52 protein-coding genes (1 of these 52 only partly in view) are annotated in these 57671 nt (G+C 39.1%); 21 read left to right on the plus strand and 31 right to left on the minus strand.

Translation table 11 applies throughout. The features are described 5' to 3' along the window. The 16 genes from H5159_RS04190 to H5159_RS04265 all read right to left on the minus strand — a co-directional run. Window positions 1–227, minus strand: the start of a protein-coding gene (locus H5159_RS04190) for a TonB-dependent receptor domain-containing protein (protein ID WP_182692812.1). The gene continues 2470 nt to the left of window position 1, outside the view; the window shows 227 of its 2697 coding nt (coding positions 1–227); it begins with the start codon at window positions 225–227; its stop codon lies off the left edge, out of view. Window positions 228–290: 63 nt separating this feature from the next. Next, window positions 291–4379: a hypothetical protein gene (locus H5159_RS04195; RefSeq protein ID WP_182779779.1), complete on the minus strand. Its 4089-nt coding sequence runs from the start codon at window positions 4377–4379 to the stop codon at window positions 291–293. A gap of 296 nt (window positions 4380–4675) precedes the next feature. Further along, a complete protein-coding gene (locus H5159_RS04200; protein WP_182720330.1) occupies window positions 4676–6004 on the minus strand; it encodes a lipopolysaccharide assembly protein LapB in 1329 nt (442 codons plus the stop codon). 44 nt (window positions 6005–6048) lie between these two features. Next, a complete protein-coding gene (locus H5159_RS04205; RefSeq protein ID WP_024597386.1) occupies window positions 6049–6654 on the minus strand; it encodes an energy transducer TonB in 606 nt (201 codons plus the stop codon). Window positions 6655–6666: 12 nt separating this feature from the next. Then, window positions 6667–7080 (minus strand): biopolymer transporter ExbD, encoded by a 414-nt coding sequence (locus H5159_RS04210; protein ID WP_004334764.1) that lies wholly within the window; start codon window positions 7078–7080, stop codon window positions 6667–6669. Window positions 7081–7133: 53 nt separating this feature from the next. Next, window positions 7134–7661 (minus strand): MotA/TolQ/ExbB proton channel family protein, encoded by a 528-nt coding sequence (locus H5159_RS04215; RefSeq protein WP_010552929.1) that lies wholly within the window; start codon window positions 7659–7661, stop codon window positions 7134–7136. 3 nt (window positions 7662–7664) lie between these two features. After that, entirely contained in the window at window positions 7665–9032 is a 1368-nt protein-coding gene (locus tag H5159_RS04220; protein WP_165723865.1) for a MotA/TolQ/ExbB proton channel family protein, read from the minus strand. 10 nt (window positions 9033–9042) lie between these two features. Further along, window positions 9043–9795: a DUF3450 domain-containing protein gene (locus tag H5159_RS04225; RefSeq protein WP_182779780.1), complete on the minus strand. Its 753-nt coding sequence runs from the start codon at window positions 9793–9795 to the stop codon at window positions 9043–9045. Window positions 9796–10046: 251 nt separating this feature from the next. Then, complete coding sequence (locus H5159_RS04230; protein ID WP_024594646.1) at window positions 10047–10661, minus strand: DsbA family protein; 615 nt, start codon at window positions 10659–10661, stop codon at window positions 10047–10049. A gap of 13 nt (window positions 10662–10674) precedes the next feature. Continuing rightward, window positions 10675–11757, minus strand: coding sequence for a GGDEF domain-containing protein (locus H5159_RS04235; protein ID WP_182779781.1), 1083 nt, complete (start codon window positions 11755–11757; stop codon window positions 10675–10677). A 12-nt stretch (window positions 11758–11769) separates the two neighbouring features. Continuing rightward, on the minus strand, window positions 11770–13659 hold the full coding sequence (locus H5159_RS04240) for a methyl-accepting chemotaxis protein (protein WP_182779782.1): 1890 nt from the start codon (window positions 13657–13659) through the stop codon (window positions 11770–11772). A gap of 258 nt (window positions 13660–13917) precedes the next feature. Next, complete coding sequence (locus tag H5159_RS04245; RefSeq protein WP_182779783.1) at window positions 13918–15171, minus strand: sugar MFS transporter; 1254 nt, start codon at window positions 15169–15171, stop codon at window positions 13918–13920. Window positions 15172–15259: 88 nt separating this feature from the next. Then, on the minus strand, window positions 15260–16150 hold the full coding sequence (locus H5159_RS04250; RefSeq protein WP_182779784.1) for an ABC transporter substrate-binding protein: 891 nt from the start codon (window positions 16148–16150) through the stop codon (window positions 15260–15262). Window positions 16151–16228: 78 nt separating this feature from the next. Beyond that, on the minus strand, window positions 16229–16741 hold the full coding sequence (locus H5159_RS04255) for an RNA methyltransferase (RefSeq protein WP_182733030.1): 513 nt from the start codon (window positions 16739–16741) through the stop codon (window positions 16229–16231). Then, the gene (locus H5159_RS04260) at window positions 16741–17253 is read right to left on the minus strand and encodes a YcgN family cysteine cluster protein (RefSeq protein WP_004334734.1); all 513 of its coding nucleotides are present in this window, start codon (window positions 17251–17253) and stop codon (window positions 16741–16743) included. Before H5159_RS04260 ends, H5159_RS04255 begins: the two co-directional genes overlap by 1 nt. Before the next feature lie 97 nt (window positions 17254–17350). Continuing rightward, window positions 17351–19192 carry a DUF885 family protein gene (locus tag H5159_RS04265; RefSeq protein WP_182779785.1) on the minus strand — a complete coding sequence of 614 codons (1842 nt, stop codon included), beginning with the start codon at window positions 19190–19192 and terminating at the stop codon, window positions 17351–17353. A gap of 154 nt (window positions 19193–19346) precedes the next feature. On the opposite strand from H5159_RS04265, the gene H5159_RS04270 reads away from it, so the two are divergent. Further along, entirely contained in the window at window positions 19347–20624 is a 1278-nt protein-coding gene (locus H5159_RS04270; RefSeq protein ID WP_165723874.1) for an amidohydrolase family protein, read from the plus strand. A gap of 219 nt (window positions 20625–20843) precedes the next feature. After that, window positions 20844–23264 carry a TonB-dependent siderophore receptor gene (locus H5159_RS04275; RefSeq protein ID WP_182779786.1) on the plus strand — a complete coding sequence of 807 codons (2421 nt, stop codon included), beginning with the start codon at window positions 20844–20846 and terminating at the stop codon, window positions 23262–23264. Window positions 23265–23403: 139 nt separating this feature from the next. Here the strand turns inward: H5159_RS04275 and adhP are convergent, their stop codons facing one another. Next, window positions 23404–24414, minus strand: a complete 1011-nt coding sequence (gene adhP / locus H5159_RS04280) for an alcohol dehydrogenase AdhP (RefSeq protein WP_024596845.1) — start codon at window positions 24412–24414, stop codon at window positions 23404–23406. 205 nt (window positions 24415–24619) lie between these two features. Here adhP and H5159_RS04285 point away from each other — a divergent pair, with 205 nt between their 5' ends. Continuing rightward, complete coding sequence (locus H5159_RS04285; protein ID WP_024596846.1) at window positions 24620–25165, plus strand: GbsR/MarR family transcriptional regulator; 546 nt, start codon at window positions 24620–24622, stop codon at window positions 25163–25165. A 40-nt stretch (window positions 25166–25205) separates the two neighbouring features. On the opposite strand, the gene H5159_RS04290 is transcribed toward H5159_RS04285, so the two are convergent. Together H5159_RS04290 and H5159_RS04295 are read right to left on the minus strand one after the other, a co-directional pair. Then, on the minus strand, window positions 25206–26222 hold the full coding sequence (locus tag H5159_RS04290; protein ID WP_004334714.1) for a lytic transglycosylase domain-containing protein: 1017 nt from the start codon (window positions 26220–26222) through the stop codon (window positions 25206–25208). Then, the gene (locus H5159_RS04295) at window positions 26215–26502 is read right to left on the minus strand and encodes a YcgL domain-containing protein (RefSeq protein ID WP_182716651.1); all 288 of its coding nucleotides are present in this window, start codon (window positions 26500–26502) and stop codon (window positions 26215–26217) included. Before H5159_RS04295 ends, H5159_RS04290 begins: the two co-directional genes overlap by 8 nt. Before the next feature lie 155 nt (window positions 26503–26657). Here H5159_RS04295 and minC point away from each other — a divergent pair, with 155 nt between their 5' ends. Genes minC through minE form a run of 3 tightly spaced genes read left to right on the plus strand, consistent with a single transcriptional unit; the run spans window position 26658 to window position 28442 of the window. Beyond that, window positions 26658–27362 (plus strand): septum site-determining protein MinC, encoded by a 705-nt coding sequence (gene minC / locus H5159_RS04300; protein WP_024596847.1) that lies wholly within the window; start codon window positions 26658–26660, stop codon window positions 27360–27362. A gap of 5 nt (window positions 27363–27367) precedes the next feature. Beyond that, a complete protein-coding gene (gene minD / locus H5159_RS04305; protein WP_004334708.1) occupies window positions 27368–28177 on the plus strand; it encodes a septum site-determining protein MinD in 810 nt (269 codons plus the stop codon). A 1-nt stretch (window position 28178) separates the two neighbouring features. Beyond that, window positions 28179–28442 carry a cell division topological specificity factor MinE gene (gene minE / locus H5159_RS04310; RefSeq protein WP_004334706.1) on the plus strand — a complete coding sequence of 88 codons (264 nt, stop codon included), beginning with the start codon at window positions 28179–28181 and terminating at the stop codon, window positions 28440–28442. 324 nt (window positions 28443–28766) lie between these two features. Here the strand turns inward: minE and rnd are convergent, their stop codons facing one another. The 3 genes from rnd to H5159_RS04325 form a co-directional block, all read right to left on the minus strand. Then, the gene (gene rnd / locus H5159_RS04315) at window positions 28767–29897 is read right to left on the minus strand and encodes a ribonuclease D (protein WP_182716650.1); all 1131 of its coding nucleotides are present in this window, start codon (window positions 29895–29897) and stop codon (window positions 28767–28769) included. A gap of 51 nt (window positions 29898–29948) precedes the next feature. Beyond that, a complete protein-coding gene (gene fadD / locus H5159_RS04320) occupies window positions 29949–31601 on the minus strand; it encodes a long-chain-fatty-acid--CoA ligase FadD (protein ID WP_182716649.1) in 1653 nt (550 codons plus the stop codon). A gap of 115 nt (window positions 31602–31716) precedes the next feature. Further along, window positions 31717–32568 carry an alpha/beta hydrolase gene (locus H5159_RS04325; protein ID WP_182692914.1) on the minus strand — a complete coding sequence of 284 codons (852 nt, stop codon included), beginning with the start codon at window positions 32566–32568 and terminating at the stop codon, window positions 31717–31719. 414 nt (window positions 32569–32982) lie between these two features. Between H5159_RS04325 and H5159_RS04330 the strand changes: the two genes are divergently transcribed. Then, the gene (locus H5159_RS04330) at window positions 32983–34272 is read left to right on the plus strand and encodes an alkaline phosphatase (protein WP_182716647.1); all 1290 of its coding nucleotides are present in this window, start codon (window positions 32983–32985) and stop codon (window positions 34270–34272) included. A 95-nt stretch (window positions 34273–34367) separates the two neighbouring features. Here H5159_RS04330 and H5159_RS04335 read toward each other — a convergent pair whose 3' ends face one another. From H5159_RS04335 to H5159_RS04345, 3 genes are all read right to left on the minus strand, one after another. After that, window positions 34368–34697 (minus strand): hypothetical protein, encoded by a 330-nt coding sequence (locus tag H5159_RS04335; RefSeq protein ID WP_182716646.1) that lies wholly within the window; start codon window positions 34695–34697, stop codon window positions 34368–34370. Window positions 34698–34765: 68 nt separating this feature from the next. After that, window positions 34766–35467 (minus strand): tRNA (adenosine(37)-N6)-threonylcarbamoyltransferase complex dimerization subunit type 1 TsaB, encoded by a 702-nt coding sequence (tsaB, locus tag H5159_RS04340; RefSeq protein ID WP_182681955.1) that lies wholly within the window; start codon window positions 35465–35467, stop codon window positions 34766–34768. 9 nt (window positions 35468–35476) lie between these two features. Continuing rightward, window positions 35477–37393, minus strand: coding sequence for an ATP-dependent DNA helicase (locus tag H5159_RS04345; protein WP_002960248.1), 1917 nt, complete (start codon window positions 37391–37393; stop codon window positions 35477–35479). 331 nt (window positions 37394–37724) lie between these two features. Here H5159_RS04345 and H5159_RS04350 point away from each other — a divergent pair, with 331 nt between their 5' ends. Both H5159_RS04350 and H5159_RS04355 read left to right on the plus strand, forming a co-directional pair. Next, entirely contained in the window at window positions 37725–39008 is a 1284-nt protein-coding gene (locus H5159_RS04350) for a sodium:proton antiporter (protein WP_024597348.1), read from the plus strand. Window positions 39009–39291: 283 nt separating this feature from the next. Beyond that, window positions 39292–41145, plus strand: a complete 1854-nt coding sequence (locus H5159_RS04355; RefSeq protein WP_182716667.1) for a cytochrome c/FTR1 family iron permease — start codon at window positions 39292–39294, stop codon at window positions 41143–41145. Window positions 41146–41259: 114 nt separating this feature from the next. Here the strand turns inward: H5159_RS04355 and H5159_RS04360 are convergent, their stop codons facing one another. Beyond that, entirely contained in the window at window positions 41260–41496 is a 237-nt protein-coding gene (locus tag H5159_RS04360; RefSeq protein ID WP_002960256.1) for a hypothetical protein, read from the minus strand. A 419-nt stretch (window positions 41497–41915) separates the two neighbouring features. Between H5159_RS04360 and hisG the strand changes: the two genes are divergently transcribed. From hisG to H5159_RS04410, 10 genes are all read left to right on the plus strand, one after another. Then, window positions 41916–42815, plus strand: a complete 900-nt coding sequence (gene hisG / locus H5159_RS04365; protein ID WP_002960257.1) for an ATP phosphoribosyltransferase — start codon at window positions 41916–41918, stop codon at window positions 42813–42815. Window positions 42816–42820: 5 nt separating this feature from the next. Then, complete coding sequence (gene hisD / locus H5159_RS04370) at window positions 42821–44122, plus strand: histidinol dehydrogenase (protein WP_024597350.1); 1302 nt, start codon at window positions 42821–42823, stop codon at window positions 44120–44122. Then, the gene (gene hisC / locus H5159_RS04375; protein ID WP_182779787.1) at window positions 44112–45221 is read left to right on the plus strand and encodes a histidinol-phosphate transaminase; all 1110 of its coding nucleotides are present in this window, start codon (window positions 44112–44114) and stop codon (window positions 45219–45221) included. Before hisD ends, hisC begins: the two co-directional genes overlap by 11 nt. After that, entirely contained in the window at window positions 45218–46279 is a 1062-nt protein-coding gene (hisB, locus tag H5159_RS04380) for a bifunctional histidinol-phosphatase/imidazoleglycerol-phosphate dehydratase HisB (RefSeq protein ID WP_008138596.1), read from the plus strand. Before hisC ends, hisB begins: the two co-directional genes overlap by 4 nt. Further along, a complete protein-coding gene (gene hisH, locus H5159_RS04385) occupies window positions 46276–46866 on the plus strand; it encodes an imidazole glycerol phosphate synthase subunit HisH (RefSeq protein WP_002960265.1) in 591 nt (196 codons plus the stop codon). Before hisB ends, hisH begins: the two co-directional genes overlap by 4 nt. A gap of 33 nt (window positions 46867–46899) precedes the next feature. Next, on the plus strand, window positions 46900–47634 hold the full coding sequence (locus tag H5159_RS04390) for a 1-(5-phosphoribosyl)-5-[(5-phosphoribosylamino)methylideneamino] imidazole-4-carboxamide isomerase (RefSeq protein WP_182716643.1): 735 nt from the start codon (window positions 46900–46902) through the stop codon (window positions 47632–47634). After that, window positions 47616–48395 carry an imidazole glycerol phosphate synthase subunit HisF gene (gene hisF, locus H5159_RS04395; protein ID WP_182779788.1) on the plus strand — a complete coding sequence of 260 codons (780 nt, stop codon included), beginning with the start codon at window positions 47616–47618 and terminating at the stop codon, window positions 48393–48395. Before H5159_RS04390 ends, hisF begins: the two co-directional genes overlap by 19 nt. Continuing rightward, window positions 48386–49000: a bifunctional phosphoribosyl-AMP cyclohydrolase/phosphoribosyl-ATP diphosphatase HisIE gene (hisIE, locus tag H5159_RS04400; RefSeq protein WP_007376299.1), complete on the plus strand. Its 615-nt coding sequence runs from the start codon at window positions 48386–48388 to the stop codon at window positions 48998–49000. The genes hisF and hisIE overlap by 10 nt, the downstream gene beginning before the upstream one ends. Before the next feature lie 108 nt (window positions 49001–49108). Further along, on the plus strand, window positions 49109–49648 hold the full coding sequence (locus tag H5159_RS04405; protein ID WP_182736426.1) for a hypothetical protein: 540 nt from the start codon (window positions 49109–49111) through the stop codon (window positions 49646–49648). Window position 49649: 1 nt separating this feature from the next. Beyond that, window positions 49650–49838 (plus strand): DUF1289 domain-containing protein, encoded by a 189-nt coding sequence (locus H5159_RS04410; RefSeq protein ID WP_165723885.1) that lies wholly within the window; start codon window positions 49650–49652, stop codon window positions 49836–49838. A 40-nt stretch (window positions 49839–49878) separates the two neighbouring features. On the opposite strand, the gene H5159_RS04415 is transcribed toward H5159_RS04410, so the two are convergent. Then, on the minus strand, window positions 49879–50427 hold the full coding sequence (locus H5159_RS04415) for a gluconokinase (RefSeq protein ID WP_182779789.1): 549 nt from the start codon (window positions 50425–50427) through the stop codon (window positions 49879–49881). A 150-nt stretch (window positions 50428–50577) separates the two neighbouring features. Here H5159_RS04415 and gntU point away from each other — a divergent pair, with 150 nt between their 5' ends. Beyond that, window positions 50578–51921 carry a gluconate transporter gene (gene gntU / locus H5159_RS04420; RefSeq protein WP_182779790.1) on the plus strand — a complete coding sequence of 448 codons (1344 nt, stop codon included), beginning with the start codon at window positions 50578–50580 and terminating at the stop codon, window positions 51919–51921. A 123-nt stretch (window positions 51922–52044) separates the two neighbouring features. Here gntU and gntR read toward each other — a convergent pair whose 3' ends face one another. The 4 genes from gntR to H5159_RS04440 all read right to left on the minus strand — a co-directional run bounded on the left by gntR (window position 52045) and on the right by H5159_RS04440 (window position 56787). Beyond that, window positions 52045–53055, minus strand: coding sequence for a gluconate operon transcriptional repressor GntR (gntR, locus tag H5159_RS04425; RefSeq protein ID WP_182768693.1), 1011 nt, complete (start codon window positions 53053–53055; stop codon window positions 52045–52047). 194 nt (window positions 53056–53249) lie between these two features. After that, on the minus strand, window positions 53250–54866 hold the full coding sequence (locus H5159_RS04430; RefSeq protein ID WP_182779791.1) for a M56 family metallopeptidase: 1617 nt from the start codon (window positions 54864–54866) through the stop codon (window positions 53250–53252). Window positions 54867–54877: 11 nt separating this feature from the next. Further along, entirely contained in the window at window positions 54878–55258 is a 381-nt protein-coding gene (locus tag H5159_RS04435; RefSeq protein WP_004586391.1) for a BlaI/MecI/CopY family transcriptional regulator, read from the minus strand. A gap of 257 nt (window positions 55259–55515) precedes the next feature. Beyond that, entirely contained in the window at window positions 55516–56787 is a 1272-nt protein-coding gene (locus tag H5159_RS04440; protein ID WP_182779792.1) for an O-acetylhomoserine aminocarboxypropyltransferase/cysteine synthase family protein, read from the minus strand. A 257-nt stretch (window positions 56788–57044) separates the two neighbouring features. On the opposite strand from H5159_RS04440, the gene H5159_RS04445 reads away from it, so the two are divergent. Next, complete coding sequence (locus H5159_RS04445) at window positions 57045–57230, plus strand: hypothetical protein (RefSeq protein WP_024594843.1); 186 nt, start codon at window positions 57045–57047, stop codon at window positions 57228–57230. Window positions 57231–57671 lie beyond the last annotated feature (441 nt).

Below are 57671 nucleotides of genomic sequence, written 5' to 3' on the forward strand. Positions count from 1 at the left end.
ATTTGATCAGCACCCATAATATCAGCAACAAATGCCTGATTTTGACGCTCTTGTAGTACTGCGCCTGCACTACCTTTTAATCGTTGCCCTACAGCAACAACTTCTTCTATTTCTTGCTCTTCGGCTTCGGCTGCTATAGCTGTGTTTACTGATAGCCCCATAATTGCAGCCATAACTGCGCAATTTAGTTTACAAAGAACAAGAGAAGAGGGTTTAAAAGATTTCATTTTTATACTCCGAAACAAAACAAGACATTAGCCGGACTTTCGTCCGGCTTTTAGTAGAGAGGATTAAAGACCTACCTTAACCCAACCTGCTGTCCAGTCTGTTTGTGCATCCATTGCACCAATGTAATCTACTGAATCAAAGTAACTATCTAGGCTTGAAGAATCAAAACCATTACCTAGCAGTAATGACTCAGCCGAAGGCATATATCCGTTATCTGCTAAACCAAGGTCTGTGGCTGCTTGCACAGAGTTACCTGTTTGGCCTAAGAACCAAGACTCAACATTACCAGTACCAATTGCTTGCGTACCAAAGTTATTTGCCGTTTCACATGCAACAACTGAGTGAGTAACAGTTAATGTACCATCCTCTGCGCGAGGAGCTGAATCTGAACCTACACGTAAACAATTTGAATAATCTGCCCCACCTGTCACAACCACGTTTTTAAGCATACCCGCAGTGCCTGCACGTAGACGTATACCGTTAACCCCTACATTACCAATAATAGTAACATTAGAAATTGTAGGCATTGTGAGTGGTGTTGCACTTGAATCAAACTCAGAGTTATCCGCCTCAATTGCATTATCACCTGTTGATTCGGCTTGCTTGATAAGTACGTATTGCGCTTTACCCGTCCAACCAAATGACCAATCTAGTGAGTCATCACCAATATTAGTTAAAACAAGGTGACTGATGTTTGCAGTACCACCGAAAAATTCAACACCATCGTCCAGGTTTTCATGAACGTGAATGTAATCAAGCTCTGTTTGACTACCAACACCAGCAAGCGTAATGCCGTTTAACTCATCTCCGTTACCTAGCGTTTTACCTGCTTGTTTAACTGCTACGTATTTTAAAGTACCTGAGTTATCTTCTGGGTCATTACCACCAAATTGGCCAGCATCACCTTCAGCAGACACACCACAGTTTGCAAGCTCATCAGCGGTAGCTTCGCCTTCTTGATCGCCACACGAGTTAGCCGGTGCATTACCTAAAAGCACTAAACCGCCCCATTGACCAATAGTCGTTTCGCCACCAGTAACATCTTCAATAGACGTCATAGTAATTGGCTGAGTTGCACTGCCCACGGCCTCTATTTTAGAACCACGGCGAACAACTAAAAAGTCATCACCCGACTCACCAATTAACGTTGTACCAAACTGAACATAAAGTGTTGTGTTGTCAGCGCGGTCATTACCAACGGCTGTACGTCCTTTTAAAATCCAATGTGCATCGTTAGTCAGTGTTACATCAGATGTAAATACAACATCAGAAGTTAACTGATAAACTGGCTTGTCTGTGATTTCAGGAAAGCTCGCTGATACATCAGTAGCAAAACCCTGCTCTAAGGCGTTTTGAATATCATCAGGAAAACTTGGCGTTATAGCGACTGTCCAACCATCCATCCAGTTATTATCGCCATCAAACGCACCAATATAATCTGTTTTAGTAAAGAACGAATCAAGGTCTGACGAATCAACACCCGAACCTAATAATGGTGAGCTAGATTTAGGTGTAAAGCCATCGGTTGCTAAACTAAGGCCAGCAGCTGTCAGCGTTTGGTTACCTGTTTGGCCTTCAAACCAAGATTGAACATTACCACCACCAATTGCTTCACTACCAAAGTTATTATCTTCACTACATGCCACTACTGAGTTTTCAATAGAAAGCTCACCAGATTCTGCATTTGCTACAGAGTCAGAACCCACACGTAAACAGTTTGAGTAACCTTCAGGTCCTGTAATTACTACATTACGTAGAACGCCCGCTGTACCTGCACGTAAACGAACACCGTTAGTACCATCAGCACCTACAATTGTTACGTTAGAAATTAGTGGCTTTGTTAAAGGTGTAGCATTTGAATCAAATTCTGAGTTATCCGCTTCAATAGCGTTATCACCACCAACAGCACTTTGTTGAATATAAATATTTTGCGCACGACCTGTCCAACCAAACGACCAATCAAATGCATCATCACCAATGTCAGTAAGTACTATGTTACGAACATTTACAGTACCACCAAAAAACTCAACGCCATCATCAAGATTTTGATGAACTTGGATATATTCTACTTTTGTTGCAGAGCCTACACCCGCAAACGAAATACCATTAAGCTCATCGCCGTTACCAAGAGTTTTACCTGCGTGCTTAACAACAATATAACGAAGAACACCTGAGTTATCATCGCTAATATCGCCACCAAATTGCCCTGCATCACCTTCTGCAGATACACCACAGTTAGCAAGTTCTTCAGCCGTCGTTTCGCCAGTTTGATCGCCACACGAGTTAGCAGGAGCATTACCTAAAAGTACTAAACCGCCCCATTGACCAATTGTTGTTTCAGCGCCTGTTACATCTTCAATAGATGTCATTGTAATAGGTGCAGTTGCATTACCATTTGCGTTAATTTGCGAACCACGACGAACAACTAAAAAGTCATCACCTGATTCACCAATTAATGTCGTGCCGGCTTGAACATAAAGTGTTGTAGCGTCTGCACGGTCATTACCTACTGCTGTACGGCCATTTAAAATCCAATGTGCGTCATTTGTAAGTGTTACATCCGCTGTAAACGTTGTATCTTCAGCTAAGCGATATACTGGCTTATCTGTAATTTCCGGAAATTCGCTAGATACGTCTGAGGCTAAACCTTGTGATAGCGCATTATCAATATCAGTAGGGAAGCCACCATTAATACCAACAGTCCAACCTTCCATCCAATTAGTTGAGCTATCAAATGCACCAACTTGCGTATTTGCAATAAGCGGCGAGCCAGCAAGAGGTGTATAACCGTTGTCATCTAGCATTAAATCAGCTGGGGTAAGTGTTTGGTTAGCGTCTTGGCCTTCAAACCAAGATTGTACATCGCCACCGTTAATAACTTCGCTGCCAAAGTTATTCGCTGCAGTTTGACAAGCAACTATAGAGTTTGTAATCGTAAGTGTGCCATCCTCTGCACGAGGTACTGAATCCGAGCCTACACGTAAGCAGTTTTCATAAGTAGCTGGGCCCGTTACAAATACATTTTTAAGAACCCCAGCAGTACCCGCACGTAAACGAATGCCGTTATTGCCCTCAGCACCCACAATTGTAACGTTTGAAATAGTAGGTAGTGTTAATGGTGTTGCACTTGAATCAAATTCAGAGTTATCAGCTTCGATAGCGTTATCGCCTACGTTAGCCGCTTGCTGAATATAAACGTTTGTGGCTGAGCCCGTCCAACCAAAAGACCAATCTAGCGAATCGTCACCAATATTTGTAAGTACAACATTGCTTACATTAACTGTGCCACCAAAGAACTCTATACCATCATCAAGATTTTCATGTACTTGAATATAATCAACCGTAGTTGCAGAACCAACACCGGCAAACGTAATACCATTTAACTCATCACCATTACCTAACGTTTTACCGGCTTGCTTAACAAGTACATACTTTAAAGTACCTGAATTATCATCACTGATATCGCCACCAAACTGACCTGCATCACCTTCAGCCGACACACCACAATTAGCAAGTTCATCAGCTGTTGCTTCACCTTCTTGGTCGCCGCAAGAATTTGCTGGCGCGTTACCTAATAATACTAAACCGCCCCACTGACCAATCGTTGTTTCTTGAGCTGTAACATCTTGAATTGAGGTCATTGTAATGGGCTGACTTACAGTCCCTACCGATTCAATTTGTGAACCGCGACGAACAACTAGGAAGTCATCTCCTGTTTCGCCAATAATCGTTGTACCTTGCTGAATATAAAGCTTGGCGTTATCTGCGCGATCATTACCAACCGCAGTACGGCCATTTAAGATCCAGTGTGCGTCGTTTGTTAACGATACATCAGTAGTGAACACGGTATCTGCAGCTAAGCGATATACGGGCTTATCTGTAATAGATGTAAACTCACTAGAAACATCAGTTGCTAAACCTTGAGTTAGTGCATTATCAATATCAGTAGGAAAGCCAGTGGTAGCATTTTGTGAATCATCACGTGATGACGTTTCACCACTTGTATCGTCACCGCCTTCAATAACGTTAGTTACTGTATCACCTTCATTAATAGTTGTGTCGCCTTCAGATACTACTAAGTCTCCACCACAACCAGCTAAAGATACTGCAGTTGCAATCAAACTTACTTTGAATAAGTCAGATAATTTCATTGTTCACTCCGTTAAAGTATTTAATTATTTTTTAGGTGCTCAAATAAACTCAAGTCACCATAAAACACTTAAATAATGCTTTAAGGTCACTTGAGTCTAGCTGCGGTTACAATACGGGAGACTTATGACAAAGTAGTTACAGTTTAATAACCATAAGATGACAAAAGTAACTTATTTAAAATCAAGCAATTGGATGCTTTTAGAGACGATAAAAACCGCCCTGAGGCGGTTTTAGTGTTGCGATTATGAACTGGTTTTACACGCGTTACTTGTTAATTAGTAAAGCGCTTTAAAATTTACAGTAAAGCTGTTCTAAGTGTTTCTGCATGCACTTTTTCGCGCTTTACATATTTGATCCACTGCTGTGCTAAACGCTGAGATTTTTTATGTTTTTCTGCCTGCTCAAACGCTAAAATTGATGCATCAAAATTTTGCATGTTGTACTGCGCCATACCCAGTGCAACAAATGCATTTGATTCAAAATCAAGGCCACCTTTATCAAGTGCTTTACGCGCTGCATCGGCGGCTTCTTCATATTGCTCTGTATTTACAAATACTTCGGCTAAACGTTGATCGTATTTACCGTGCTCAGATAAATCAGCAGCTTTTGCAAAGTAGGTAATAGATTTTTCATCTTCTTTAGCTTGGATCATCGCCTCGGCAACAAAAGCGTAGTTTTTTGCTGTTTTTTCAGCAATATCTTTATCAATGGCATCGCTCATCACTTTTGCAGCTTTAAACGCTAAACCATTGTATAAATACACTTGCGCTAATTGGCGTAAATCAGATTTAGAGGTTAAAAATCCTTGCTGGTAAGCGGCTTCAATTACCGCCAACTGTTGTTTTTCCCTACCTGTTTCACCATACATACCCGATAACTGCACCCAATACTCAGGCTTATTATAAAGCTTTACCATGCGCTCAAGCACTTCAACAACTTTGTCAGTTTGATTAAGCGAGTAATACATTGCACGCTGTAGTACTAACCAGTTTTCCTTAGGGATTTTGCCTTCGCTGTCGCTTAAAGCAATCACTTGAGATATGTACTCAAGCCCTTTTTTATAATCTTTTAACTGATAGTATGTTTGAGCCCTTAACAAGTAGTAGCCTTCTGTTTTAGGCTGAGTGTTAATACTGTCCCAATCATCTAAAAAAGAGATAACTTTAGTGTAATCACTATTAGCCATAGCCAGTTGAGCCAAGCTAAATGTAGTGCTTAAACGAAGTGACTCAGGAATGGCTTCCTCAGCTACCACTTTTTCAAACGAGGCAATCGCTTTTGGTAAGTCGTTTTCGTTGTAATAAATAAACCCGTAAAAGTTATGCATCATTGCCACTTCGTACGAGTTCATGCTTGCAGCTCGCTCTTGAATGCTATCAAGCGCTTCAAGTCCACCTTTAACATCACCATCGTCTGCAAGTTTTTGGGCACGAGCAAGCTGGCTATAAACCTTTTCACGTAGTGCTGGTACACGTTTCGTTTTTTGTTCTTGCTCTGCATATGCCGTAGCTACATGTAGCCCTGGAATTAGGCTTAGAGCACTTGGTGTAACAATACTTGTACTGATCGCAGCGGTACAAAATAGTGTTAACTTTAAAAGTTTAGCTGTAGGTAGTAATTTCATAATCGCCTCGCATTTCTGTCCGTTTACTCGTGGTTAATTACTAATTAACCGCTAATTTGGAAAGATATTTTGTTCTGAACACCCGCAACTTCAACGGCTTCACCGTTTACTACGCGCGGTTTATATTTAAATTTAAGGGCTGCATCCATCGCAGCTCTATCAAAAAGTGACTCAGGCTCTGCTTTTACTACTTGTGGGTCGCGTACAGTGCCTTGTTTAGTTACTGTAAATTCAACAATCACGTAGCCTTCTATGCCACGTGATAACGCACGGCGCGGATAAACTGGGGCCACCTTTACAATCGGTAAGTATTCACCATCACTTGTTTCAAGTGCTAACCCGCCGGCTAAATTTACATCCGCATCTACATTGGCACCAAAGTCAAAGTTGTTAGCATTTGCTGTAGCATCACTATTTTGCATTTGCGGTGATTCCATTGGTGGTGGCGGCTCTTTTGGTGTTGGTGGCTTTTGTGGCTTACGCTCTTTTTTTTGTACGGTTTCTTCTTTTTTCAAGCGAACAAAATCAAGTACGTTACCCTTTACCGGATCCGTCATAGCGCCTTCACCGCCAGTGATCAGTGCCTGCATGCCTAAAAACAACATAAAGGTCACTACACCGGCTATCACTAATGCAACTAAATATCGCAACATAACTAGCCCTTAAGACGCATCTTGTGCGGCAATTGATACATCAAATGCGCCCGCCGCGCGCGAGGCATCCATCACCTTTATTAACATTTCGGTAGTGGCTTTTTTATCTGCTTGAATCACAACGCTACCTTGTGGATTTTCTGCTTTTAAACGCTCGATATTGGCTTGTACTGCGCGTACATCAATTTGACGTTTATTAATCCAAATCTCGCCTGTATCAGAAATAGCCACTAAAATATTAGCACGCTCTTTTTTAACAGCTGTTGCGGCTTCTGGGCGGTTTACATCAATACCGGCTTCTTTAACAAAAGAGGCAGTTACAATAAAGAAAATAAGCATGATAAATACAACGTCTAACATTGGGGTCATGTTTATTTCTTCAGCTTCGTCTTCTTGAAATAGGTTTCCTAACGGGGCTCTCATTTTTATTCTCCTAGGATAAGTGGCTTTATATAAGCCGCTTATCAAAATTTTGCTTAATGGTCTAAAACCATGCTGTCTTGTAGTAGTTCTACTTCGCGCTTAGCTTTTCGTTGTAAATACGTTGAGGCAAATACCCCAGATAACGCACCTACCATGCCTGCCATTGTCGGGATAGTTGCTTTTGATACCCCTGATGCCATTGAGCGCGCACTACCTGTGCCGGTAATTGCCATTACATCAAACACTTCTATCATGCCCGTCACCGTGCCTAACAAACCAAGTAGCGGGCACAAAGCAACCATCACGTTAATCAAAGAAAGATTGGTGTTTAAGCGCATACCAGCTCGCGATATCATAGCTTCGCGTATTTGCTCTGCATTCCAGCTATCACGTTCTGCACGGTTAATCCAATTGGCTTTAAGAGCGTGTTTATAGCTTCTAAAACCATTAAAAAAGTAAATAAATCGCTCGAGTATCAATAACCACATCGCGAAGATTAACACCCCGATGACCAAGAGAACTTGGCCACCAGTGTCGAGAAAATCACGGATAGCATTGATTGAATCAATCAATAGCACCATGGTTTATGCTCCTTTCTCGCTTCGCTCTGCAATAATACCGGCGCTCTGCTCTTGAATAGTTAACAAGATATTTTTAGCGCGCGTATTAAGTAAGGTGTATAAAAATACCGTTGGTATGGCGACCACTAAGCCCAATACCGTTGTTACTAGCGCTTGAGAAATACCACCCGCCATAAGCTTAGGATCCCCAGTACCAAATAAGGTGATTGCTTGGAATGTATTGATCATGCCGGTTACCGTACCTAATAAACCTAGTAGCGGCGCAACAACAGAGATGATTTTGATAAGTGTTAAATTACGCGTCACTTTTGGCATTTCACGTAAAATAGCTTCACTTAGTTTAAGCTCCAGTGTGTCGTGTGAAACACTTGGAAATTGATCTTTTACTTTCATTACGCGTCCAAGCGGATTGTCATCACGTGCAACTGTATCTTTAAGCTGGCGACGAATTTTACCGCCCATAATCAATAGTGAGAAAAAACGCTCAAGTGATATAAGAAGTGCAATAACACCTACGCCTAAAATCACATAACCCACTGTGCCACCTTGATGAACACGTTCTTGTGTATCAGGTGCTTGTACTAATAAACCAAGAATAGAGCCGCCTGTTGGGTCAAGTGCAAATTGCACCACGCCACTTTTAGTGCTTTGTAGCTCTTCTGCTGTTGCAGTAAAGCGCGATACAGGTTGGCGAGTTAATTCACTCAAAGAATTAGTCGAGGAGTTAAACTCTAAATACTTACCGTTTGATACGAGGTTAAATGCGCCCACTCGCACAACTTCTTGCTGTGCTTTAGTACCGCCTTCAACAATAACACTTGCGTTAAAACGACTTACTTTACCTTGCTCGGTCATTTCGCGTTGTAATTCAAACCATACTTTTTCAATATCTTCTATTGACGCAAGTTTTGAAGTTGAGCCCATCTTTTGAGCAAGGTCATCCATAAACGTACTGCGTCCATCAATCTGAGCAGATACTATTGATGTCGCAAACTTATTACTAGAATCCCCTGCAACTTGTTGAAGAACGCCAAACAACTCTTTAAGCGAACCCATGCGTTTAGAAAGCGTGTCTGTTAAGTTAGCAAGTTTTACTTCGTTTTCTTCAAATTGCGTTTCTAGACGTTCAGATTCCACCAGCATTTGATTGCGCTTTGCTTGGGTATTTTTAAGTGTTTGTACTTGCTCGTTTTGGCGAGCAGCAAACTCTTGTTCACGTTGTTTATTTTGCTCGCTTTGAGCTGATTTACCATTTTCGAGCGTTTTAAGTAATGAATCTAAGTTCATTGGCTCTGCCGCTATACTTGCACCAGTAATGCTTAGGCTTGCAGCAAAAAGAGCTATTTTTGTCATTTGAGTAAACAATTTCATTTTCAACCTCTTATTCTGCTGCATGTACTGGCAGAGTTAACATATCTGGGGCAAGTTGTTTACGCGCAATGCGTAAACCTTTATTAATTTGGCTTATTGTAGAGTCTGGTAATACTTCAAATGATTTTGTATCTGCATTCCAACTACCTGCTTTTTTGCCATCGCGTGTTAGGTAAATAAGCTCTAAACGGCCAATGCGTAAAAAATCAACTTCACGCTCTTTGTCATCCACATTTAAAAGTGCGGTATAAGCTTCAATAGTGCGCCCGTAGTCAACTTCTACTTGATACGCTTCAAGTACACGTCGAAATTTTTCACTTGAGTTAATATCAGCACGATTCATCATTTCTTTTAAAGACGTAACGCGCTTAGTGCGCTCATCAGCTAAAAATGGAATATCTAAAGATACAAACTGCTCAAGACCTTCAATCATTCTAAGCATTAGCGGCGTAATTTGACGTTCAATAATAGAAACCTGATCCATTGACAGGTTTAAAGATTCCATCTCTTCTATTTGATTATTTAATTGTTTAGTTAGCTGGGCGTTGTATACAGCTAAACCATCAATCTCTTTATTGAGGGTTTTAAATTGCTGTAAACGTCCTTGCATTGAATCTGCAATCTTGTCTATTTTTGTTTGTGATTGCGCAGCTGATTTATTAATTTCACTGCTTTTATCAATAACCTTATCTAAATCGTTTGCGTGTACTGCTGCACTTGCGGCCACAATACCAGCTAAGATTAATGGTTTAACGCCTTTCATCGCATACACCTTTACTCGTTAGTTAGCGGATTTGCTAGTTTGTTTTTTTAGGTCATAAACTTTGTTATATAAATAATTTATGACTTAATAATTCAATGAGCAGGAGTTTATAGATGAAACATGACAAGGATGTTGCGCAAAAAAGTCGCTTTTATGACAATGGTAACAATTAAGACTTACAAGGAGGTTTTAACGCCAATAAGGGTACTTGCTGGCCAAATACCCCCTATTAAGAAGATGCAAGAAGGTGGTTAATCCAAAATTGAATTAATTTGATTAAGAGAATAGTGCCAATCGGTATAATTAATTTCTATAGGGTAAGCTTTATTATCTTTAATAAGCACTAGTGAGGGAAAACCTTGAATTGGTAAAGTGCGAACAAAGGATAACTCAGCTTTAAATTCATCATTAAGCTCGCTTGACGCTAGCTGCGCCGAAAACTCATCTTTATTTAAGCCAATTTTTTCAGCCAAACTAATTAATGTACTTTCATCAGACGGGTTTTGTGCGTTTAGGTAATAAGCGTGTTGGATAGCAGCCACCATTTGAGCTTCTTTACCCGCTTTACGCGCTATAAGTGCAGCTCTGCATGCGGGATACGTTGAACGCCTTGGCTGGCAATTGCGCCAAAAGTTATAATTAAATTGCGTACCTAGCTGAGCTGAAATTTTATGCCAAGTGCCCTCAAGCATCTCTTTCATATTTTGTGGCATTGGGTCTTGGCTATCGGGAGCAAGACCACCTACTTTATATTCTATTGCCACTTTACCAGCAAGCTCTGATTTTAGCTTAAGCCAGGTTGGTGAGTAACCCCAACACCAACTACACATTGGGTCATGAACATATATTAACTTACTTTGAGACATATTAATCCTTCAACTAGTTTGAGACGACACTATTACGACCAGCAGCCTTTGCACTATAAAGAGCTTCATCAGCTTGCTTTAACGAATCATCATAATCAGTTACTTTATTTACTTGGGAAATACCAATGCTACAGGTGATTGAAATACGCTGCTTGTCATCAGTAAATATAATATGCCCTGCCACGGCTTCTCGAAATTTGTTCGCAATTACAGAGGCTGCAGAGGCTGTGAGCTTCGGTAAAATAACAACAAACTCTTCACCGCCATAACGGGCCTTTAACGCAGTTGCCAAAAACTGAGACTCAAGAAGTTTGGTAAATTCTATCAATACCGTATCACCAAAATCGTGGCCATGCGTATCGTTTAAAGATTTAAAATTATCTAAATCAATTAACAAAATTGAAAAAGGTAAGTACTGCTCTGGGCGTGTTTGAGCAAGCTTTAAAAAATGAGAGGTAATAAAACGCCTATTTGCTATGCCAGTAAGGGGGTCAGTATAAGCATCTTGTTTTTGCTCTAGCGTAATATCGGCAATAGCCATGTGGCTTTTATGCCTAAAATACTCACCAATAAATGAGAATAAAAACACCATAGAAAAGGACGCTATAAAACGTGTTTTTTCTACGTTGCCATAGCTAACTTGACCAAAGTCAGGGCCGTATAAAATAACAATACAAGAAAACAGTAAGGTACAGCCTAACCAAGCACCTAATCTAACCCCTAAAGATGCAAACGTTACGACAGGATAAAACATTAGCCAATATAGCGCGGTATTATCTTTACCGCCGGTATAAACAAGTGCAACAAACATCATGCACACAATGCTCATACTTATTAATGCCACAACTTGCAGATTACCCGTTTTTATAAAATAGATAGAACAGCTTATATTTGTAATGTTAACGATAATTAATGAAGCGGTCAGTAGTGGCGAATAAAGCTTATAATTAAAAAACACTAATACTGCGATCAACACAATTGAAATCCCAATCATGGTAAATAAGGAAAACGCTTTGCGTTGCATGTCTGAGCTATAAACACTGTCGATATTTATTAGACTGAGCCAATTTGGTTTATTCACATTTTTTTTAGTCATTAATTTTATACTTTATACTTTAAACTTTTGAACCATATTTTCTAAAGCACTAAACTGTTGTTTTAGTTTGGTACATTCGTCAAGCGTGTCATTTAAGTTGGCCTTGCCTTGTATACAAAGCGAATTAATTGTTTGAATATCTGTATCTAATAACTTAACAACTTGGTTTTGTTCGTCTGTTGCAGTGGCCACAGAGTGATTTGCATCGTTAATTTGTTGAATCGCTTGTATAACATGGCTCATTAAATTGCCAACAGCATCGGCTTGTTGCACGCTTTTTTCACTGCCTTCAAGGCTTGTTTTCATAAGCTCTACAGCAAGGTTTGAGCCTTTTTGCAACTGACTAACCGTGTCTTCAATCTCTTGCGTTGACTGTTGAGTGCGGTGCGCTAATTGGCGAACTTCATCTGCTACAACGGCAAAACCGCGTCCCGCCTCTCCTGCTCTAGCGGCCTCAATTGCGGCATTAAGTGCCAATAAATTAGTCTGCTCGCTTACACCTTTAATAACTTCAAGCACTTGGCCAATACTGGCTGTATGCGTATTTAAACTGTTTATAGTTTGCTGAGCTTTTTCCATTTTACCCGAGAGCTGGTGGATAGTTGTAACACTGTGGCTTAATGCTTCTTGGTTTTGTGTTGAATGTTCATCTGCATTTTTAGCAAGCTGCGATGCACTCTCTGCATTACTTGAGATATCCATTGATGTAGCTGAAAACTGGTTGATAGCCGCTGCAACACTATCGGTTCGTTTACTTTGATCATCATACATAGACAGCGAAGAATGTGTTTGTGATACCAAGCTCTCAATAGCTGTATCTAATTGCTTTGTAGACTCTTTTACTTGTTCTATTGAATGCTGAATTTTTTCGATGAAAATATTAAATGAATAGCTTAAATCGCCAAATTCATCGTCGTTTTCAACGGTTAAACGCCTTGTTAAATCGCCCTCACCTTGTGCTATATCTTTAATAGCATCGTTTAAACGATTCATTGGCTGCATTAAATAGCGTAATAAAAGCTGCATCATAATTATAATAGTGATAATTCCTATCACCATAAAAACAGCTGCGGTTTGGCCAAAATTAGAGACACTGGCATACGCTTTATCTTTGTCTATAACAACACCTAGGTACCAATCTACGTTTTTAATACCACTAATTTTTGTAAACGAAATAAGCTTAGACTCTCCGTTTATCTCGTACTGGGTAAACTCACTTTGTAAAGGCGTATTGGTGCCAAAGATGTCTGATGTATTTTTTAAGTTTAACTGAGCATTTGGATGGCTTAACACTTGGCCTTTGTTATCGAGTAAAAAACCATAACCAAGTCCTAAAAAGTCAATATCGTTGATAATTTTTGTCACGGTCTGCATATCAATATCGGCACCTGCAACGCCGCTAAACTGGCCATTTTGGAGTATGGGTACTACCGCTGAAATTGTAAGCTCGTTAGTAGTCACATCAATATAAGGAGTTGTAAAAGCGGTATTTGATTTGTTTTCGACTAATTTATACCAAGGGCGAGAAGTCGCATCAAAATCTGCAGGTAAAACGACTGATTGATCGTTTAATATAAACGTGCCGGTGGATTTACCTATATACGTATTTTTAAAGCTTCCAGCAAGCTCTGCTGTATTTAATTGTGAAAGGGTGAGTGCTTTAGAATCATTAGCTTTATGGGTTTTAGCAATTGATATAACAATCGCCAACTTTGCATTTAACCAACTCGCTATATTTTGTGAAACAGATTCGGAATTTTGTTGCAATACCAAACTTAACTGCTGCTCGGTTTGCTTGCGCATCGCAATGTAGTTATTAAAAGTAAATAACCCTAGCACCAAAACCAAAATTAAGGAGGCTGCAATAGTCACTTTGGAAGTAAATTTCAACGAGTTAAGCATATACATCCTTTTTATTATTTATCGTTATTAGCCTTACTGTTTTAGCAAAAATTTAGCTAAATGTCTTAGTAAAAGAGACTTACAGTTAGGTTATTGATGAAAAATAAGAATAAAGGATTGTAAAAAAAAGGCTTTTGTGGATAACTGGCTAATATTAAATTAATTAATGACTAGATTTATAGCTTGTGGAACGTTCCCATTAAATGTAACTTTATAAGTGACTGAATACGTATTCAGTCACTCTTGTATAGTCTGTTATTACCACTTATTTGCTAAGCGAACAACATTTAAACCGTACCATGCAATAAATATATAACATAACATTGGAACAAAAAAGCTTTGCTGTATATTTACTTTATCAGCTATAAACCCTTGCAATAATGGTACAAGTGCACCACCAACAATTGCTAAACATAACCAGCCAGAACCTTTGCTCGTCAATGATCCTAGTCGCTCGATTGCAACTGAAAATATAGTCGGGAACATAATTGAGTTAAATAAACCAATTGCCAATACTGAGTATAAAGCGACGTCACCTTGAGTAAAAATAGTGATCAGTAATAGCGCAATAATACTAAATGCATTAAACGCTATAGCTTTAGAAGGTGCAATCTTTTGTAATAATACAGAGCCTATAAAACGCCCTACCATTGCCCCGCCCCAGTAATAACTAATAAGTGCGGCCGCAGTATGCTCTTCAAGCCCTGCTATGTGCGCCTCACCAAAGTAGTTAACTAAAAAGCTGCCAATGGCAACTTCCCCGCCTACGTAGCAAAATATAGCAAGTACACCCATAGTTAGGTGCGGTGCTTGCATTAACGAACGAGATTCAATTGCTGTATTATTTTCCTCTTTGTGGGCTTCAATTTCTGGAAGCTTTATAAAGGCAAATACAATAGCGATAAGCAATAAAGCGCCAGCAAGCATTAAATAAGGCACTTTTACAGATTCAGCAGTTGCTGCCGATGCGGCTAAACTACCTGCCGTACCGAAAAATAATAAACCACCAACATAAGGCCCAACGGTAGTACCAAGCGCATTAAGTGCTTGTGCTAAATTTAGACGAGAAGAAGCTGTTTTTTCACTGCCAAGAGCTGCAACATAAGGGTTAGCAGAAACCTGAAGTAAAGTTACACCAGCAGCAAGTACAAATAAAGCGCCTAAAAATAGCCAATATTCATGTACTACAACAGCAGGGTAAAACAACATACACCCCATTGAAGCCACAATTAAACCAGTTAAAATTCCTTTTTTGTAACCAAATTGCTTAACTAAAAGCCCCGCAGGAATAGAAACAATAAAGTAAGCCCCAAAAAAGCAAAATTGTACTAGCATCGCTTCAAAAAAGCTCAAATCAAATATGCCTTTTAAGCGTGGTATTAGTACATCGTTTAAAACAGTAATAAAACCCCATAAAAAAAATAGGGTCGTCATTGCAGTCAGTGGAAACAGATAATTTTTATTTGGCTGTTCGTTGACCGCGAATGATTGGTTTGTATTTATTTCACTCACGTCGTTTTCACTCCATTAACAAGTTGAAAACGATTTTACATGTTTAAATATAAATTAGTCAGCGCACTTATGGAACGTTCCAGCTCCATTATTCACATTGCGTGTTGGTCGCACTAATAATTCGGTCTATTTCGCCACTGTTATTAAACTGATAAAGCCCTTCGTTTATATCCTCTAATACTAAAAGCCAATTATGCGCACGCTTACTAATGGCAAAATATAACGAGTTATATTGCAAAGGAATGCTTTCTTGCTCAATGGAAGAAAGCAAAGACTGTTTTTCAGGTTTAGTTAAAGAGGAGTAAGCCACAGATGATTTCAAAGCTTGAGGATCGCCTATAACCAAATCAACACGTTTAGCAGTCAGTAGCTTAACAAGCTGTAAATCATCAACAGAGGTGATAACTTCAAACTCGCCATTGTCCATCATGGCATCAAACTCTGGCGTATTTTGATACCCCCGAACAACACCAAACTTAAGCCCTTTGAGCGAGTTCAAGTTTCCTGTGAAATGGTCTGTATCGCCTTTCCTTTTTAAAAAAGCAATTTCGCCACCTTTAAACGAATTAGATAAGCCGAGTAATTCTCGACGTGTTTTACCATCAACATAATCGGAGGGGGCTGTATCTTCTATAAAGTATTCAGGCATTAGTATGTCAGCCCTGCCTAGTTCTACATTGCGTACCGCTCTTGCCCAAGGCAAAAATTCAATATATACGCTGTAGCCCTTACTATTTAACAAGGCAATTGAAAATTGATAAACCCAGCCTTTATTACATACATTATTACCAATATAGGGTGGCCAATCGAGTGTGGCTAGATGAAGTGTTTGTTTGGAATTTTTAGCTTCATAGAGCACCCCTGATTTATGGGAATGCCCAGTTAAAGTGTGTTGAGTACCATTTTGAAAATACTCAACCGATGTTTCAGCAAAACTATTACTAGTTGTTAGCAATAATATAAAATAAAACCAGCGCATTTTAGTATCTATTTGTGATTAATAGTGTTTTTAAGTTTAGCTACTACTAACACTTTTGCACAAATAAACCTTAACTAATCAGCTTTTTTGCCACCTCATTTTATTGTTTGTATCACGAGAGCTAATAATAGTATCGTCACTACTCTCAACGCCGCCTAATTTAGCTAAGCGATCATACAAAACTACATTACAGGTTGCCGCTAAGTTCATGCAGCCAATAGTTGGAATATAAACAACCTCATCGCACCACTTTAAGACGTCTTTTGATACAGAGCCATCTTCGGGGCCAAATACATAAAATGCATTTTCAGGATGTTTAAACCCAGGTAAAGGTGTTGCACCTTCAATAAGCTCAATAACCACAACCGTTGCGCCTTGTGGCTTTATTGCTTCTAAATTATCTGTTTCGGTTAAAGGAATACGCTCCACTACATTTTTTGTATCTGTATGGAACTTTTTGGCGTTTAAGTAGCGATTGCCTGTAAAAAAAACTTGTTTAGCGTCATAACAGCCAGCTGCTCGCAATACACCGCCAACATTAGTCGGGCTTTTAGGATTGATTAAACCAATTACGGCTTGTTGTTTACTCATTAATCTACGTCCTTTGTTGGCCATTCTGCAATGTACAAATCAAAGTCGTCGAGCTTTACATCGCAATCTTTTACTGTTTTGTCTTTTACAGAAATACCTAGCTCATGCATCTTTGTTTTATCACCATTATTTAATAACGGATGCCAAGAAGCCAAACCACGACCTTCATGTAAACGACGGTAACTGCAGCTTTGTGGCATAAAAAAGATGTCTTTAAGGTTTTCTTTTGTGAGTTTTACACAAGAAGGAACAAGCGTTTGGCGGTTTTCATATTCGCTACAACCACAGGTGTTGTTATCAAGATACTGACATACAATATTAGTAAATATTAATTGCTCACCTTCGCGTAACTGATCGGTGGCGGTAAATTCGTCTTCATCTTCGCTATCAATAAACGTATTTAAACAACATTTTCCGCATCCATCACAAATGGCTTCCCATTCGTTTTGACTCATGTCGCTTAAGCTTTTTTTAAGCCAAAATTGTGTATTTGCTAATTGTTGATCAAACATAGTTTACTCGTGCCCCCTAAAGAGCGCGCATTCTACCGTATTGCTGTAAATGGCGCAAAGCGAATACCCTTTCAAAGTACTGGCTTTGCGCTACAAATTAGCTTTGAGATTTAACCCAACGCTTAATTTTTTCCTCAAGGATTGGCATTGGTAATGCGCCATCAATTAATATTTGCGTGTGAAACGCTTTAATATCAAATTTATCACCGAGTTCTTTTTTAGAAAAATCACGTAATTCTTGAATTTTAAATTGCCCTAACTTGTAAGAAAGCGCTTGTCCTGGCCATGCAATATATCGCTCTACTTCAGCAATTACATCACTTTTAGCCATAGATGAATTTGCAAGCATGTAATCTATACCTTGTTGACGCGTCCACCCTTTTGCATGAAAACCAGTATCAAGCACTAAACGCATTGCGCGTAATTGCTCATCCGATAAACGTCCATACCACATATAAGGGTCGGTAAATAAGCCTAGCTCTTTGCCTAAGCTTTCTGCGTAAAGCGCCCAACCTTCTGCGAACACGGTATAGCCACCAAATTTACGAAAATCAGGTAAGCCCTCTATTTCTTGCTGAAGTGCTATTTGAAAGTGATGACCTGGGGCTGCTTCGTGAATCGATAAAGTTTCGAGTAAAAATTTAGGCTGCGCTTTTAAGTTATAAGCATTGATATAAAAAATACCAGGGCGAGAGCCATCAGGCGCCGGAGATGCATAGGATGCACCTGCTGCCGACTGCGCTCTGTAGGCTTCAACTGCTTTTACAACGTAAGGTGCTTTGGGGGCTATGTTAAAAAGTAGAGGCAAACGCGCATCTATTTTTTTCTTAACGTTTTCATATGCCTCAATTAACTCCTCAGGCGTGTCGTAGTAAAATTCATCTGAATCACGTAAATGATCAAAAAATTCTGATAACTCACCTTTAAAGCCTACGGTTTCTTTTACTTTTTTCATTTCGCTTAAAATGCGCGACACTTCACTTAAACCAATGTCATGAATTTCGTCTGCAGATAAGCTAAGCGTTGTGTTTTTCTTAATTTGGTATTCGTACCACGCTTTACCGTTTGGTAAGTCACTGTAACCTACGCTTTCTCGACTATTAGGAATATACTGATTAGCTAAAAAGTCGCTCATGCTTTTATAAGCCGGTACTAAGTGCTGCATAATCAATTGACGATACTGCGCTGTAATTTTTTGCTTTTGCTGTGCGCTAAACGATTCTGGTAATTTTTTAATTGGTCCCCAAAATAATGAATCTTCGGCATTTTTAACTACATGAGCTGCAAATTGTGGCTGTAATTTTTCAGCAAGTGGTTTTGGTAACGTAATACCTAGTTTAATGCCTTGCGCCATTGAACGCTCTACACTGGCAAGCCACTTTACAAAACCTTCGCTACGCGAGATAAAAGCGGTGTAATCTTCAACGGTATTAAACGGCTGAGCACTTTGACCTGAACCAAAACCTGCAAAGGTGTTATGCGCACCCGCCATTTGATTTATTGGTAGTAAATAATCAGGGAACTGCATGCCTTCTAATTTAAGTGCAAGGTCACGCTCTAATATTTCAAAACTTAAAAGCGATTGCCCTGTTAACTGTGCTTTATCTATAAAGTTTAATCGCTGTTGATATTTTTTATAAAAAGCGGCTTTTTTAGCTCTATTTTCTTTTGAAATCACAGGCGTGAATTGATCGTTAAACTCATTACGACCATTGTACGTTGCGCTGATGGGGCTATATGTGAGCGATTCATCGTAATACTGTGCAACAAGTACATCGAGTTGTTGCTCTGCTGAAAGCTCTGAAACAATACCTGCTGATGCGTTAACTGTGTTTAACTGCGTACTGGTATTAGTCTGTGTACTAAGCTCAGTATTCATACAGCCACTTAAAGCAAACATAACGCCACTGGCAACTAATGCTAATTTAATTGATTTCATGATAATCCTTTTTAATATCGTTTTTTAATTATGCGCATTAAACCGTGCTTAATAAAGAAATTACGATAGATTGCATTCATCGTATTAAATTTGCACTTTTATCTGAACTTGTTACATTTCTATTAATTCAAATATGATTTAAAAGAAAAATAAAATGAAAAAACAACTACTCAGCACCTCTATTGCCTTACTCTGCTTAACCGCTTTTAATAGCCATGCAGTTACATACCTATCGGCTAAAGCCATGGTTGATGTTAAAGATGGCAAGCTCATTAAATCACCCTTAATTACTATTGATGATGGCGTAATTACAAACATTGAACAAAATAAAAAACCAACGCTGACTAAAGATGATAAACACATTCAACTCCCTGATTTAACCCTTATGCCAGGTTTAATGGATATGCATGTGCATTTAACGAGTGACCCTACGGTGCCGCGCAGTGAACGTTTAGGCCAGTCAGTTCCTAGAATGGCGATTAAAGCGGCTCATTTTGCTAAAAAAACCTTAGAAGCTGGATTTACAACAGTACGTAATGTTGGCGCAGAAGGTTACAGCGTCATAGCCGTGCGTGACGGCATAAATGCGGGTGACATAGTTGGCCCTCGTATTTGGGCTGCAGGCCCATCACTCGGCATTACTGGCGGGCACTGTGATAACAACCGCCTACCTCCTGAGCTTAAATATACTTCAAGTGGCGTCGCAGACGGTCCATGGGCTGCGCGTATAAAAGTACGCGAAAATATTAAATACGGGGCAAATGCTATTAAGTTTTGCGCCACAGGTGGAGTATTTTCAAAAGGGACTAAAGTAGGTGCACAGCAGTATTCTTTTGAAGAAATGAAAGCCATTGTTGATGAAGCCCATATGCGAGATTTACCAGTAGCAGCTCATGCACACGGTACAAGCGGGATTAAAACAGCCATTAAAGCGGGTGTTGATAGCGTAGAGCACGCCAGCTTTTTAGATGACGAAGCGATAGCGCTTGCTAAAGAGCATGGAACTTGGCTTTCTATGGATATTTATAACACCGAATACACGCTCACTTATGGCGAGCAAAACGGGGTAGACGAAGAAAACCTAAATAAAGAGCGCCAAGTTTCTAAAAGGCAACGTGATAGCTTTAGCCGTGCTGTAAAAGCGGGTGTTAAAATGGTGTTCGGTACCGATGCAGCAATTTACCCGCACGGAGATAATGCAAAACAGTTTAGCCGCATGGTTGAATTTGGCATGACAGAACTACAAGCCATTCAAGCATCAACGATTAATAGCGCTAAGTTATTAAAAATGGATACTCAGTTAGGACAAATTAAAACCGGATTTGCAGCTGATATAATTGCGGTTAAAGCAAATCCTCTTAAAAGTATTAAAACCTTAGAGGCAGTACCTTTTGTAATGAAAGCAGGGGTTGTTTATAAAAACCAATTGTAAATACACGCTATTAAGGCTGAGTTTACTCAGCCTTAATAAAACTCTCACCCGTATTGAATATGCCATAAAAGGGTCACCGCCCCCCCTATTAGACTCGCTTTTGTCTATTAATTATCCGAACAGTTTTATTTAATCAAATAAAATGAACTTTCTATTCACTTTAAAAACAATAACCATTATCATTCGCGCAAATTCAATAACGCGAATAGTTATCACTCTATGAAAACGTTTAAGTACTCTCTTATTACTCTTGCTTGTTTAAATGCAAATGTGGCATTTGCCCAAAATACACAAGTTGATGCTGATATTGAACGCATCAGCGTATACGAAAAGCAAAACCGCGTGGTGATGAGCTCTGGTCTTGCTACTAAATCAGACATGTCTTTAATGGAAACTCCTGCACCGGTAGTAATTATTGACCGAGAACTGATTGAATCTCAAGGTGTAGATAGCTTACAAGATTTAGTTAGAAACGTAAGTGGCTTAACACAAGCAGGTAATAATTACGGTATTGGTGATAACTTAGTAATTCGTGGTTTAGATGCAAACTACACCTACGATGGTATGTATGGTGGTGCAGGCCTGGGTAATACATTTAACCCAACTCGTTCACTTACAAATGTTGAATCTGTTGAGGTTTTAAAAGGCCCAGCAACAGGTTTATATGGCATTGGTAGTGCAGGTGGCGTAATTAACCTAATTGAAAAAAAACCCGAGTTTGAAGAAAAACACAAAGTTGCGGCTGAGCTTGGCCAGTGGGATAGCTATTCATTATCGTTTGATAGCACTAACGCTATAACAGATGATTTAGCTTATCGTGTAATGGCTAAAACAGCGTCAAGTGACGGCTTTCGCGATTTAAAAGAAGATCGCGACGAAATTTATACCTCGCTTAAATACGTACTTAACGACAAACAAAACATCATGCTTTCTGCAGCCTATATAAAAGATGAAATAGCGGTTGATTCTATTGGTCACCCTATTCGTATTTACAATGCAGAAACTGCAAACGGTTTAAGCGCGGGTGAAGTAACTGGTGCCGATTTAGTAAACGATCCAACAGGAAGCGGCGTACAGTTAAGTGATGCACAACGCGACCAACTAGCTAATTCATTATCAGCATCTGATGGCTTAACACCTTATAGCTTTGGCACAAATGGTATTATTTCACCAATGGCTGATGCTAACGAAGGTGAAGAGTTGCGTTTTAAATTAACGCATAACTATTACATTACTGACGATTTGTTTTTAAACCAGCAGCTACAGTACCGTAACTACACATCAAGTTTTGCGCGCCAAACTGGTGCATATAACTACGTCTATTCAACACGCGATGGAATAATTAATAACGACCCTCGTGCTCCATTAGTTGAAGACGGTGTACTTTACCCGTATGCAGCACGCCGCCAAGAATACCGCCAAGTAGAAGCAGATGAAAAATCATGGCAGTACTTCTTAGATTTACGATATGACTTTATGTTAGGCGACGTAGATAACGAATTACTAGTTAACGCCAACTACGAAGATAGAGATATTCGTTTTAAACAATTCTCAATATGGGATCAAGATTACGTACTCACAAACAATGATGGTGATGTAACGTACCAAGGTTCTTTGCCGTATATTTACGATATAAGAGAACCAAATTGGCCAACCGGTAACTTTGAAGATTACGATCCGCTTAAAACAAGTGACTACAATAAAAAAGTACAAGCATGGGGCTTAGGCATTCAACATGTTGGTTACATAACTGAAGAACTTACAACGCGTATTGGTGTGGCATATAACCGAATTGAGCAAACTTATGAGCACTTTGGTGTTGATGAGCGTTACAGTTCTAGCCGTGCAGAGCCAACACCTGAAGCGAGTACATCAGATTCTGGCTTAACGTATAACCTTGGTGCAACGTATCAGCCATCTGAAGATTTATCTGTATTTGTAAATCATTCAAAAGGGCGTACAGCGTATAGTGTATTAGGCTCTGTGGCAGGTAACGAAGCTGACCGTGAAGATTCAGAGTCTATAAGTAACGACCTAGGCTTTAGATTTAAAGCATTTGATGACCAACTACTCGCATCTGTTGTTATATTTGAAAGCTCTCGTACTAATTTAGAATACGCAAACCCGCTTTATGACGCATTAACATCAGGCTCAGATGTACCTGAAAGCTATTATGATGGTAAAGAGCAAACAAAAGGTGTTGAGCTTGATTTAAATGCTTACTTGAACGATAAATGGAAAGTAAACGTAAACGGTATTTATCAAGATGCACGTGACAAAAGTAATCCTAATAGCAGCAGTTACGACACACGCCAAAAAGGTGTGCCTTACGTAACAGCAAGTACGTGGGTAACCTACTACGCAGATATGTTTAATTTACCTGAAGCTGTAAATATAAGTGGTGGTATTACGTTTGTAGATAACAGAAGTACTAATTCAAGTTCATTCTCGATTCCTGATGGTTATGTACCAAGTTATACGACTTACGATACAGCTGTATCGTATACAACTGATAAATGGCATATGCAGTTAAACTTAAATAACTTGTTCAACAAAAAGTATTACTCAAAAGCGATGTTTTTAGGTGGTATGCCAGGGGAAGAGCGTAATGCAAAACTAAGTTTTAGTTACACACTTTAATTGGTTAACCTGAACTCTGGATAAATAAATCTATCTCAAGCAGCTATTTTCAGCGCTCAGGTTAGTTAAATACTTAAAAAGCACGGTTTTCTAATTTAGAAGCCGTGCTTTTTTGTGTTTTATAAACGCTTAATCTAAATTAAATAGTAACCACTATGCGACCGTTAATTTCACCTTTGAGCATATCATCAAAAATTTCGTTAATGTCCTCTAAGCGTTTTTCTTCAATAATCGCTTTTACTTTACCTTGCGCTGCAAATTCCAAGCATTCTTGCAAATCTTTACGCGTACCAACAATAGAGCCCACTACTGAAATGCCATTAAGGACAGTATCAAAAATAGGAAGTGGCATATCCTCTGGAGGTAATCCCACTAATACGCATTTACCGCCACGGCGTACACTTTTATAGGCTTGTTCAAACCCCGCTTTAGACACCGCAGTACACACAACACCATGCGCGCCACCTACTTGTTCAAAAATAGCTTCGCTTGGAACCACCTCTTTAAAATCGAGGGTGATATCTGCGCCTAGCTCTTTAGCAAGCGCGAGTTTTTCTTTACCTGTATCAACAGCTATTACATTAAAACCCATTGCCTTAGCGTACTGTACTGCTAAATGACCAAGCCCGCCCACACCAACAATAGCAACCCACTGCCCTGGTTTAGCACCGGATACTTTTAATGCTTTATAGGTTGTAACACCTGCACAAAATAATGGAGCAGCCTCAGAAAAACCGAGTTCTTCTGGTATTTTTACAACGTAGTCGCCATGCGCTAAACAATATTCTGCATAACTACCGTCAATAGAATAGCCAGTATTGTGCTGCGATAAACACAGTGTTTCTTTACCATCTAGGCAAAACTCACAGTGCCCACATGCACTATAGAGCCAAGGAATACCGACTCTATCGCCAACTTCTAAGTGCTTAATGTTGCTTCCGACTTTTTCGATAACACCGACACCTTCGTGCCCTGGTACTAATGGCATTTTTGGTTTTACTGGCCAATCCCCATGACAGGCATGTAAATCGGTATGGCAAACGCCACAGGCCGCTATTTTTACTAAAACATCATTTATTCCCACCTCAGGAATTGGTAAGTCTGTTATTTCTAATTTACCTTTGTATTGAGTATTAATTGCAGCTTTCATAGTCATTCCATCGTATGTGAAGAAAATTAAAGATAAGGATTTATTTATGTATTGTTGTGTACAACATATCCTAATATAGATGTATAAATATTAATCTAAATCATATTTTAGTCATTTAAATTAACTTATAAGCCTGCTAAGAACTTGCTATCCATAATGAGCGTGCTAGCATTTACTTTCTGAAATTACTGAAAGTTACTAAGCTATGAGTTTATCCGAAAAGAATTTTGCCTTTGTAATGCATTGTGGTGAGATGGGCAGCCGATGGGGATTCAATCGTACGATCGGACAAATGTGTGGTTTGCTGATTATTACTAAAAACCCAATGACAGCTAATGAGATTGCAGATGCGCTTAGTATTTCTCGCGGTAATGTAAGTATGGGCATTAAAGAGCTGCAATCGTGGCAGTTAATTAAAGTACAGCATATTCCTGGCGATCGTAAAGAGTACTACGCCCCTGCTGGCGATATTTGGGATATGGCAAATCGCGTATTTGAAGAACGTAAAAAACGTGAAATTGAGCCCACCTTAACACTACTACGCGATAACTTATTAGACGAAGCCAGTAACGACGATGAACTTTACGCACAAAAACAAATGGGTGAGATTCACAACCTACTTGAAACCGTCACTAAATGGTCATCAGAACTACAGCGTTTAACGCCAGAGCAACTTAATAAGCTAATGAAGCTAGGTTCTGGAATTGGTAAAGTTATTGACCTAAAAGAAAAGATATTCAAAAAAGAATAAAGCCGCAATTGCGGCTTTATTTATAGGTATATTTTAAAAATTAGATTTTTGGATAACCAATTCTGTCCGACAAGTAACCTACACTAGTAGCAAAGTAATACGAGCGATTCCAATGCATAAACACTTTGTAGTTATCGTACGCTAAGTACATACGGCCATTTATATCATCAGGCATAACCAGCGCAGCACGTACGTCTACATTAGGTAAATCAGAACCATCAGCTTTACGAACACCCAGTGCTTGCCAATCAGCTAATGAGCGCTCTGAGTCGTTCCAATATTCTAACCACTGCTTGCGAGTTTTGGTACCACGCACTAAAACGTATTTACTATCAAAGTTTTCAGGTAACTGAACTTGGCGACCCCACGTAAGAGAGTCGTTCCAGCCTTCTTGCTTTAGATAATTAGCAATTGAGGCAAAAGCATCTTCTTTTGTAGTCCAAATATCTTTACGACCATCGTTGTTGTAATCAACCGCGTAAGCATTAAAAGAGGTAGGCATAAATTGCGTTTGCCCCATTGCGCCTGCCCAAGAGCCTTTAAATTTATCAAGCGTTATGTGGCCCGACTTTAAAATATCCAGTGCAGCCCAAAGTTGGCGCTTATAAAGTGCTTCTCGGCGCCCATCAAAAGCAAGTGTCACTAATGATGAAATAACGTTATGACCGCCTTGAATTGTACCAAAGTTACTTTCAAGCCCCCAAAGCGCGACTATAAAGCGTGCTTGTACGCCAAACTCTTTCGCTACTTTTTCAAGTACCTCTTTGTTTTCTGCGTAAAGCTTACGTGCGCGGTCAATTTTCCATTGTGGTACACGTTTTGGTAAATACGTTTCAAGGGTTTCTTTTACTTCTGGCTGGTTTTTGTCAGCCGAAACAACTTTTTCTTTATACGTTGCTGTTGCAAACGCATCGTCAATAAGTTTGGCTTCGTAACCTTTTGCGATAGCTTCTTGCTTTAAATTCGCTAAATAATCTTGAAATTCAGCCTGAGTTTTTGCCATAACAGGTGAGCTTAAACATACACCACATAATATAACGATAAGTTTTTTAATCACTATCAACTCCATTGTCTTTTCGTAATTGGCTTAGCAAATTTTGCTCAGGTGGTGGAATTTGTAAGTAGTAGCCTTTATCAGGATTTGATAACGCTGCTTTTACAGTTTCTAAATCTGCCCCACCTAAATGCTCACGTTTTGCTAAATTGATGATCATCACATAAACAGGTTGACCAAACGTAGCCATCAAAGGTTCCGGAACTTTGCTAAAATCATCTCTTTTTTCAACAAATAAGAACGTATCCGCTTTTTTCTTACTTTTATATACTGCAGTGAGCATTATGGCCCTATAAATTCTTGCTTAACAATGCCGCACACTATAACATGAGAGTAATAATAAGTTAGAAAAATTAGATTAGAAATTTCAATAAAGGCCCTATTCAGCCTACGTTTATCTAAAATTAATTTCTAATCAGACAAATCAATTGAGCGTGTATGTCGGACCAAATTTTTGAGTTAAAAGGGAATCTTTTTACGTTATCAGTTTTGCATCTTTATAGTACTGATATAAACCTTTTAGCAGAACAACTGTATGTAAAAATAGCCCAGGCCCCTAAGTTTTTTGAGGGTGCGCCTATTGTCGTTAATTTAATTGAAATTAAAAACAGTTCACTTGATTTTGTTCACTTAAAATCATTAATCGAGCGAATGAGTTTTAATGCAGTTGGTGTGTGTAATGGCTCAGATGAGCAACATACTCAAGCAAAGGCTGCTGGCTTATCTGTTTTAAATTATTCACAAGACGTTAAGAGCGAACCTGTTAAACAAGAGCCCAATACATCGATTGTAGAAAAAACGGTGCATTTACCAGCGCAAATTATCAGCGGTACAGTTCGCTCTGGACAACAAGTTTATGCAAAAGATAGAGATTTGATAGTACTTGGCGCAGTTAGTCATGGTGCGGAAGTCATTGCCGATGGGAATGTGCATATTTATGGCACCCTACGCGGTCGCGCTATTGCAGGCGCAAAAGGTTTTAAAGAAGCACACATTTTTTGCCAAAAACTTGAAGCCGAGCTGGTTTCAATAGATGGTAATTACTGGATCAGTGATTCGCTACAAGGTGAACATTGGGGAAATGCAGTGCAAATACAACAAAAAGACGAATCATTAGAAATTTCAGCTTTGGTTAAAGGATAAATCTCATGGCAAAAGTAATTGTCGTTACCTCAGGTAAAGGCGGTGTTGGTAAAACAACATCAAGTGCTGCAATTGGCACAGGCTTAGCGTTAAAAGGCTATAAAACAGTTATTATCGACTTTGATATTGGTTTACGTAACTTAGATTTAATTATGGGTTGTGAACGCCGCGTTGTTTATGACTTTGTAAATGTAATTAATGGTGAGGCAAACCTTAACCAAGCGCTTATTAAAGATAAACGTGTAGATAAATTATTTTTACTACCTGCTTCACAAACTCGTGATAAAGATGCTTTAACACGTGAAGGTGTTGAACGCGTACTAAATGAACTAAAAGAAGACTTTGATTACATAGTATGTGATTCACCAGCAGGTATTGAAGCTGGCGCTATGATGGCGATGTACTTTGCTGATGAAGCAATTGTTACAACAAACCCAGAGGTGTCGTCAGTTCGAGATTCAGATCGTATTTTAGGTATTTTACACAGCAAATCAAAACGTGCTGAAGAAGGCCTAGAAAATATTAAAGAACACTTACTATTAACACGCTATAACCCTGGTCGTGTTGAAAAAGGTGAAATGCTATCGGTAGAAGATGTGCAAGATATTCTGTCAATCCCATTATTAGGGGTTATTCCTGAATCGCAAGCGGTATTAAGTGCTTCAAACTCAGGCCAACCTGTTATATTGGATACAGAATCTGATGCAGGCCAAGCTTATTCTGATGCAATTAACCGCTTACTAGGTGAAACCGTCGATTTTCGCTTCTTAGACGTTGAGAAAAAAGGCTTATTTAAACGGATTTTTGGAGGTTAACGTGTCTTTACTTGACTACTTCCGCTCAGAAAAGAAAAACAGTGCGTCACTAGCAAAAGAGCGATTGCAGATCATTGTCGCGCACGAGCGTTCTCAGCGAGGAACGCCGGATTACTTACCACAATTAAAACAAGATATTTTAGATGTGATCCGTAAATACGTGAACGTAAGTACCGATGCAGTTCAGGTTCAGTTTGATCAAAACGAAGACGATTTAGCCGTACTTGAGCTAAACGTTACACTACCTGATGAAGAAAAGAAGTAATTGAAGAAAGGGCGCTTTATAAGCGCCCTCTTTATTTTCATTTACTTTTTAATAACTTTCTAAATATCTACGTTTTAATCCCTTGCATGCAACTAAAACTTTTCTACTATGTAACACAAAAATTATAGATAATACCAATTCGTTTAATTAAGTGATCTATTTTGAGGATGGAAAAACGTGTTGATAGCTAGGCAAAAAAATCACTATTTAGTTGTTCTAAATGAGATTTTTTTAACACAGGTAACGACACGTTTAGCGCCGCAAAATGATTAAGTATTATTGCGGATTGATATAAGTATTACACAGTAAAAAAAATATCTAGTCTTAAGTATCCCACTCTTTTAAAGCGTCTTTAACGTAGGTATATCGCCAAGAGCTTAATAAATCAGGCTTAATATGGCTTTCTTTTTGTTTTGACGTTAACTTCCAATTCCAACTAATCAATTGATTAATTTGCTTTTTAGAGGCCATAACGTCTTCTGGTATATTGTGCTCTTTAGCGACTTTAGTGATCTTTTGTTTAATATCTTTGGCTACTTTTTTATAGGTAGGAAAATCAATTAAGCGCTTAAGTACATCAGGATGCTCTGCATCTGGTACCGCTTTGGCAACTTCAATACACTTGATTATATCTACACCAGAGCGATTAACTTCAATAGCTTCAACTCCTGGGATTTGACGTAGAGCATTTAAACTTGAAGGACCACGTTTGGCAATTTCAGTCATGTTATGTTCTTTTAACACAAAATTTAGCGCTAAATTCTTCTTAATGGCTTTGTTTCTACGCCATACAGCAAGTTCTTTTAAAACCGCGAGTTCGTGCGGTTTGAGTTGCCATGCATTTTTAATATCTTTATATAAAAGATCGTCTGGTGTTTGAAACGCACGTTTTTTAGCTATCAGCTCACTCTCGTTTATTACAATGTCAAAGAACCCAGCGGCATTAATACGCTCTATAATCAGCTCGAAACACGGCAATAAGTAAAAAGTATCTGCAGCAGCATAATCTAACTGTTTTTTAGTTAACGGACGTTGCAGCCAGTTAGTGCGTGACTCACTTTTATCTATTTCAATACCTTGCAACTCTTTTACCATAAGGGCAAAGCCCATACAGTTACCTTCCCCAAGTAACTGCAACGCAAATTGTGTATCAAAAAGTGGGGATGGAACAAAGCCTGCGTATTTTTGAAAAACCTCAATATCTTCTGAAGGAGAATGCAGTACTTTTAAAACACTAGGATCTTTTAGTATTTCCCAAAAATCGAATAATGAGAGCTCAGCTAACGGATCGATAAGCGCTAAATGCTCACCATCAAAAACTTGGATAAGTGCAACTTCTGGATACAAAGTGCGACGACGCATAAACTCAGTATCAATAGCTAAAATAGGCTTATTTTTTATTTGTTCAACAAAAGTGTTCAGTTGATTTTGGGTTTCGATCAATTGGTATTGCACTTAATCTCCTACAATAAAAAAGCCGACATGTGTCGGCTTTTTTATAGGTTGCTAATCTTTCAAGGCTCTTCGGAGTATTTTACCTACGTTAGTTTTAGGTAACTCATCCCTAAACTCTACCAGTTTTGGGACCTTGTAATTAGTTAAATTATCACGACAGTGACTTATTATATCTTTTTCAGTTAAAGAAGGGTCTTTTTTAACAACAAAAACTTTAACTTGTTCGCCACTTACATCGTGAGGAATACCAATGGCAGCAACTTCAAGCACACCTTCGTGCATAGCCACTACCTCTTCTATCTCATTAGGGAAAACATTAAAGCCAGATACAATGATCATGTCTTTTTTGCGATCTACAATAAAGAAGAAACCTTCATCGTCATAAGTTGCAATATCACCTGTTGCAAACCAGCCATCTTTTAAACATTCAGCTGTTGCATCTGGTCGCTTGTAATAGCCCACCATAACCTGCGGGCCTTTCACACACATTTCACCTGGTTCACCTTTAGCGGCTTCTTCACCGTTATCAAGTATTAGCTTAATCTCAGTATTAGGCGCAGGCAAACCAATAGAGCCATTATATGCTTCTAAATCATAAGGACTAATAGTTACTAATGGAGAACATTCTGTAAGGCCATAGCCTTCCATTAATTTTGAGCCAGTCACTTTTTGCCATTTTTCAGCAACAGGACGTTGCACGGCCATACCGCCACCAAGTGACATTTTTAAATGACTGAAATCAAGCTCAGCAAAACCTGGTGTGTTTAATAAACCGTTAAATAACGTATTAACACCAGTAATAGCAGTGAATTTATGCTGACCCAGCTCTTTAACGAACCCAGGCATATCTCGTGGATTTGTGATTAATATATTTAAACCACCGTACTTCATAAACGTCAGGCAGTTAGCTGTTAAAGCAAATATATGATAAAGCGGTAAAGCGGTAACAACAACTTCTGTACCACGATTTAACACTTTGTCTAAACAGCCTGAAACTTGCTCAAGGTTACCAACCATATTGCCATGGCTCAGCATTGCCCCTTTTGATACACCTGTTGTACCACCGGTGTACTGTAAAAAAGCAAGATCTGACAAGCTCATTTCAGGACGTGTATATTTAGTTTCGTCTGCAGCTAAAACGTCTGAAAAGTTAATTGTGTTTGGTAAGTTGTACTTTGGCACCATTTTTTTAATGTGCTTCACAACAAAGTTAACTATGTGCTTTTTAAGCCCACCAACCATGTCGCCTACTTGCGTTACTACAATGTGTTTAACATCAGTGTGTGCAAGCGACTTTTCAAGTGTGTCAGCAAAGTTTGCTAAAATGAAAATAGCGGTAGTGTCAGAATCCTTTAGCTGATGCTCTAATTCACGCACAGTGTAAAGTGGGTTAACATTTACAACCACACAACCCGCACGTAAAATACCTAAAATGGTTACTGGTGTTTGTAGTAAGTTAGGCATCATTACGGCAACTTTGTCGCCTTTTTTAAGACCTAAATCATTTTGAATGTAGGAAGCAACTTTTTTTGTTGCTGTATCTATTTCGCTATAAGACAGCGTTTTACCCATATTAGTAAATGCAGGTAAATCGGTGTAGTCAGTAAAACTTTTTTCGAACACTTCGAGTAACGAGTTGTAATGCTCAGGATCGATTGTTTCAGGCATACCCTCTGGGTAGCGCTTAAGCCAGATTTTTTCCACTCTTAGCCCCTGTTTATAATTATATTTTTATTAACCTTAATCTAAGTAAGGCGCTTTAACAATTGAGCAAATACTCTAATGGAGGAATAATCCCACATTTTACGTAAACTTACAATTAACATGCACCATTTTGCAGCATAAAGTCTTGAATATGCTTAAAACATAGTTCACTACTTTGCATATGACAGTGGTGCCCACCATCTACATTAATTACCTTTAAGCTATTGTAATAACTAATATACTTTGCCAGATTTTGTTTTACAAACGAATAACCTTCGTTACCTAAAATTAATTGGCACGGTGCAATTAAATCTTTTATTGCACCAATACATTGCGCCTCATTAAACCTAAAACCTGAGTGATTTTTAAGCTTTGGATCAGTTGTTAATGTATAACCATCTAAAACCGATTTTATATTTCGCTGCATTAAAAGAGCAATAAGCTCACTATTCAAATCGGTTGTTTGAGCACGTGCTTCATAAATAAGCTCTTTCGATTTATAAACTCTCTGCTTCTTATTTTTTAAACGCGCTCTATTTAATACTGCACTTTTTAGCTGTTCACATACGCCTTCGCTGGGAGTTGTAACACACCCAATCCCCTCAATAAAGGTAACAGATTTTACATAATCACCAAAGCAACTAGCAAAAAGCCCTGCAACCATGGCTCCCATCGAATGCCCAACTAAATGCACTTTTTTAACACCAAGCGCATTAATAAGTTGGTACACATCATCAATATAATCAACAAAATAATAATGTGCATCATCACTTCGCCAAGATGATAAACCATGCCCGACAAAATCAATACAGTACCAAGTGTGCTTTGGCTTAGCTTTACTTAACATTGGTATAAAACTGTGGCAGTTATCTAACCAACCATGCAACGCTATTACTATTTCATCCCCAGAACCTACTTTTAAGCCATGAATATTCAAGTTATTGGTTTCAATATTAAATGGCTGCACGGCAAGTCCTTTATTAATTTAGAGCATCATTATTTATAGCATACAAGTTGTCAGACCACTAACTTAGAAAATGGTGCCAAATTCACGATTTAATTATCTTCGTGATGAAAAAAGAAGCAAAGCATAATAATTAAACATAACATTATTAATAACTTAAACTAAAAACAACAAACTAACCGTTTTTAATAAGCTTACTCTGTATGTATTTTGAACAATTTAAAAATGGCGGCATTGTATATACTTAACTTATAACTAGTATAATTTAAATAAATAGAACTAACAGCGTTAACTATAATTTTATGTATATAAAATCAAAGTATAAATTATAAATATCTCAGATATTCATTTATTTATCATCCTATCTGTATACAATATCAGCGGCTATTAAATAAGGTACACTCATAAGGTACAACCATGAAAAAACAGATCAGCTTATTGGCACTTTTATGCACCGCTTCTGGTGCTTACGCAGAATCAGCACCTAAAAATGTAATTTATATGATTGGTGACGGCATGGGTCCGGCTTACACCACGGCTTATCGCTATTTTAAAGATGACCCTGCAACAAAAGAAGTAGAAGGCACGGTTTTTGACACTATTTTAAAAGGCATGGCTCACACCTACCCTGATGACCATACTTATGTAACAGACAGCGCTGCGGGTGCTACAGCGCTTAGTAGCGGCCATAAAAGTTATAATGGTGCAGTTGCTGTAGATACAGATAAAAAGCCAGTTAAAACCATGCTTGAAATGGCAAAAGAGCGCGGTATGACAACAGCGCTTGTAGCAACTTCACAAATAAACCATGCAACACCTGCTAGCTTTACAGCTCACAATGAATCTCGTTACAACTACGATGATATTGCCAACGATTATATTGATAATAAGATTGCTGGTAAATTACCTGTTGATTTAATGCTAGGTGGCGGTACTAAATATTTTATTCGTGACGACCGTAATTTAGTTGAAGAATTTAAAGCGGCAGGTTACCAATACGGTGACGATATTAATAATCTGGGACAAATTACACAAATACCTGCCATAGGTTTGTATGCAAGCAAAGGCTTGCCATTTGCCCTTGATATGAACCCAACTCGCCTTACTCAGTTAACATCTAAAGCGCTTGGTTTACTAGATAACCAGAATGAAGAAGGCTTTTTTGTGATGATTGAGGGCAGCCAAATTGATTGGTGTGGTCACTCTAACGATATAGCGTGTGCGATGGCTGAAATGGACGACTTTGCTAAATCAATCGAAAAAGCAAAAGCGTACGTTGATAAAAATAAAGACACTATACTTGTAGTTACAGCCGATCACTCAACGGGCGGCTTAACTATTGGTTCGCACGGCCAATTTAAATGGGAAACAGACGTAATTAAAGGTGTTAAGGCAACGGCTAGTAAGTTAACAGACAAACTTATGGAGTCTAAAGACTTAAAACCAGTATGGACTGCTAACACCAATATTGAATTTACAACTGAAAACCAAATAAAACTTGAGCAAGCTAAAAAAATGGGTGAAAAAGCGCTTAATTTAGCTGTTAAGAGTATTATTAGCGATGCAAGCTTTACTGGCTGGACAACAGGCGGACATACCGCTGTAGACGTGCAGGTATTTGCCTATGGTAAGGGCAGTGAGCAATTTATTGGTTCACAAAATAATACTGATATAGCAGATAAGCTGATTGGCTTTATTAAGCAGTAAGCTTTACGTAGTTTTGAACACAAAAAGCCCGAACATTTGTTCGGGCTTTTTATTAAATTTTATAGCTGTATTTATCTAAAGCGCTTAAATAAGCGTTAAGCGTATATATCAACGCCTATTAAATTTTGTACTTCTGCTCTGCGTTCTAAATTAGCAAATTCAGTATAAGTAGAAATCGCTTTGCTTACTTGAGCTGTCGGTTGGTCGTAAATTGTTTGGCTGTATTCATTACTTTTAGCACTGCTTTTAAACAGCTGATTAGCAAGTTCAACGCCCTCGACACTGCTTTTTACATAATCGGGATTCGTTTTTTGAGCAGCCGGTTGGTCTAATAAACTCTGTGGTTTATTAGTAACAACTTTAGTAGAGCTAACCCTACCCGGAATATCTCCGGTAAAAAAACCTGAACCAATAGGCAGCGTCATTACGCGTCTCCAACCTTAATATTGCATAAAATTATGATTTAAAAACAACCAATTTGCAAATAATATGATTACTCACGTCCTGGTAGCTTTTTCCACGTTACCGTATCGCGCACATATTTAGGTTGAGCGTCACTCGCTTTTACAACGTCACCCGCTAAAAACGCGGCTTCAACATGCGCTAACATATAACGTGCATCAGGCAATGTAATATCAGTATTAATTGTCACGTTTTCAAAGTCATTAAGCGCATCAGGATAGGTTTTAAAACCTGTGCCCACTGCTACAGATGGCTCAGTGGTTGTTATATACTTATTGTTTAGTAAATCAGGTTTTATAACGCATTCTTGGTTAACTAAAAGCATTAGATTATTTTGCGCTTGGTAATGTGCAAAGTATATCTCCCCCATACGCGCATCTATACTTGGATAAACACTCAGGCTGCCGTTTTGTTCAAACGTTTGTTGAGCCATAGTAGCCAGTGTAGACACACCAACAAGCGGCAAATTAGTTGAATACGCTAAACCTTGCGCTATAGCAACACTAATACGTACACCGGTGAAACTACCTGGCCCCTGGCCAAAACCAATTACGTCTAAATCTTTTAATTTACAGTTTGCTTTAGTTAAAAGTTCATCCACAAGTGGAAGTATTTTTTGGCTATGCTGCTGCGGACACTCTTCAAAATGATGAAACGTTTGGCCCTGGTAATGTAAAACAATTGAAAGTGCTTCAGTTGAAGCATCAAGGGCAAGGATATTACTTTTGATCATTTTAGTACTCTAATTAATTTGTTTTAAAAATGTATTGGCATCTTCTAAGCTTCGCGTGCGGCGCATAGGTGGTAAGCTTTTTAAAAATACTTGGCCATATTGGCGTGTCACTAAGCGATTATCGCATATTACAAGTACGCCTTTGTCTTTACTATCTCGAATTAAACGCCCTACACCTTGCTTTAGCGCAATAACAGCCTGCGGTAATTGTATGTGAGAAAAAGGGTCTTTTCCCTGCATTTGGCAATCTTGCATTTTAGCTTGTAGCAATGGATCGTCAGGGGCTGCAAATGGCAATTTGTCTATAATAACACAACTTAATGTACTGCCGCGTACATCAACGCCTTCCCAAAAAGAAGCCGTGCCGAGTAACACCGCATTACCATGGCGAGTAAATTTCTCTAAAATTATACGCTTAGACATTTGCCCTTGCATATAAACTGGGTAGTCTATTTGTGTAGTTAGCCCTTCGGCCACTAAGTGCATCATTCGATAGCTAGTAAATAACACAAAACAACGCCCTTGTGCTGATTTTATAAGCTCAAGCGTTAGTTTTACAATTGCATGTGGCATATTATCAGCATGCGATTCGGGTAAGTAGCGAGGTAAACACAGCAGCGCCTGATTAGGGTAGTCAAATGGGCTATCTACCATCATGCTTTGTTTTGGCTTTAAACCTAGGCTTGCATTAAAATGCTCTAGTTTGTTATCAACCGAAAGTGTGGCAGAAGTGAATACAAATCCTGCGCCCGTGTCTTGCATCATTTGAGCAAACTTAGCTGATACATTCAATGGCGTTATATTAATTGTTAAATAACGGCGCGTTGTTTCATACCAATAACTAAAGCCGGTTTGGGCTGTATCAAAAACCCGCTCTAACTGCCCTTTAAACGCAAGTGCACGTTCAAATGGATGCTCAATTTTGTCGCTTCTATCTAGGCAAAGCTTGAGTACTTGATAAACAAAATCTAAATCACTGATCACACGATGGAGCGCCGCGCAAATTTGTTTATCGCTTAGTTTTTCTCGCCAATCGCCTCTACTGCCATCAACACCAAATTGTAAACGTAAATCAGCAACGCTTGTCTCAAGCTTGTTTAAGCTTTTACCAAGTTGCAGCATATCGGGAATTTCAGCTCTATAAATAGCACGTAAATCATTAATTAAATCTACCAACTTTTTAGTGCTAACACTTTCACCAAAGTAATCGCTGGCAATTTCGCTTAACTGATGGGCTTCATCAAATATGTAAGCATCTGCTTTTGGCATAAGTTCAGCAAAGCCACTTTCTTTTACAGCCATATCAGCAAAAAACAAATGGTGATTAATTACAACCACATCGGCATCGGCCGCAGTTAAACGTGCTTTGCGTATATAACAGCTTTGAAAATCTGGACACTCTTTACCTAAACAATTATCGGCTGTTGAATTTACATAAGGCAGTACTTTGGCATCATCTTCTATACCTATACAATCAGCCAAATCGCCCGATTGTGTTTCGCTTGCAAACTTAGCTACCATAGCTAGTTGATGCATTACGTCAGAGTCGTCAGTAGGTACATGTGCAACATGTTGATTAAGTCGGTAGGTGCATAGGTAATTGGCGCGCCCTTTTAATAAGGCGGTTTTTTTTGAAGCACTTAAAGCTTTAACTAGTTGCGGTAAATCTCGGTGATAAAGCTGCTCTTGTAAAGCTTTAGAACCTGTTGATATTATTGTGCGCCCTTTTGACTTAAGTGCAGGGGCTAAATATGCAAATGTTTTACCCGTACCCGTACCTGCTTCAACAACTAATTGCGAACTGTTTTTTAATGCATCCGCAACAGCTACTGCCATATCAATTTGTGGTTGGCGAGGCGTATACCCATCTAAAGATAACGCTAAAGGCCCGGTTGCACTAAACAGCTGTTTGATAATACCAATCACTTTAAAATAAATAATAGCGGGATTTTACGTAAGCAAAGCATTAAGGGCAAGTAATTACAAAACCCACTTTTACTTTACGAATTAATACGCACTTTAATAGTGAGATTAATCATTCGATATTACAATACACTGTGTATTTATAACGTACATTTAATTTAATAATGACAATATTTACAAAGCCTAATTTTCTATTAACTCTTACTAAAAATAATCCGTATTAAAAGCTATATTTAGGCATAAAAACTGTGACTCTGAAATATTACAGGAGTACCATACGCGGGTTTATAATCCTCTTTTTCGTGTGTCGTTAAAAAAATAGTAAGGTTAGCCAATGAATGCTTGGTATCTCATTTGTTTTCTCTCTGCCATTGCAATTTTTATTGCTTTTGCAAACCAATATATCCTCAAAATGCAAACTACAATTGCCATTACTACAGGCTCAGTTGTTATTTCTTTATTATTGATTATTGCCGTTAAATTATTAGGCGATCAAAATGCGTTAGCCATGACCCAAATTGTTTCCAGTATTAACTTTAACGAGTTATTACTCAAAGGTATGCTCGGATTTTTACTTTATGCTGGCGCATTGGAAATTAACCTTATGGCGCTTCGAAAACAGCGCTGGGAAATAACCGCACTAGTGCTATTTTCTACTATTGCTTCCACTTTTATAGTCGGTTATTTGAGTTTTTATCTATTTGCCTTATTTGGCTTTGATGTACCGTTTATATACTGTTTATTATTTGGCGCGCTTATTAGCCCAACCGACCCTATTGCCGTACTTGCAATTATTAAACAAATGCGAGCGCCAGAAGGAATCTCAGTTCAAGTAGAAGGTGAGTCACTATTTAACGACGGTATTGGTTTAGTAATATTTACGACCATTTTTTCGGTTGCTTTTTATGGCACCGATGCACAATTTGGCGATATAGCAGAACTCTTTTTTGTAGACGCCCTAGGCGGCATTGCGTTTGGTTTGGTTATCGCTTTGGTTGGCCACTTTTTAATTATTAACAGCCGCGATGTAAACATTCGCTTATTGATAACCTTAACTATTCCTACCGCAGGTTTTGCTGCTGCAAATATTTGGGAAATATCAGGCGCACTTGCCATGGTAACAAGCGGCATATTAATGGGTAACATTACTCGTACTAAAGCAACTGAGCGCACGGGGCCTGAAGACACTCGTTACGTAAAAGATTTTTGGCATGCAACCGATAGCTTTTTAAATGCCCTACTGTTTTTAATAATAGGTATGCTAATAGTGACGATGCCAATCACGCTTGGTGAAATTGGCTTAGGCTTACTAATGGTACCTGCAGTATTACTAGCACGCTTTATTAGCGTAGGCGCACCCTTTGTCATCTTTAAACGCTTTAGAAGTTACGATAAACACAGTGTTAAAATTTTAACCTGGGGTGGGCTACGCGGTGGTCTTGCACTGGCAATGGCGGCAGCAATTCCACGCGAGCAAGTTTTTGTAGGTGGCTCTGACCTACATAACCTAATCGTGATTGTTACCTACGTTGTGGTTATATTTTCTATTATTGTACAAGGCTTAACTATTTCACCGCTTATTCAAAGCAGTATTAAATCAGCTGAGCAAGCAAAGTAATAAATGCTTTGTGAGCAATCAACTCAGTAACCAAGTTATTATATAAATCACTTGGTTACTGTTACTCACGTGTTACAAAAACACTTTAAAGTTCTATAAATTGTTATCCTTTTTATTTATCTTCTTTGTTTAAATTAATCCGCTTGAAATGCAAATGAAAACAATTATAATTTTGGCTTTTCCTCTGTAGGGCTTTTCAATGTCCAAAAATAATTCTCACGTGTTTTTAAATTTGGTATCTCTGGGCAAACGACAACTTCATTGTTTTATTGTGCTTTTTATAATGGCTATGGCAAGCTTTAATGTGTCGGCCTCACCTAATGAGCAAACAAAAATAAAACAAATTGCACAGCTTGCAGAGTATGTAGGTGTAGATTACGTGGCAGCTGTTGGAAATGGTGAAATACTAGACCCCGACGAATATCAAGAAATGACTGAATTTTCGCACGTTATTATTGAGCAAGCTGGACAGCTATCAAGCCAAACCAATGAGTTTGATACAGTAAAGGCACAAGCTAAAACACTGCATACAGCGATTGCCAATAAAGCGAGTGTTGCCGATGTACGTGCAGCAAGCTCAGCGCTTCGTGAGTCGCTGCTTACATTTATGCCACAACTATCGTTACCTACATCGCTGCTTCCGGTTGAGCAAACTAAAGCGCTTTTTGCTACTAACTGCTCAATGTGTCACGGCCCTAGTGGTCAAGGCGACGGTCCGCTTGCAAAAAATTTATCGCCAGAGCCTACCAACTTTACCGACGAAGAGCGCGCAACAAACCGCTCATTAATGGGGTTATTTGACGCTGTAAGTAACGGCATTGACGACACACCTATGGTTGCTTTTACCCAATTTAATGAACAACAACGATGGTCTTTAGCTTTTTATGTAGGTAGCTTGGCATTTAAAGATGTTCAAAAACCACAAAATGTAGAACAAAACATTACCGCTTCGCAGATTGTAAACCTAAACCCTGCACAATTATCGGCAGGTCAAAGTGAGGCACAAGCACATTACGTTAAATGGCTTCGTGGTAATCCAGAGCAATTATTTAGCGCTAACAAAAATCCGATAACAGTTACTCGCACGCAGTTACTTGCAGCGCAAGCTGCGCATGCTAAAGGCAATTACTCACAAGCAAGTGATTTAGCAATTAGCGCATACTTAGATGGCTTTGAGCTTGTTGAAAACAACTTAAATGCCTACGACGAAACACTGCGTAAAAACATCGAAGTACAACTGATGAACCTACGCCAAACATTCAAAAACGAAAAAGATACAGCCGTCGTTGCCGAAAAGGTAAATGCCGCACTAACACAACTCGCTAAAGCAGATAGCATGCTAAACGAAACCAAGCTAACTGATGGCGCTCTACTTTCAGCGAGTTTAATAATATTACTGCGAGAAGGCTTAGAGGCACTCTTAGTTATTATTGCCCTTATGACTGTGCTTATTAAAACGAAACGTCAAGATGCGCTTAAATACGTACATGTTGGCTGGGTAACCGCACTTATTGCCGGTGGCTTAACATGGGCTGCTGCGCAAACATTAATAGAAATAAGTGGTGCAAGTCGCGAAGTTATGGAAGGTGCTGGTGCATTGTTTGCCGCTGTAATCTTACTGTATGTTGGCGTATGGATGCACAGTAAAACAAGTGCGCAACAATGGCAAAAATATATAAAAGACAATATAGATAAGCGTCTTGAGTCGGGAACACTTTGGGGATTAGCGGGGCTTTCTTTTATTGCCGTGTACCGAGAAGTATTCGAAACCGTATTGTTTTATCAGTCTTTATTAACGCAAAGCTCGCCTGCTCAATATTCATCTATTGCATCGGGTTTCGCGATAGCTGTAGCAATACTGGCTATTATTACGTGGGTATTAATTAAGTACTCAATTAAATTACCGGTTGCTAAGTTTTTTGCAATTACCACTTACCTATTATTTGCACTCTCGTTTGTGCTTATGGGCAAAGCCGTTATTGCATTACAAGAGGCCGATATAATAGGTATTGCGTCGCTACCAATGAGCTTTGAAATAGCATGGCTTGGTATTAAGTCAACATGGCAAGGTATTGTAGCTCAGGTATGTGTGTTCGCTATATTTAGCTTTTATATATTTAAAAGCAAAAACCAATAGTAATGCCTATCTGCTTAAGAGTTTAAGCTAATTGGCATAAGCAAAATACATAGTAAAAAGGCCCGCAAGGGCCTTTTTAGTTAATTGCTTATGTATTTAGTAAAATTGGTATTATCAAGCCCATGTATCTAAATGGGGGTTTTCGTCATCATCTACGTTAGACTTTTTTTTACTATTTTGGTCGTCAAGCATATTGAGCTTTTTCTTTTTTTGTAACTCACGCCTTTTTTTATTCTCTAGCTCAACTTTTTCAGCGGCCGATCCACTTTGCACACCCGCAATATGAAAAGCACTTTTTGACTCAACTTCTAGTCTGGTTATTCTTCCTAAATAAGGAATCATGATATCCATACACACTTCCTTAGTTTACTGTTAAATTATCTAAACGCTTGGTTTGGCTAATAAACAAACAAATATATGCAAAAAATGCACTTCCCTTCTTAATATTATCGACAGTTATAAGATATGCTTTAATTAAGCTAAAAAAAACTTGCCATAATATGGCTGTTTATGTTTTTATGAATGCGAAATTTATTTAAACAGATAACAACTGAACGTTACTATAACAACGAGCAGTTAAATAGGATAAAAAATGCGCTTAAACCTGACAACAGTACATCATCACCACCATTCACCGGAATAACCTGTCAGGTCTTTCGCTGAGAGGTTATTCCTAAAAGGAACCTCTGGCGATTCAAAAAACATTGATTCATTTTCGCCCTGAGGTTCCCCTCGGGGTTTTTAGTTTTTAAATTAAAGGAAAATGAATAATGAGTAACACAAATCGTCTACGTATCGCCATCCAAAAAGGCGGCCGCCTATCTAAAGATTGTCAAGATCTGTTAAAACAGTTAGGTGTTAAACTTAACCTTCGTGAACAACGCTTAATTGCACACTCAACTAATATGCCAATTGACGTACTACGTGTGCGTGATGACGATATTCCTGGTTTAGTAATGGACGGTGTATGTGATTTAGGTATTGTTGGCGAAAACGTACTAGTAGAAGTTCAAGCAGAACGTGAACGCCAAGGTGTTCCAAGCGAAGTAAACAAACTTTCAAAACTAGATTTTGGTTACTGTCGTCTTGCACTTGCATGGCCACAAGAGCTAGGCGCTCGCGATAAGAGCTGGTTTGAAGGCAAACGTATTGCAACTACCTACCCAGAAATTTTAACTCAGTGGTTAAAGCGCGAAGGCATCAACGCAAGTACAGTAATGCTTACTGGCTCTGTTGAAGTAGCACCACGTGCAGGTTTATCTGATGCAATTTGTGATTTAGTATCTACTGGCGCAACACTTGAAGCTAACGGCTTAATTCAAGGTGATACAATTTTAGAATCAAACGCATGTTTAATTCAAAATAAAGATCTGCAAGACGCTGACAAACTAGCACTAATCAATAAGCTTATGCCGCGCCTACGTGGTGTTAGACAAGCTAAAGAAAGCAAATACATCATGCTACACGCACCAAAAAACAAACTTGATGAAATTTGTGAAATTTTACCTGGTTCTGGTCAACCGACTCTACTTGCCCTTGCGGGTAATGAAGAATACGTAGCACTGCACATGGTAAGCAGCGAAACATTATTTTGGGAAACAATGGAGCAGTTAAAAGCCCTAGGCGCTAACTCTATTTTAGTTATGCCAATTGAAAAAATGATGGAGTAAGTACCATGCTTCGTTGGAATGAGGAATCTTCACAAGTACAAGCAGCGGCGCTAATGCGCCCTGCAGTTTCTGTAAGCGCAAAGGTTGAAGCAATATGCAAAACTATTTTAGCTAATGTAAAAGAGCAAGGCGATGAGGCCTTACTTAGCATGGCCAAAGAGTTTGATAATAGAGCTAACCCACGTTTGCGCGTACCGCTAGATGAAATTAACGCATCTGAGCAAGCACTGAGTGCTGAGCTTAAATACGCAATTGACACCGCTTATGCAAATGTTAAACGTTTTCACGAAGCGCAGTTGCCAAAAGATATTAAATTATCAACCCAACCAGGCGTTGTATGTGAACTGAAATATCAAGCCATCGAAGCAGTCGGTATTTATGTACCCGGTGGCAGTGCTCCGCTGCCATCGTCGGTTATTATGCAAGGTGTATTAGCACAGTTAAGCGGCGCTAAAACCGTTGTACTAGCTACGCCGGTACAAGGTGATAAAGCAATTAACCCTGCTATTTTATATGCAGCTAAGTTATGTGGCATTACTACTTTGATAGAAAGTGGTGGCGCAGGCGCAATTGCAGCAATGGCTTATGGCACCGAATCAGTTCCTAAAGTAAACAAAATTTTTGGCCCAGGTAATAGCTTCGTAACAATGGCTAAACAGCTCGTTGCGCAAACTATCCCAGGTATGGCAATTGATATGCCAGCAGGTCCGTCTGAAGTATTAGTTATAGCAGATGAGCGTGCAAACCCAGAATTTATAGCCGCCGATTTACTCTCTCAAGCAGAGCACGGTGCAGACTCGCAGGTTATTTTATTATGTAACAGCGAAAGTATTATAGAACAAACTCAGCAGGCACTTACACGCCAGTTAGCTAATTTGAGCCGCAAAGAAACAGCCGAGCAAGCGCTCGCTAATTCTTCACTTATTTTGGTTGATTCTGTTGAGCAAGCATTTGATGTATCGGCGCAATACGGCCCAGAGCATTTAATTTTACAACTAGGCGATGCAACACCTTACCTAGATAAAGTTAAAAATGCAGGCTCAGTATTTGTAGGTGACTACACACCAGAATCTGCAGGCGATTACGCATCGGGTACTAACCACGTGTTACCAACATATGGTTACAGTGCAACTTACTCGAGTTTAAACTTGCTTGATTTTTTCCGTACATACACAGTGCAAACAATTACTAAAAGTGGTTTAACGCAGCTTTCAAAAGCAATTTTACCACTTGCAGATGCAGAAGGCCTTGATGCCCACGCTAATGCGGTTTCAATTCGTTTAGAGGCAATTAAAAATGAGCAATGAGAGCGCACAAGCGTCTAGCTTATTACCTAAGAATATTGCAGCCCTTGCTGCATACAGCTCTGCAAAAAGTGAAAAGCTAACCGGTACTACGTGGCTAAATGCTAACGAAAGCCCGTATGCTAAAAATCTTGAACTGAGTATTGAGGATTTAAATCGCTACCCCGACCCACAACCGCAACTGGTTATTGACAGGTACGCAGCTTATACAGATCTTGAAAGCGAAAATGTATTAATGACGCGCGGCGCAGATGAAGGCATTGAGCTTTTAGTGCGCACATACTGTGAGCCAGCTAAAGATAGTATTGCGCTATTTTTACCAACTTACGGTATGTACAAAGTTACCGCCGATACACACAACGTTAGTATTAACGCGCTTACACAAGAATTATTATTAAGTGGCAGTGTTGATGAAATAGTTGCAGCTGTTGGCAGCTCAAAGCTGGTATTTATTTGTAACCCAAATAATCCAACTGGCAGCTTAACGCCACTTGATAAAGTAAAAGCGATTGCAACAGCACTTATGGGTAAAGCACTGGTTATTGTTGATGAAGCCTATATAGAGTTTTGCCCAGAGCAAAGCGCGACTAAACTTATTAATGAGTTTAGTAATGTAGTGGTTTTGCGTACGCTTTCTAAAGCCTTTGCGCTAGCAGGGCTCAGAACGGGCTTTACGCTTGCACAAGTGAGCGTACTAGCGCCAATTCGTAAAGTCATTGCGCCGTATCCGGTATCAGGTGTTGTAGCAAGTATTGCAGCGCAAGCAATTGCACCCGATGCAATTACATCAATGCGCCGCCAAGTTACTATTTTAAATAGCTTAAAAGCTAAGTTGGTAGATTGGCTAAACGCCTCCCCTGCTGCATTAAAAATTCTCACTGGTGAAGGTAACTTTGTTACTTTAAAATTAGCCGATAAAAACTACTTTAAAATTGCACTTGAGCAAGGTTTGGTTATGCGCGCTTTTACACTATACGGTGAAGACGACTGGCTACGAATTTCAATTGGCAGTGAACAAGAACTTGAACAAGTAAAAATTTGGTTAGATGGCTTACAAACGCCGGCTACCGCAGCATCTTTAGCAGGAAACGAAGTATCATGAGTAACCCCTATTTATTTATAGACCGCGACGGCACTATTATTGAAGAGCCAATTACCGACAAACAGGTAGATAGCCTTGAAAAACTAGCATTTTTACCTGGTGTTATTCCTGCGTTATTACAATTACAAGCCGCAGGTTACCGTTTAGTAATGGTGTCTAACCAAGATGGTTTAGGCACAGATAGCTTTCCTACTGCTGATTTTGACATAGCACAAGACAAAATGATGGACATAATGCAAAGCCAAGGCATTAGCTTTGACGAAGTATTAATTTGCCCACACTTTGATGAGCAAAACTGTGATTGCCGTAAACCTAAAACGGGCTTACTTACCGAGCTTATGCGCTCTGGCAAAGTAGACTTAGCGCGCTCTTTTGTTATTGGCGATCGCCAGACCGATATTGGCCTTGCTCAAAACTTATGTTGTGAAGGTATTTTATACGACGGCGATTGGAGTGCGATAGTGACAAAATTGACTACCGCAAACCGCGAAGGTCGTGTTACACGCAACACTAAAGAAACCCAAATTGATGTAGCCATAAACTTAGATCAAACTAAAAATGGCAGCATAGACACCGGACTTGGCTTTTTTGATCACATGCTTGATCAAATTCGCACCCACGCAAACATTGGTTTAAACATTAAAGCTAAAGGCGATTTACACATAGACGAGCACCACCTTGTTGAAGACATTGGTATTGCTCTTGGTGTCGCACTTAAACAAGCGCTTGGCACTAAATCGCAAATTGCACGCTATGGTTTTGCCCTTCCTATGGACGAGTGTAAAGCTGAAGCACAAATTGATTTATCGGGCCGTGCATCATTTGTATTAAACGCTAACTTTAGCCGCGAAAAAGCAGGCGACTTAGACGTACAAATGGTTGAGCACTTTTTCAAAAGCTTGAGTGATAACGCCGCTATTAGCCTTATTTTATCGGTAAGCGACGGTAACTGTCATCACCAAGTAGAAGGTTTATTTAAAGCGTTTTCACGTGCTCTTCGTATGGCAGTGGCACAAGACACGACCCAACAAACAGCCAGCTCTAAGGGATGTTTATGATTGCCATAATTAATACCGGTTGTGCCAATATAAATTCAGTACGCTTTGCGTTTGAACGCTTAGGGCAAACACCAACAGTAATTACTTCACCAGAGCAATTAGCGGGTTTTGAGCGCGCTATATTGCCAGGTGTAGGCCACGCGTCGGTTGCTATGAAACGCCTAGTAGATAACGGCTGGCAACAAGCTATAAATGAATACCAGCGCCCGCTTATGGGCATTTGTTTAGGTATGCAGTTACTGTGCGAAAGCACCGAAGAAGGTAACGTACAGTGCCTAGGTAAAATACCAGGGCAAGTAAAAGCGCTTGATGTAGGCAATTTAACGTCGCCGCATATGGGTTGGAATAACTTAAGCGTTAACAAAGAGCATGCATTAACTAAAGGGCTAACGCTTGATGAGCAAGTGTATTTTGTTCACAGCTTTGCGCACACCGTAAACGACGCCACACTAGTGAGCGGCGAATATGGTCAAACCTTTTCAGCCATTGTTGCTAAAGACAATTACGCAGGCATGCAATTTCACCCAGAGCGCAGCGCAAAAGTTGGCGCACGTTTATTACAAAATTTTGTTGATTGGCAGTTATAAACTGCCCATTAACTAACAAAAAAGAGATTATTTGTGATTATTCCAGCATTAGACGTATTACAAAATCAAATTGTGCGCTTGTACCAAGGTAAATACGACACAGCACAGTTTTACCCTTTCGAACTTGGTGCACGTTTAAAAGAATACGCCGACAGTGGCGCAGGCAAGTTACACCTTGTTGATTTAGAAGGTGCACGCGATCCAAGTAAAAAACAGTGGAAACATATTCAAGCTGCAACCAAAGCACTTAACGTACCGTACCAAGTGGGCGGCGGTATTCGCTCAGAGCAAGATGTAAGTGATTGGCTAAAAGCCGGTGCAAACCAAGTTGTTATTGGTTCAATGGCAGTAGAAAAACGCGAACAAGTAAAAGCCTGGATTGAGCAATTTGGCGCAGAGCATTTTGTAATTGCTCTTGATGTAAATAAAACAGCCACGGGCTGGGCACCAGCAACGCACGGTTGGTTAAGTGAATCTGAATTTGGTTTACTTGAGCTGGTAGATTTTTATGTAAGCTTAGGTGTTATTGATTTTTTATGCACGGACATCAGTAAAGATGGCACCATGACGGGCCCATCGTTTGAGCTTTACGAAGATTTAACTCACCATAACAGCACAATTAAAGTGCAAGCCTCAGGTGGCGTAAGCTCACTAGATGACATTAAAAAGCTTAAAGAGCTGGGTGTGGGCGGCGTTATTTTAGGTAAATCATTGCTTGATGGCGCATTTAGCGTTGAGGAGGCATTGGCATGTTATCAAAACGCATAATCCCGTGTTTAGACGTTAAAGACGGCCAAGTAGTTAAAGGCGTTAAGTTTAAAGGCCATGAAATTGTTGGCGATATTTTAACAATGGCTAAAGCTTACAGCGAAGCCGGTGCCGATGAACTAGTTTTTTACGAGATCAGCGCAAGCGTTGAAAAACGCCTACTTGATGTAAACTGGGTAGAGAGCATTGCACGTAATATCGATATTCCATTTTGTGTAGCGGGCGGTATTAAATCAGTGGCTGATGCAGCGCGTGTACTTGAGCGCGGTGCTGATAAAATCAGTATTAACAGCCCTGCTATTGCGCGTCCTGAACTTATTAAAGAATTACACGATGAGTTTGGTAAGCAATGTGTTGTTGTAGGTATTGATAGCTTTTTTGATGAAATTACCGGCGAGTATTTAGTGTATCAATTAACCGGCGATCCTAATGCATCAAGCCGTACGCGCTATAAAACACAAGAATGGGTTAAACGCGTACAAGACCTAGGCGCAGGCGAAATTGTATTAAACTGTATGAACCAAGATGGCGTTCGTAACGGTTACGACAACGAGCAACTAAGTAAAATTCGCGAGCTGTGTAACATTCCTTTAATCGCCTCTGGCGGTGCGGGTAGTATGCAAGATTTTGTTGATGTATTTAAACAAAGCAAAGTAGATGGTGCATTAGCTGCCAGCGTTTTTCATAAAAATGTGATTAACATTGGTGAACTAAAACAATTTTTAACAGATAACCAAGTGGCAGCAAGATTATGCAAGTAACACAACAAAACCAAGCTCAGGTCGATTTCGCTAAAAGTGACATGATCCCTGCGATTATTCAAGATGCCCGCTCTGGTGTTATTTTAATGCAAGGCTTTATGAACAGTGAAGCACTCGCTGTTACGCTTGATACCAATAAGGTAACGTTTTACTCGCGTTCAAAATCGCGTTTATGGACTAAAGGCGAGTCATCAGAAAACTACTTAAACGTAGTATCTGTGCATACAGATTGTGACTACGATTCAATTTTAGTACTTGCCAACCCAGAAGGCCCAACGTGTCACTTAGGCACACAAAGCTGTTTTGGTGATGAAGCAAAACCAAGTTTAAGCTTTTTAGCACAGTTAGAAGATGTGATTGTTGCGCGTAAAAATGACGACCCTGAAAAAAGCTACACTGCCTCATTATTTGCAAAAGACTTAAGCCGTAGTTGTCAAAAAGTAGGTGAAGAAGGCGTTGAAGTTGCCCTTGCCGCTATGAAACACGATAACGATGAGCTAACAAACGAATCTGCTGATTTAATTTATCACCTTACAGTATTGCTACAACGCCAAGGCTTAGCCCTTGAAGATGTAGTTAAATGCTTGCAAGGTCGCCATAAATAGCATTAGTTGTAACTAACAAAGAGGCTCATATTTATATGGGCCTTTTTATTTTTACAGTAAATCACGTGTGATATAGTGCGTGGCTAAATTAATCGGTTACTGTGAACTATGAAAAACTATATTATTCCTTCTATTGTCGCGTTTATTTTAGCGGGCTGTACCAGCAAAACTAATCAGACTACAACTACAACAACCACTACTACTACAACGAATCAGTCTGTAAAAACCACAGTAACACCCGATGAATGCAGCACCATAAATAACCTTATAAGCAGTTATGAGTCTGGTTTTAATTCAATCAAAACAGATAAAGTAAATAACCAGTTTACTAATCAATGGCGTACTAGTGCTCATATGATTGGAGCAAACTGTACGGTTACTTTAAATAAGTCAGAGCAAGCAAGCTACCAATGCCAAACACCTGTTAAAACACAAACGCAAACAATAAAGTCTCATCAAAAACTGGCTAAGCAATTACGCCAATGCTTAACCAAAACAGGTTGGTTGGAAAGCCAAAAAGAAACAGCAAGTTCAATTTACAGCACCTTTGTACTTGATACTAAAACCCCAGTCATTACACTCTCTACTAATCAAGAAGGTAACGGGTTTTCTTCTCGCTTTGAAATTGCACCACCACTAGGACTTTAATATGCGCCAATTAAATCAAAACAAAAAACAATCTAAATTTAAAACTGATTGCCTAGGAATATGCGAAAGGCGCAGCGGTTACTGCACCGGTTGTGGGCGTACTAACGAAGAAATTTTTGATTGGATAATATTATCTGAAGATGAAAAAAAAGCGATTTTAGAAACACCACGAGCAGACGCTAACTCATAACAAATAAAGCCCCTAAATGTTAAAAGTAACAGTTAATTGATTAAGTAAAAACTTTTAACTTGTTGTGGCTATTCATTTTAGTTGCGCTAATACAGCTTTCGACTACTTGCTCAAATGAGTTATTAATATCTATATTTATAACATTGGGCTCATCTTCTTTTGGAACTTCTAGCGCTTCAAATTGGCTTTTGAGTAAATCAACAGGCATAAAATGCCCTTTTCTGTCCTGCATACGGCTTTTAACCAGCTCAAAATCACCATAAAGATGTAAAAAGGTAATTCCTGTATTTCCATCACATATTTGTTTTCGGTATTTCTTTTTTAATGCTGAGCAGACTATTACCGCGACTTCATTTTTCTTTTCAATGCTAAATGCAGCATCACGTATTCTTTCTAGCCAAGGCACACGATCAGCATCATTTAAAGGCTGCCCAGATGACATTTTTAATATATTAGCCTTGGGATGTAAGTCGTCTCCGTCGATAAATTTAGCGCCAATGCGCTTTGCTAATGCATCACCCACACTTGACTTTCCTGTGCTTGAAACCCCCATTACAATATAAATACGACCTACATTTGTGTTACTCATGTATTTACCCTCGCCTTAATTTAATAATTAATTATTTTCAATGTATATATTATATTGAGTTACGGGTAACATGTTACGCGTAACAAATACGAAAGTGAAGTTAAACACACACTAAACATCATAATTCACACTGAATATAAGTAGGGAAAAATGTCAGATTTATCATTAATACTAACAGCGGTAGGCTCCATATTTTTATTGCTTTTTTTAGTAATGAAAGTACGACTACATGCTGTCGTCTCTTTGATCCTTGTTTCAATGATTGCAGGATTATTCTCAGGAATGAGCCCTAAAATAATTGCCGCTACAATTCAAAAAGGAATGGCCGGAACACTAGGCTTTGTAGCGGTGGTGGTCGCTTTAGGCGCCATGTTTGGCAAAGTAATGGAAGAAACCGGCGCGCTGGATCGTATTGCCCACACACTTTTACACCGTTTTGGTGAAAAGAACGCTAATTGGGCGCTTACCTTTACGGGCTTTATTTGTGCCCTCCCCCTCTTTTTTGATGTAGCCGTTGTACTTTTAATCGGTATTGTTTTTGCTGTGGTACGAAAAGGCGGTGGCAGCGTTGTTAAAATTGGTATTGGGCTACTTGCTGGGATAGCGTCTTGTCAGGCGTTTCTTATTCCTGCGCCAGGGCCGATTTTGGTTGCCTCTCAATTAGGCGCTGACTATGGTTATATGATTTTATTTGGCCTTATTGCTGCCATACCGGCAATGATTATAGGAGGTCCAATTTGGGGCTCTATTATTTCTAAATCTATTCATGTAGAACTCCCACAGCACGAACAAATTGACGATAACCAAAGAGTTGGTAAAGGGACGCCTAGTTTTGGATTAGCATTAGGTTTAATTGCTCTGCCGTTAATTATGATTAGTTTAAATACTATTGGTAGCCGCTTTGTTGAAAAAGACTCTGATTTATATAATTGGTTAGCCTTTATAGGTCATCCATTTACAGCAATTTTAGTTGCCTGCCTAATGGCATTTTATTTGCTCGGTGCAAGGCGCGGTGTCCCTAATGCTAGAATCATGGAAATTTGTGGTAGTGCCTTACAACCTGCAGGAATTATTATTCTTGTCACTGGTGCTGGTGGGGTATTTAAACAAGTATTAGTTGATTCAGGAGTAGGTACTGCACTGGGTAATTACTTAGCTGGCTCAGGATTACCAATTGTAATACTCGCTTTTGTATTATCAGCCGCTGTGCGGGTTATTCAAGGCTCTGCGACGGTAGCTATGCTTACAGCGTGTGGCTTAATTATTCCAATGCTTCAGCCTTTAGGCCTTGATGGAGCGCAGCTTGCCGCTGTCACTATCGCTATTGGTGGGGGCTCTATTGTGCTCTCCCATGTAAACGACTCAGGATTTTGGTTAGCGAGTCGCTATCTCGGTTTGAGCGAAATGCAAACTCTTAAAACGTGGACGGTAATGGAAACTATTATTGGTACTGTTGGCGCACTTGTCGCTATGATTATTTCTCTGTTTTTGTAAAATTACAGTATGTAGAGTTATCATCACACATATAAAAATTACCTGAGCCTTTTGTTATTTAGGCTCAGGTAATTAGGCACAGGTAATTAGGCACAGGTAATTAAGCTCATGTAATTTGAGTATTTAAACACTTTCACCTAGATGAACTATATAACCAGAATCAATTACTTGCTTATAATTAATGCTAGTATCTAAATCTGAATTAATCCGGCTCAACAACTCTCTTCCCGCAACATTACCTATCTGATAACGCGGGGTGATCACACTTGCTAATTGAGGAACCATTGCTTGGCCAATATCATGGCCATGAAAACCCACAACCCCCATTTGGCTAGGCACTAAAATGTTGTTTCGCTGGCATTCAAAAATAGCCCCAATTGCTAAATCATCATTAGTACAAAACAAACAGTCAGTATTTGGGTAGTCAGTACGCGCTTTTTGTAAAAGTTCAGCACCTAAACTATAAGATGAAGCTTGATCAGTCATCACACTTTTAGGCGTAAAACCTTTAGCTAACATAGCATCTGAATAACCTTGAAATTTTAGGCGTGTTCGTACATCGAGCCTTGCACCTATATAAACAATATTGCGATAGCCTTTATTTAAAAGTGCCGTCGTCATATCAAAAGCGGCTTTAACGTTATCAAAACCAATCGCTTGCTGCATAGGAGAGTGATGAGTATCCATTATTTCAATCACAGGTACGCCTGACGTTTCAATCATTTTTAGCGTTCTGTCTGTGTGTGTGGTTTCTGATAAAATTAAACCATCAACGTGATACGACAATAGATACTCAACCCGTTTTTCTTCAATTTCAGGGTTGTAACCATAATGGGCTAACATTGTTTGGTATCCTGCAGGCCCTGTTACATCTTCAATACCTTTTATAACTTGAGCAAATACGTGGTTCGTTAACGATGGGACTAGTACACCAATAGAGTAGCTTTTAGCATTAGAGAGTAAATCAGGGGCTTTATTTGCAATGTAACCTAGCGTATCAATAGCTGCACTAATTTTAGTGCGAGTAGACTCTGATACTTTTTCGGGATTACGTAAATAACGACTCACCGTCATTTTGGTTACACCAACCGCATCGGCAATATCTTGAAGAGAAGAACGTTTGTTTTTTTTCATCACACACAATTAAATAAAATGTTACTTGTAACATACCAACTATTGTGAAAAATCACTACTTTTAGCCATTTTTATTTAAGTTATCACTAAGCGATTACCCAAGAGATTTAAATAATCTAGACCTATTTTACTGTATTTGTACCAATAACATAAACAGAGGCTCAGATACTCCGAGCCTCATCGTAATTGAAAACTTATAGCAATCTCAACAATTGCGAACCAGGTAGGCCGCTTTGTGGTAATAACGCGGGGGTAACTGCAAATGCTTCTGGGATTTTACTTTTGATTTCATCCATCTTTTTACGGTTATTTTGTTTATCATAAACATAATATTTAAGGATATTTCCGTATACATCGTCTTTTGCATCAACCTTCTCTAGGGTTTTTAACGCTTTATCGTAATCATCAAGGTAAATGTATGCCAGTGCTAAGTTATCAGCAGAGCCAACATGTAGTTTCCCTTCAAGCTGTTTTGATAAATCTTCAAGCTCTGCAACAGCAAGCTCATAACGCCCTAGTTGTATATACGCGGTTGCTAGTGAATTGTTTAAAAAGTAAGGCGGGTTACTACCAGGCTCATACCATTTTTCGTAAGCACTCAGTATATCTTCATATTGCTCAAGTTTAGAGTAAACGTGATCTAGCAGCCTAAAGCTTTGTAGTTTAATTTCAGCTTCTTCAAAACCAGCAAGTTTATCTCTATTTAAGTGCCATTGTTGTATGCCTTGCGCAGCTTGGTTTAACAGTTCAGGGGTATCACTTTTTGCCCCAGCAGCACTTTTTAGAAGCTGTGCTAGTTGTTGTTTATATTCTTCACTTTTAACAGGAGCCTGAGACGTATTATTACTTGGCTGCTTGTTATCTGAACTACCATCTACAATTTGCGCTGCAGCTAAAGCACTAAAAGACATTGCCGCCGCAACCATAACCAAATATTTACTTTTCATTGTTTTTTCCTTGTTTAACATTTTGATCCTCTGAATATTAAAACTCTTAGAATGAGCAATATTCAAAAGTGGGGGGGTAAAAAAGTTAGGCGAGCTTTTAGCACTTTGCTCTTGTAGCAATAAACTGGCTAAATCCAATTGGTATTTACCTTTTAGCTTTTGCATACACAACTCATCACAGCTAAGTTCGAGTTGCTCTTTTGCTAAACCAGTTAACTTTAAGCAAATAGGATTCCACCAAAAAACGCTTTCTATAAAACAAATAAGCCACGTCCAATAAATATCACCTTGTTGTAAATGAGTTACCTCGTGTTGAATGACTGAATCTAATTCTTCACGATTTACCATCGTCGACTCTAGCCAAATAACAGGCTTTATTAACCCGGTAGCAAAAGCAGGCTCTGTATGGGTTGTTAGTCTAATTGGATACTGATTGTTAATGTGTTTAAGTTCAGGACTTGGCTTTGAGTTAATGTATAAGTTTTTTATAAGCTTTACATAAAGGCTCATGCGTAATGAAAACAACCCAAAACCAGCTAAAACTAAAACCATAAAAACATTACTAAGTGATGGCAATAAGTCCCATATACTCATATCGCTTTGTAATTCGTCCTTAGTTGCTACTTGTTCAGCATTTGGTATTAATGCTTTAACATTGGGAATCAATTGCGCCACGTTGAATGTGTAACGATTTGCCCCTTCAAATAAGGATAACTGGGAAAAATATTGCCAAGGGACAAACCAACATGCCAAGGCAGTCATTAAAATGTAAAAGTTTAATCGTGCTGGGGCATTTTTTAGCCCTTTTACTGTAAGCAAAATACATAAGCTAATAAGTGTGCAAGTTAGTAAATAATCCGTCATTACCCTCTCCTTTAATCTAACTTCTTATTTTTTAAAAGCGTTTGTAAATATTCTATATCTTCATCATTTAGCTTTTCTTCTTTGATAAAGTGGGCAATTAAACTACGAGAATTACCTTTAAAAAATCGTTGCATAAAACTAGGCATGGCTTGCCCCGATAATGTGTCTTGAGTCACGATTGTTCTAAAAACAATAGCTCGACCTTCATGTCCACAGCGCTCAATCGCCCCTTTGTGTTCTAACCTATCTACAATAGTTTTAACTGTTGTATAGGCTACTTTTTTATCTTTTTGCTTATCCGCTAAAAGCACTTTATGTAGTTGACTCGCGGTACAGGGTTCTTCCTGCCAGAGCAGCTGCATAATATCCATTTCAAAATCACTAAGTTTCATTGTCGCTCCTATTACTACACTTGTAGTGGTACTGTTACAAATGTAGTAGTAAGTAATCTTAGTGTCAACACAAAATTGACATTTGAATGAAAAACAAATGATAGAAATAAAAAAGTCTTAGGGAGGTTTTATAAAAAATGTATATAAAATAAGGGTGTATACTTGTTAATTGGTTTTAGAAAAACATAAAAAACGATAGCTTATTTTCAACTAACGCTTTTTATGCTTTAAAGTTTTTATGAAAGGTAGTGAGGTAACTATGCTTTATCGAGCGCTTGGCTTACATCGGCAATTATGTCAGCAATGTTTTCAATACCAACCGATAAACGGATTAAATCGCGACTTACACCCGCATTAGCAAGCTCTTCATCATTTAATTGGCGGTGTGTAGTTGACGCAGGATGACACGCAAGCGACTTGGCATCGCCAATATTAACTAAGCGTAAAATCATTTTTAGCGCATCAATAAAACGAGTACCCGCTTCTAGGCCACCAGCAATACCAAAGCTTAAAATACCCGATGCTTTACCACTAGTAATTTTTTGGCTCATTTCGTTATACGGGCTTGATTTAAGCCCTGCGTAATTAACCCAAAGCACTTTTGGATGATTTTCTAAATACTCAGCCAAGTGCTGTGCATTTTTGCAGTGGCGATCCATTCTTAAACCTAAGGTTTCAAGGCCGATTAAAATGTCAGATGCGTTTTTAGGCGCAAGCGCTGCGCCAGTATTTCTAAGTGGCACTACTCTGCAGCGACCGATAAATGCAGCTTCAGCAAAAGCTTCGGTATAAACCACATTGTGGTACGACGGATCGGGCTCGTTCATCATTGCAAAACGTGTAGCATTTGCTTTCCAATCAAATTTTCCTGAGTCGACAATCATGCCGCCAATAGCAGTACCGTGCCCGTTTATATACTTTGTCAGTGAGTGAACCACTATATCGGCGCCCAGCTCAAATGGACGGCATAAATACGGCGTAGCCACGGTATTATCAACTATAAGCGGCACACCTTTGCTGTGTGCAATACGTGCTAAACGCTCAATATCAACAATATTACCTGCCGGGTTACCAATAGATTCACAAAAAACAGCACGGGTGCTGTCGTCAATGGCATCCTCGAATGCGCTAAAGTCATCAGCTTTAATCATACGTGCTTCAATACCTTGGCGTGGTAATGTATGGGCAAATAAATTATACGTGCCGCCATATACTTGGCTGGTGCTTACAATATTAGTACCTACCTCGCACAAACATTGAATAGCATACGTAATAGCCGCCATCCCTGAGGCAACAGCCAGCGCACCAATTCCCCCTTCCATCGCGGCAATACGTTGTTCAAGTACGGCATTAGTTGGGTTCATTATGCGGGTGTAAATATTTCCAGGTACTTTTAAATCGAATAAATCAGCGCCATGCTGCGTATTATCAAATGTGTACGATGATGTATTGTAAATAGGCACGGCTGCCGATTTAGTCGTAGCCTCAGATTCGTAACCGTGGTGCAGTGCTAATGACTCTAATTTCATAATTATTTCCTTCAATTAATTTACCACTAACCTAGCACTTCTTGGTTATAAAATGCACATTAAATATATTAAAGGGTGTTGAGGTGGTTTGATTTAAGTTGAAGGCAGGTCAGAGCGAACAGCGGTCATTGGAAAAGTTAAATTTATTCTAGTGCTTTGAGTAGAAATCTAATTTTGTCCAATAACATTATTAAACGCCGTTTTGGTGTGTTATAAGCTGTTAGTAAGACACGAATATTTCGCATATGGAGTTGCCAATGAATAACGAAACAAATAACCCTCGCATTAAAGAAGATGTTGAGCCAAAAGACCTAATTAAAATGCAAACTGAAGTCGGTTTAATTGAATCAATGCTTCAGTCGAAGACGCTCACAGCTATAGTCATCATTGCAATTATTTTGTTGGGTGGCTTTTTCATGTTCTTGTCCAAGGTGACAGGTTAGCCGCAACAGAATGTATTGCTAACAAGCATCTAAATCCTACATTGCCGGCAGCCACACTTTTAGCAAGCAACGCAAAAAGCCCGCCAGTGCAAGGCGTATTAGGCGAGCGTTAACAATGTCCGCAATTGGCACTTTCCTGAAGCCTGCTGTGAGCGATAACCGGTCGTTCGGGTGAGTCGTCATTAACTTAGTAATAATAAATGGAAACTTTCCCTTTTTTACATATTTATATAAGCTACAGTAAGCATAATATTTATATCTGGCAATAACTTATAGTATTTGCTATTAATATAAGTTCACAAAATAAGGATGTCTTCGCGCTAAAATAGGGAGGTGTCCTCTGATAAAGTTGTTATACATTTAGAAGGAGGTGTAGTGATCCGTGCTCTTAAAATTTTAATTTTTGGACTATTTAGTGGACCAATTCTAGCCGAATTAATC

Origin of the sequence: Pseudoalteromonas sp. SG43-1 (assembly GCF_014164415.1) — a bacterium.
Classification (GTDB): domain Bacteria; phylum Pseudomonadota; class Gammaproteobacteria; order Enterobacterales; family Alteromonadaceae; genus Pseudoalteromonas; species Pseudoalteromonas distincta.

What these genes read in the sequence shown, in the direction of transcription:
- H5159_RS04195 (WP_182779779.1), bottom strand. Translation starts at nt 4,379, where the DNA reads ATGAAATTATCTGACTTATTCAAAGTAAGTTTGATTGCAACTGCAGTA.
- H5159_RS04200 (WP_182720330.1), bottom strand. Translation starts at nt 6,004, where the DNA reads ATGAAATTACTACCTACAGCTAAACTTTTAAAGTTAACACTATTTTGT.
- H5159_RS04210 (WP_004334764.1), bottom strand. Translation starts at nt 7,080, where the DNA reads ATGAGAGCCCCGTTAGGAAACCTATTTCAAGAAGACGAAGCTGAAGAA.
- H5159_RS04215 (WP_010552929.1), bottom strand. Translation starts at nt 7,661, where the DNA reads ATGGTGCTATTGATTGATTCAATCAATGCTATCCGTGATTTTCTCGAC.
- H5159_RS04220 (WP_165723865.1), bottom strand. Translation starts at nt 9,032, where the DNA reads ATGAAATTGTTTACTCAAATGACAAAAATAGCTCTTTTTGCTGCAAGC.
- H5159_RS04225 (WP_182779780.1), bottom strand. Translation starts at nt 9,795, where the DNA reads ATGAAAGGCGTTAAACCATTAATCTTAGCTGGTATTGTGGCCGCAAGT.
- H5159_RS04230 (WP_024594646.1), bottom strand. Translation starts at nt 10,661, where the DNA reads ATGTCTCAAAGTAAGTTAATATATGTTCATGACCCAATGTGTAGTTGG.
- H5159_RS04235 (WP_182779781.1), bottom strand. Translation starts at nt 11,757, where the DNA reads ATGACTAAAAAAAATGTGAATAAACCAAATTGGCTCAGTCTAATAAAT.
- H5159_RS04240 (WP_182779782.1), bottom strand. Translation starts at nt 13,659, where the DNA reads ATGCTTAACTCGTTGAAATTTACTTCCAAAGTGACTATTGCAGCCTCC.
- H5159_RS04250 (WP_182779784.1), bottom strand. Translation starts at nt 16,150, where the DNA reads ATGCGCTGGTTTTATTTTATATTATTGCTAACAACTAGTAATAGTTTT.
- H5159_RS04255 (WP_182733030.1), bottom strand. Translation starts at nt 16,741, where the DNA reads ATGAGTAAACAACAAGCCGTAATTGGTTTAATCAATCCTAAAAGCCCG.
- H5159_RS04260 (WP_004334734.1), bottom strand. Translation starts at nt 17,253, where the DNA reads ATGTTTGATCAACAATTAGCAAATACACAATTTTGGCTTAAAAAAAGC.
- H5159_RS04265 (WP_182779785.1), bottom strand. Translation starts at nt 19,192, where the DNA reads ATGAAATCAATTAAATTAGCATTAGTTGCCAGTGGCGTTATGTTTGCT.
- H5159_RS04270 (WP_165723874.1), top strand. Translation starts at nt 19,347, where the DNA reads ATGAAAAAACAACTACTCAGCACCTCTATTGCCTTACTCTGCTTAACC.
- H5159_RS04275 (WP_182779786.1), top strand. Translation starts at nt 20,844, where the DNA reads ATGAAAACGTTTAAGTACTCTCTTATTACTCTTGCTTGTTTAAATGCA.
- adhP (WP_024596845.1), bottom strand. Translation starts at nt 24,414, where the DNA reads ATGAAAGCTGCAATTAATACTCAATACAAAGGTAAATTAGAAATAACA.
- H5159_RS04285 (WP_024596846.1), top strand. Translation starts at nt 24,620, where the DNA reads ATGAGTTTATCCGAAAAGAATTTTGCCTTTGTAATGCATTGTGGTGAG.
- H5159_RS04295 (WP_182716651.1), bottom strand. Translation starts at nt 26,502, where the DNA reads ATGCTCACTGCAGTATATAAAAGTAAGAAAAAAGCGGATACGTTCTTA.
- minC (WP_024596847.1), top strand. Translation starts at nt 26,658, where the DNA reads ATGTCGGACCAAATTTTTGAGTTAAAAGGGAATCTTTTTACGTTATCA.
- minD (WP_004334708.1), top strand. Translation starts at nt 27,368, where the DNA reads ATGGCAAAAGTAATTGTCGTTACCTCAGGTAAAGGCGGTGTTGGTAAA.
- H5159_RS04330 (WP_182716647.1), top strand. Translation starts at nt 32,983, where the DNA reads ATGAAAAAACAGATCAGCTTATTGGCACTTTTATGCACCGCTTCTGGT.
- H5159_RS04335 (WP_182716646.1), bottom strand. Translation starts at nt 34,697, where the DNA reads ATGACGCTGCCTATTGGTTCAGGTTTTTTTACCGGAGATATTCCGGGT.
- tsaB (WP_182681955.1), bottom strand. Translation starts at nt 35,467, where the DNA reads ATGATCAAAAGTAATATCCTTGCCCTTGATGCTTCAACTGAAGCACTT.
- H5159_RS04350 (WP_024597348.1), top strand. Translation starts at nt 37,725, where the DNA reads ATGAATGCTTGGTATCTCATTTGTTTTCTCTCTGCCATTGCAATTTTT.
- H5159_RS04355 (WP_182716667.1), top strand. Translation starts at nt 39,292, where the DNA reads ATGGCTATGGCAAGCTTTAATGTGTCGGCCTCACCTAATGAGCAAACA.
- H5159_RS04360 (WP_002960256.1), bottom strand. Translation starts at nt 41,496, where the DNA reads ATGGATATCATGATTCCTTATTTAGGAAGAATAACCAGACTAGAAGTT.
- hisG (WP_002960257.1), top strand. Translation starts at nt 41,916, where the DNA reads ATGAGTAACACAAATCGTCTACGTATCGCCATCCAAAAAGGCGGCCGC.
- hisD (WP_024597350.1), top strand. Translation starts at nt 42,821, where the DNA reads ATGCTTCGTTGGAATGAGGAATCTTCACAAGTACAAGCAGCGGCGCTA.
- hisC (WP_182779787.1), top strand. Translation starts at nt 44,112, where the DNA reads ATGAGCAATGAGAGCGCACAAGCGTCTAGCTTATTACCTAAGAATATT.
- hisB (WP_008138596.1), top strand. Translation starts at nt 45,218, where the DNA reads ATGAGTAACCCCTATTTATTTATAGACCGCGACGGCACTATTATTGAA.
- hisH (WP_002960265.1), top strand. Translation starts at nt 46,276, where the DNA reads ATGATTGCCATAATTAATACCGGTTGTGCCAATATAAATTCAGTACGC.
- hisF (WP_182779788.1), top strand. Translation starts at nt 47,616, where the DNA reads ATGTTATCAAAACGCATAATCCCGTGTTTAGACGTTAAAGACGGCCAA.
- hisIE (WP_007376299.1), top strand. Translation starts at nt 48,386, where the DNA reads ATGCAAGTAACACAACAAAACCAAGCTCAGGTCGATTTCGCTAAAAGT.
- H5159_RS04405 (WP_182736426.1), top strand. Translation starts at nt 49,109, where the DNA reads ATGAAAAACTATATTATTCCTTCTATTGTCGCGTTTATTTTAGCGGGC.
- H5159_RS04410 (WP_165723885.1), top strand. Translation starts at nt 49,650, where the DNA reads ATGCGCCAATTAAATCAAAACAAAAAACAATCTAAATTTAAAACTGAT.
- H5159_RS04415 (WP_182779789.1), bottom strand. Translation starts at nt 50,427, where the DNA reads ATGAGTAACACAAATGTAGGTCGTATTTATATTGTAATGGGGGTTTCA.
- gntU (WP_182779790.1), top strand. Translation starts at nt 50,578, where the DNA reads ATGTCAGATTTATCATTAATACTAACAGCGGTAGGCTCCATATTTTTA.
- gntR (WP_182768693.1), bottom strand. Translation starts at nt 53,055, where the DNA reads ATGAAAAAAAACAAACGTTCTTCTCTTCAAGATATTGCCGATGCGGTT.
- H5159_RS04430 (WP_182779791.1), bottom strand. Translation starts at nt 54,866, where the DNA reads ATGACGGATTATTTACTAACTTGCACACTTATTAGCTTATGTATTTTG.
- H5159_RS04435 (WP_004586391.1), bottom strand. Translation starts at nt 55,258, where the DNA reads ATGAAACTTAGTGATTTTGAAATGGATATTATGCAGCTGCTCTGGCAG.
- H5159_RS04440 (WP_182779792.1), bottom strand. Translation starts at nt 56,787, where the DNA reads ATGAAATTAGAGTCATTAGCACTGCACCACGGTTACGAATCTGAGGCT.
- H5159_RS04445 (WP_024594843.1), top strand. Translation starts at nt 57,045, where the DNA reads ATGAATAACGAAACAAATAACCCTCGCATTAAAGAAGATGTTGAGCCA.